Source organism: Bacillus sp. FJAT-22090, assembly GCF_007676755.1.
In the GTDB taxonomy this organism is placed as follows: domain Bacteria; phylum Bacillota; class Bacilli; order Bacillales_A; family Planococcaceae; genus Psychrobacillus.
In genome coordinates this window covers 283723-341393 of sequence record NZ_VEBK01000002.1, presented here as the reverse complement: position 1 = coordinate 341393, position 57671 = coordinate 283723, and the positions used below count along the sequence as shown (strand labels likewise).

The following is a 57671-nucleotide window of genomic DNA, read 5'->3' as shown; positions in this document are numbered from 1 at the left end:
AAAACTATTAATGAGGAGAGATATAAATGGGAAAAGTATTTGAAGCACAACTTATCGGAACGGATTTAAAAATTGGAGTAGTAGTAGGGAGGTTTAATGAGTTTATAAATGGTAAATTATTAGACGGTGCATTGGATGGTTTAAAACGTCACGGGGTAGCGGAAGAAAATGTGGACATTGCATGGGTGCCTGGAGCATTTGAAGTGCCGTTTATTGCGAAAAAAATGGCAGAAACCAAAAAATATGATGCGATTATTGGTTTAGGAACTGTCATTCGTGGCTCAACAACTCACTACGACTATGTATGTAACGAAACCGCCAAAGGGATTGCTAGCGTTGGTCTAACAACGGGAGTTCCGGTCATGTTCGGTATTGTCACAACAGAGTCAATTGAACAAGCAATAGAGCGTGCAGGTACGAAATCAGGAAACAAAGGTTATGATGCGGCAGTATCTGCAATTGAAATGGCTAATTTGAATCGCTTGTTTTAAAGTGAAACAAGAATGATTAGGCAGACTGAAACTAGTCTGTCTTTTTATTTGTTATTATAATCGTATATATTTACATAAAGATCTTATAAAGCTAGAAAATGGGGACTACTTTGAGAAAGAAAAAACTTTTGTCTTTTGTAACAATTAGAGTTTTAAGAAGTCTTATCAATTAGAAATTTTATAGGAGGAGAAAATTAGATGGACAATACGCAGAAATTTAATGATAAAGCTAGTATTTATGCAAAAGCGAGACCAGGATATGCAAGTGAATTAGTCAGTCTTCTATCGGAAATTGGTTTAGGAAAAGATGCAGTTGTTGCAGATATTGGTTCAGGCACAGGAATCTTTTCGAAAATTCTACTTGAAAATGAATGCACTGTGTACGGAGTAGAACCAAATAAAGATATGCGTAGGGAATCTGAAAAGAATTTGGCTCTATTCTCAAACTTTCAAGCTGTGAATGGCACAGCCGAAAATACAATGCTCTCTGAAAAGAGTGTCGACTTTATCACAGTTGCACAAGCATTCCACTGGTTTGATACGGAGAAATTTAAGTTGGAGTGCTCGCGTATTATTAAAGATAAAGGAAAGGTTATGTTGATATGGAATTCTCGTTTAATGGAAAGCCCTTTAGTAAAAGAGAATGAACAAATCTTCCAAAGGTTTTGTCCGGAATTCAATGGCTTTAGTGGTGGAATTGGATATATGGATGAAAGCATTCAGAAGTTATACAACCACTTTGATGTATTCCACTTTCCAAATAATTTACCATTCGATAAATCAAAGTTTATAGATAGAAATCTATCTGCGTCCTATTCACTAAATGAGAACGACGAGGAATATGAGCTCTATCTAACAGAGCTGAATAATTTGTTTGATCGGTATGCTATTGACGGTATGCTTAATGTTCCGAATGAAACAATCATATATGTCGGAGAAATCTAAGGATTAAACCCCTTAGATTTCCTTGTAAATAAATAAGCAGGATGTAATCTATTGTAAATGCTTCTATCGTTCACATGACCTTTGATAGAAATATCCAAAATTTCTCTTTTCATTCCTTTTCACTATGTTATGATAATTCTATCATGATTTTCAGACAGCAGGGGGATTATTTGTGAAAGGATTTTCAAAATGGGTGCTTCAATTGGTTGTAGCCTTTATTGGTATTTTGCTTATAAGTGGACTACCAATATTGATCACTGGTTTGCAACAAGGGGAGTTTTGGTGGCAAGAATATGGAGAGCATTTGTTAGTTTTCTTTCCACTTACAGATTTTTTTGAACAGTATAATGGTCAGCATATTGGGGAGTATATAAGCTATTCTTTAGAGATATTATTCCTTGCGCTAATCATTGCTATTGTTTTAGCACTTTTTTTTACAATTATTACGATGCTCTTTAAAGAACGTACAAGGCAGCGAATTAAAACGATCTTTTTCTTTCTGGAATCATTACCCGATATTTTAGTCATTTTACTTGTCCAGCTGACGGTTATTATCATCCATAAAAATACCGGCATTTTCGTGTCAAAAATTGCAGTAACCGGTGGAGAAAAGATTTATATGCTACCTGTTTTTTGTTTGATGATCTTGCCGATGGTTCAACTCTATCGTTTAAGCATGTTGACTTTTGAAGCTGAAGAACGAAAAATGTATGTAGAGCTTGCAAAATCTCTTGGTTTTAAGAAATTAATTATTTTACTAGTACATATTTTTAGAAATGCAATTATAAGCATCTTTTTTCAATCAAAAAAGACGATGTGGTTCATGCTCTCGAACTTATTCATCTTAGAACGAATGTTCAATATGCCTGGTATTATGTTTCACTTAAGCGAAAACTTATCGGGAGACTTATTTTTAATAGCTATTTGTAGTTTTTTCTTTCCTGTTTTCTTGATGTATAGCATTGGGGAGTGGTACTTCTTACGACGCTTGAATCGAGGAGGTGCATTCTAGTGAAAGCCGTTTGGAAACAGCCTTATTTTGTTTTTGGATTTATCGTAATTGCCTTCTTCTTAGTAGGAAGTTTTGTGTTTGAATGGATTTTTGGACCAGATCCGAAACAGACATTTTTTGTCTACGAAAATGGAAGATTAGTAGAAGCTGCTCCACTTTCACCAAGTTGGATGCATCCACTTGGAACAGACCAGTATGGCTATGATATGCTCGCGAAAATCATGCTAGGTGCAAAATACACGATTATCGCTGCGATGGGCGTGGCTGCTGTTCGTATGCTTGTTGCAGTCCCCCTTGGATTTGCAATAGGGGTATACTGGAAAAAGAAGCGTTCACTGATCAATAGTTTTATTGATCCACTTCATTACGTACCTATGACTATCTTTTCCTTTCTTATGTTGTACCCCATTTTATGGCAGCCGATGGAAGGTTTCACTACAACTGTATGGGAACGTATTGTGATTCAAATAGTATTAATGGCGATTATTACAGTGCCAATTGTTGCTTCTTTAATAGGAAATGAAGCGAATTTACTGTATCACCAAGAGTACGTCCTAGCGTCCAAAACGCTTGGTGCTAGCAGACGTAGAATTATTATTCGACATCTGTTCCCAATGATGAGAGAGAAATTATTTGTTTTATATGGCCAGCAAGTGGTGGAATCATTAGTGGTATTCACTCATTTAGGATTGCTTCAATTATTTATCGGGGGAACGAAAGTCAGCTATGATCCCATGTTTGGAGATCCGCCGAAATCGATTGCCTATGAATGGGCAGGACTCTTCGGATCATCTTTTCGTTATTTACAAGGGGTTCCTTGGCTTCCACTCGCTCCCGCAATTTGCTTTGCACTTGTAATTTTAGCTGTTGCTGCAATGATTGAGGGTTACACAAGAGCGGTCAGTGGCCAAGTGAAAATTCCGAAGCGCAAAAAAGTCGCATTTGTACCAGATAAAACGATTGAGTGGAATAGACAACAGATGCAAGAAAAATTGATAATGCTTCGTGAAGCAGAAGAGAAACTGTAGGTGGAATAATTGCCTGCAGTTTTTATTGTAGATTTTGTAAAATATTCTTCAGTTATTTCATACGCAAAGCATATTATAGTAGTACCGTGTATATATTTTTGATTATTGAAACTTACTGTTCGATAAGTACGTATACATATTAACTAGAATTTTTAGAAAAGTATGTCGATTGGGAGTGGTAGTCATTCATAAGTTTAATCAAATATCATTACCCTTAGTTGTTTATTTTTCTTTCGTAAGTATGCTTTTAATTTTTACAATGATTACCGACTTCAATTTAACTGGTTATCATTATGACTTAGATGAAGAAACGATGTCTTTGACAATTGAAAGGGGAGTTCTAAAAAAAGAAATAAATGATGTGCAAGCTAAATCAGTTCAAGCGATACAGTTACTATTACCAATTAATAAAGCGCATTACTTGTGGAAACTCGACATACATCTACTCTCCATATTTCTAGCGGTCTTAACTTTCTTATTTTACAACCCTCATAAACCGATTAAAAACTTGAAATTATGTATGGCATTCTTTTGTTTGTTCTTCACCACTTTTATTATTTGGAATATTATTGTCCGCAGGGAAATAATGGAAAAAATCTCGGATGTTCTAAATAGTTTATAAATTGGCAATAATCTCTAGGTACGATCAAGTTTTCAATTTGATGCAACCTAGTGATTAATCAACATTGATTCTTCTCTAATTTTTCATTCGTACTAAAGAAGTTTAAAAAAATGCAGAGTAAATAGAATTATTTTATTAATTATTATTATAAGCAGTTTAGAAATATTTCATATTTATTTTAGAAAGTTTTAATATTTGTGTGCTATAGTTCTTTTAATATCTTAGGAAAAGATCTTCTTTATTTTAATAATGTGTTGAAAATAACTTCCATATGAAAGAATTGGGAATGATCTGGTAAAGTTTTAAAACAGAGTGAGTGAAAAAAATGTCAATTAAAATGAGATTTCTATTGTCTTATGTTGGAGTGCTCCTTTTTTCTATCACTTTATTATTGGCAGCTGGTTTTTTAATTGTTTTTGCCATTACAGGTGATGCAAAATCTATCGAACATCTTTACACAAAAACGTATGTTCAAAAGCCTTTGACAACAGTAGAAGAAAGTGTTTTTCTCGATTTAAAGCTCCTTGCTAAAAAAAATCCTACGCAGCTTCTTAATGAAAAAGAGCTCAAGATGATTGAACAAGAGGAAATCGAGATTGTTGTTAGAAAAGGCTCAAAAGTCGAGTATGCTTCTCCTGCTCTTGACAAACAAGCATTGGTTAAATCCCTTCCAGGGTTTGAAGAAACAAATATCAATTCGCGCGATACGATTAAAATAAACAACTACTTTTTTACGTATGTGAAGTTTGATTTTTATTTTTTAGATAAAAGTAAAGGAAGTATTTTCGTATTAAGAAAAGCAAGTTCATCTGCAGAGATCATTCGAGAGTTATTTCCAATTTTAACGGGACTTTTACTATTTTTATTTATTATGATTGTTGGTATATTGAACTATTTAGTTTCACGTAGCATTATTATGCCTATCTCCATTCTTAAAGAAGGCGCAGAAAGAATAAAATCTGGGGATTTGAATTTTGAAATCAAGGCAAGTTCGAATGATGAAATCGGACAATTAAATCGGGCATTTGAGGAAATGAGAATTAAATTAAAAGAATCAGTCAGTCTTCAGATTCAGTATGAAGAAAATAGAAAAGAGCTGCTGTCTAATATTTCACATGATTTAAAGACACCTATTACTTCTATTATTGGATATGTAGAGGGGATTAAAGATGGTGTAGCAAATACTCCGCAGAAAATGGAAAAGTATTTAACGACTGTGTACTCAAAAGCAAAAGATATGGATGCATTAATTGATGAACTGTTCTTGTTCTCTAAGCTTGATTTAAAAAAAGAGCCTTTCCATTTTGAAACTGTCGAACTAGACAAGTATATGCGAGACTACGTAGAAGAACTTTATTTAGATTTACTTCAGCAAGGTATTCATGTAGAGGTACACCTTTTAAATAAGCCAATCTACGTGACAGCAGATCGGGAGAAATTAAAACGGGTTTTGGCAAACTTAATGAGCAATTGCGTGAAATATATGAACAAAGACAAAAAGTATATTTCTATTACTGTTCAGGAACAATTATATGATGTAGTTGTACAAGTAACAGATAATGGACAAGGGATAGAACTTTCAGCTTTACCACATATTTTTGATCGCTTTTATCGTGCAGAACAGTCGAGAAACTCTCAAACAGGAGGAAGCGGTTTAGGACTAGCAATCGCAAAGAAAATTGTTGGAGAACATGGCGGGGAAATCTGGGTTACTAGTGAGTTAGGTAAAGGCACGAGTATTTTCTTTTCCTTAAAGAAAGGGGAAAAAACGTGAAACAAATATTACTTATTGAAGATGATATTAGCATAGCAGAATTGCAAAGGGATTACTTGGAAATAAATAACTTTCACGTTGATATTCAACATACTGGTGATGCAGGACTTCAAATGGCTCTCAAGGAGCATTTTGATTTAATTATTTTAGATATCATGCTTCCAGAAGTAAATGGGTTTGAGATATGTAAACAAATACGTTCCGTTAAAAATATTCCTATCTTGTTTGTATCAGCTAAAAAAGAAGATATTGATAAAATTCGGGGTCTCGGATTAGGAGCAGATGATTATATTACCAAGCCTTTTAGTCCAAGTGAGCTAGTAGCTAGGGTAAAAGCTCATTTAGAGCGTTATGAACGCTTAGCAGGCAATCAAACGCATAAAAATACTATTTTCGTTCATGGAATTTCAATAGATAAGTCAGCTCGTAAAGTTTATATAGACGCAAAAGAAATTCCATTTACAACAAAAGAATTTGATTTGTTAGTATTTCTAGTGATGCATCCAAACCAAGTATTGAGCAAAGAACAGCTATATGAAAAGATTTGGGGGATGGAGTCAGCAGCTGATGTTTCAACGGTCACCGTTCATATTAGGAAAATTCGTGGGAAAATTGAACGAGACCCTGCTCAGCCTAAATTCTTGGAAACCGTTTGGGGAGCCGGATACCGATTCAACGTTTAATACAATATTGTGTTTTCGAACCGTCACAAAGGTGACGGTTCTTTTTTAGATAGGAAAGTTTATAAAAATGTATGGAGAATAGTTCAATACTCTTAAAAGTGAGTAATACTACTGATTTCCGTTCCGGACGGAGCGATGAACCACCACCGCCCCTTCAGGTCGTCTGTGATGTTTCACCTGTCTCTCTAACCCTGCTAGAGTCGCCATCTGTAACGAAAAACAAGAATGAGTAGTACTTCATTAGATGATTGGCAAAGCATAGTGTTTAGATAATAAGGTTTTCCTTATTATTAGCGTTAATTTCATCTGGACGTTTTTCATGTAGTCCTGCTTTATTTAGCTGATCCTGTTTTCCATTACCCGTTTTGTAAAGGTTGATTGGAGCAAAGGGTGGTGCCTCCAGTGGAACAGCACGAGCTGAAAGCCCCGCAGGAACGAAGTGAAGAGGAGATAGAAGCCGTGCCCACGAAAAAGCGTCCACCCGGAGCGGAAATCAACGGTATATCTGTGTTGAGTTTGTAAAGAACGGAGCGTCTTTTTGCCTGGTTTTTCTTATAAACATGAAGAACTTTTAAGATAAAGTTTATATTTTTTTAAGAAATTATTTAGAGGGAGTTTATAATTGACGACTAACATAAGAGAAGTAGTAACTAAGTTCATTGAGTAGATTTGAGTCATTTCATTTACAGTTTGTTGCAAAAAAATAATATGCGATAGGCAGGTGAATTTAATGCGTGGGTGGCTATCCATTATGATTGGTGTCATTATCCTCCTTCAAGGATGTGTCTCAAATAATGACTCAGAACCAAATAGACAGGGAAAGGAGGGAGAAGTAAAAATGAATGAACAATTAATTCAAGCCGCAAAACATAAGGAAACGGAAAGAATAAAGACATTAATCGAAGAAGGCGTAGATATAAATACAAAGGACTCAGAAGGACGAACTGCTGTTATGATTGCAACTTATAATAATGATGTCGAAACCGCTAAAGTTTTAATTAAGGCAGGTGCTGACGTTAGTATTCAAGATAACATGCAAAACAATCCTTTCTTATATGCAGGAGCAGAAGGATACGTTGAAATTCTTAAGCTTACGATTGAAGCAGATGCCGATCCGGCTATTACTAACCGATATGGAGGAACTGCACTGATTCCTGCTTCAGAACATGGATTTATAGATATCATCAAGGAACTACTCACCGAGACCGATATTGATGTAAATCATGTAAATAATCTCGGTTGGACTGCATTAATGGAAGCAATTGTGTTAAATAATGGGGATGAAAGACAACAACAAACCATTCAATTGTTAATCGATCATGGAGCGGATGTGAACATTCCAGATAGAAATAATGTAACTCCTTTACAACATGCAAGAGAAAAGGGGTTTAAAGAGATTGTGAAAATATTAACAGAAGCAGGGGCAAAATAACAAGGTTCATTAAAACGATGAAATAGGAGATAACAGTATGAATAAAAAAACAAAGATATTAATACCTTTATTAGGATTGACACTTGCATTAACAGCGTGTAACTCAAATACGTCAGACAACGCAGGCAAACAAACGAAAGAAACAAAAACAGAACAAACACAAGCGAATAAATCACAAGACTCAAATAAAGAAAAGCAATCCGAGAACCAACTGACTAGAGGCCAAGAGATAGCAAACATTCTTAGTAGTACAAATTGGCAAGGAACTAAAGTATATGACAAAGATAAGAATGACTTAACAAAGGAAAATGCAAACTTCATTGGACTTGCGAAATATGATGTAAAAACAGGAAGATACGAATTTTTTGATGCACAAACGGGTGAAAGTCGTGACGATAAAGGTACTTTCTTTATCACTAATGATGGGGAGAAGAGAATATTAATTTCAGAATCGAAAAATTACCAAGCTGTTGTTGATATTACAGAGCTAAATGAAGATATTTTTACTTATAAAAGAATGGGAAAAGATGCTATTGGTAATGACGTAGAGGTATTCGTTGAACATATTCCTTATAAAGAAAAGGAGATTTCCTTTACTGATCCGGCCAAAGATTTGAACGCTACCACAGGAGACATTGTTAAAGATGTTGATGGAGATAAAATTTTAGGAAGTACCCTATGGAACGGAACAAAGGTGTTAGATGAATACGGCAGTGATGTAACAGAGTATAATTCAATGTTTATAAGTCTGGCAAAATTTGATGACAAAACAAATAAATATGAATTTTTCAATATTGAAACAGGTGAAAGCCGCGGTGATTATGGCTACTTTGATATCGTACATGAAAATAAAGTAAGAGCCCATGTCTCACTTGGAGAAAATAAGTATGGTGCTGCTCTTGAACTTACCGAACTTAATAAGAATAAATTTACGTATAAAAGAACTGGAAAGGACAAAGATGGCAAGGATATAACTGTATTCGTTGAGCATGAACCTTATAAAGGAGATTTCAATCCAAAATTTACGCAAACACAAAATGTTAAATAAGATTAGTTTCAAAAAGGGAATGGTGAAGTCCATTCTCTTTTTTGCGTCGTGTTTAGCTATATAAGTATCTCTCTTCTACAAGCGAGGATAAGTATTTTTTGTAAAGACAGCGTAATAATATAAATGACAATTGTGTTTGATGAAAAGAGTTAACTGCTTATAACAAAAACCTGCGATAAAAATTTTTTCTAATTTAATAAAAAATTATTGTAAAACGATAAAACAAATATTAAAATAAAATCAAGATAAATAATTGAGGAGGTTTTTGTGGAAAAAGTAACAACTAGTTTTAAAAATAGCTATTATCTGAAGTGAATAACAATGGCGAACCTCGCTATATTGAAACAAAAGCGAAGAAGAAAGTTAAACATTCCAGTTGAAAAAAATTAATATAACAATTATTAGGGGAGGTATAACTATGGACACTAGCAATTTGATCATTCGAAATATTAATGATCCTCATGAGTTGGAGAGAATGTATAGAAACGATCCAAAAGCTTTTAAAAAATCATTCTCAAACGCATGGGAACAACATCCTGATTCCCACATTCTTGGGGTTTGGAATGAAAGATTGCATTTCAAAGAGACGGCAAACACAGAAAAATCTTCCTTGCATCAAAAAGGTTTCTTATTCATGGGCATTTTAGCCATGCTAGCCGGGATAAGTACCAGAATCATTTTCCATTTTGTCGAACAGGAGGCAATTGCTCCAATCAACCTGGCTTTTGGTATAATTCCATTTATTGCTGCCTATTTTGTTTACAATAATACTCCGAAAAAAAGTGTGATTTATTCTATTGCAACGTTGTTCCTAGCTTCCGGTTTTTATCTTAATATGCTGCCATTAAATTATAAAGACAGTATTATTCTTGCTTATTTACACTTCCCTATATTCTTGTGGATATTGGTAGGTCTTGCGTTTACAGGAAATGAATATTCAAAAGGCAGTAAAAGATTAGCTTATATTAAATTTAATTTGGAATTTTGTATTCTCTACGCAAGCATGGCAGTTTGCGGAATAATACTAGCAGCATTAACCATGCGATTATTTAGTTTTGTTGGCTTGGATATAGAAGACTTCTATTTTAGTAATGTCGTTTTATTTGGTGCTGCCGCTCTCGCTATCGTGGCTGTATATCTGGTATCAATGAATCTTAAACTTGCTAAGAATATTACACCATATATAGCTAAAATTTTCAGTCCCCTTGTCTTGGTCACATTATTGGTTTATCTTATAACGGTTATATGGGTAGGAAAAAATCCATTCTTAGACCGCAATTTCCTGATTGCCTTTAACGGAATACTCCTTGGTGTATTGGTCGTTACCATATTCTCCATTATCGAGAGTGACTCAGACGAGAAAAAGAACATTTCGGATTATATAAATTTTGCCTTAATTGTTCTTGCGCTTATCATTGACAGTGTGGCTTTGTCAGCCATTGTGTTCAGACTTTCTTCTTATGGGATTACGCCTAATAGACTTGCTGTTTTAGGAGTAAACATACTTATCTGGGCAAATCTAATTTGGATTATGATCTCCTATATCCGTTTTCTACAAAACAAATCCGGCCCTTCAATTATCCAAGATGCTGTTACTAAGTATTTGCCGATCTATGGACTTTGGGCAGCTCTCGTAATATTTACTTTTCCTATAATTTTTAATTAGAAAGGCTAAGTTCATGTAACGAAAAGTTAATCTACTATAACGTATAACTTTTGTACCGATATTATGTTGCTTTTATGTCTCTATCCTATAAATAGAGAGGTTGTTATCACTAAAATTTTTCAAAACCAACAATATTCTAAACCAAAGGAGTAATTCAGTTATGTGCAGAAATATAAGAACATTGTTTAATTTCGACCCACCAGCTACCGAAGATGAGATTCATGCAGCATCACTTCAATACGTCAGAAAGATAACGGGTTATAACAAGCCCTCAAAGGTAAATGAGGAGGCATTTATACGTGCAGTCAATGAGATTGCAATGGTTTCTAGTGAACTAATGAACACACTAGTAACGAGTAGCGAGCCACGGAATCGTGAAGTCGAAGCTGAGCGTGCTCGTATTAGAGCGGCTGAAAGGTATGGAACAGATGAGAGGACTCAAAAATAGAAAAAAGTGAGCATTTGTTTTTTTTATTATTTCATAATTTGGAGGGGTTGTTGAACTACATAACTAGAAAATGATTAAACTTTTTTATGTAAATCAACTTGAATCTGCCTAGGAAGAAACAATTTTGATCAAAATGTAGAAAAACAACTTTAAAAAGAGAGAGAATTTATCTACTACTGATGAGTCCTCTCTCTTTTTTCTATTAATGTTTGTCATAAGTGAACGACACACTTCTCTTTTTATTCTCATAAAAATTTTTCTGTTTTCAATATCCGCACAAAGCTTTCTTAATATACAACAGTTTAAAATTGACTCTAAATAGACATGAAAACAATGTGTAATATAAATACAAAAAAACTAACTATTGAAACTTTTTAGGGAGGATATACGTATAACAATGTATTAAGATCTTGAAGAAAAAGGGATGGAAGCGATAAAGGTGTGCAGCGGGCAAGAAGGGACTTTTGTGTATCCTTTGCAATTTTAATTTTAGGAAGTTCACTCATTCAGGGATACGTTGACCTGGCTAAAAAAATTTAAAAGAAAAGGAAAAGACTTTAAACTAGAATTCAGCTGCATCAGATGTTCTACCAGAAATTTTACAATATAACCATCAAAATGGATATTACTAATCCGTTATCGTTCAATAACAAATAAAAGATTTAGTTGAATAAGGAGTTTAAATTTTTTTAGGGAGACAAAATGAAAAATAAAAACATTTTAAAAACGATAAACTGGGTTGCTTTCGCAACCATTGTATTGGCTGGTATTGTTACAGCTTTAATTACGCTATATGACTTAAATACACAAACTATTTATGGTGAAGAAGGTCAGTCTCGAGCAGGAATACGTTGGGGCTTTTTACATACAATCATTTCAGTTGTTATCCTTTTTATGTCATCTTTTTTAGCTTTGGGTTGGAAACGATTATTTCCTTTTAATGTACCTATAGCAATAATAATAGCTGGTTTTTATTATGTACTATTTTTCCTAACATTCACTATTGGCTGGGTCGGTTTTCTAGGGATATTTGGTTTCTTTATTGCATTTCTAATTGGAGTAGGCTTAATAGTTTCTTACTTAGTACTCTATTTGCTTGAACGTCGCAAGAATACAAAAAAATAGCTGGTTAAAAGTATTTGAAAAGATATTTTATTAGCTAATAGGTGGTTGAGAAAAACGAATTATTTGAAGATAACCATTTTTAAGCATGGAAGTTTAATAAATAGAGTAAAAATTAGGTTTTGATCCTATAGTAGTAGATGGACAGTATTACGATACATGGGGGGTCCCAAAAACAGGAGAATAGTCAAAGCAATAAACTATATAGAGTATATTATCAGATAGTATGGCAGTTCTGGATAAAGCATCTATAAAAACTTAGTGTTAGGTACACAACAGGATTTGATTTTATTATGAAAGGGCTGGTTTGTATGATCATCTTCGCAGAAATTTTACGTGCTGTTTCTATTGGTTTGTTACTTATCACTTCTGGTTTTTATTCTCGGCATCTAGTAAAAACCAAAAAACAACGAAAACTTTCAACTTTCGAATTTAGAATGTATATGATAATTCAGGGTGCTTATCTATTATTTACAATCAGTTTATTGATTTTTATATTTGTTTAATATTTTGTTTTACTAAGAATGATGGTTCAACATCAAAAACATAAGTTATTTTTCCTTCAGGCCAATTTGCAATAATTTCATAAATATAATAGTCACCTTCCGATGGTACGGTTATTTTATTTCCTTTAAGGTCAACATTCCTCATTAATTGAAAAGATTCAAATTGGTTAGTCGATTGCTTATAAAGATTGATGTTTTAAGCTGAACAGAATTATTATTTTATGTCGAGAGGTATATTATGAAATGGAATTTCCATACATAATATACTTTTTTGATTTATAAAATTTATATAGTTTTTGTAACGAATATCGATTTCATTCTATATATGAGTATCAGGGCTAAGAGAAAAGAGAGGAGGTAGCTAGTGGAGGATTTGAGTAAAGTCTATAAATCCTATGCAAATGAAGTAAAACGTTTTCTACTTTGTTTAACATCAAGTGAGGATTTAGCAGAGGAATTAACCCAGGAAACATTTTATCAAGCTGTCAAATCGATTCATCGGTACAATGGTGAATGCAAAATTTCGGTCTGACTATGTCAAATTGCGAAACATAGCTATTATGATTATTTAAAAAAGGCAAAACACCGTAGTCATACGAGCATAGATTATTTAACACAAACTGGTATAGATATACGCTCAAACGAGGATTTACCTGATATTGCACTGATGAAAGAAAATACATTATATGCAATTCATCAAGAAATTCGACAACTACGGGAGCCATATGCTGAAATATTTTTACTTCGAACAACACTGAATTTAAGTTTTAAGGAAATAGGGGACATCTTTGAGAGAAGTGAAAACTGGGCAAGAGTTACATATTACCGGGCAAAATGCAAACTAGCAGAAAGGATGGATTTGGATGAACTGTAATATTATAAAGGATTTATTACCATCCTATATTGATGGTATTTGTAGTGAAGAAACGGTTACAGCAGTAGAAAAACATATAGAACAGTGCCAAAAGTGTAGAACTACTATGGAAATGATGCAACAGCCGACAGTACAAATAGTCGAACCAAATATAAAAGCTGCGAAGGAACCGTTTAAACGCATTAATAAAAAGCGACGTTTTCAAGTGATTGCAGCTATCGTGCTGAGCTTTATAATTTGTATAATTGGTTCTCTCGTCGTGCAAGAAGTAGGAGTTGTTAAGCAATACTTTTTCCCAAAGTTCAGTGGAGTTGTAAAAATAGAAGATAGTATTGATGAATGGCATAATATTAGCTTTTCCGATTTCCACTTTAACGAACATGATTATTTAATATATGATCGACTTTTTTGGAAGAAGGAAATTGTAAATGATGCGAACAGTGAAAGTGATGTGTTACTAAGGGTAAAAGATGAAAAGGGGAAGTTAATTATCGATGAAATTCTAATACCTCCTGGAAAAAGTGTTAAATTAGAGGAATTGAAGGGGAATAAAAAGTATTTTATTGAAATAAAAGCTCCAAAAGGTGGTTTTATTAATATTAATGCGGTTTAATAAATTAATAAGTTAAGATAGAAATCCAGCATTACCCGAAAATAATGGAGCTGCTCAAGCAGCTCTTCATCTACTTTAGTAAATGAATTTTACGTCTTGCAAACAACTATCCTTTGGTATATAGTTTAGTTAACTTAACTAAACCAAGGAGTGTTGAAATTGGAAAATGATCTAGTTTCTAACGGAGATAAGCAAAAGAAACCATTCCTTTTTAAACTTGGAATAGGGCTTCTAGTCCTTTATCCAATATTATGGGGATTTATTGCTATCGTACCATTTACCCCGTTTCCAACCCATATAAAGGCGACTATTATTACAGTTTGTATAGTAGTGGGAGAAATTTTGTTTTTAATAGGTGCAGCTTTTGTTGGGAAAGAAGTAGTGACTAAATATAAAAGTAAGTTAAATCCAAAAAATTGGAGAAGAAAAGATGAAAAATGAAAATTTACCTGAGGAAATCAATCAAACACTGGAAGAATTATGGCTATTAATAGAAGCAAAAGAAAGAAGTTATACGAATTTCCAATTAAATAATCAGCAATATTCACTATTAACATTAATAATTCGGTATCCATCATCCACTCCTACAGAATTAGCAGAAAAAATGAATATTACAAAAAGTGCTATTAGCCAACAGTTAGTAAAGCTAGAGGTTGAGAATTATATTTATAGAAAGCAACATTCAGAAGATAAGCGTATAATTTCAGTTGAATTAGGCGAAAAAGGATTGCTATATAAAAAAGAAACGGAACGATTTATGCAGCAGGTTTCTGAAAACTATTATGCAATTTTATCACCTGAAGAATTAACAAACTTTTTATCCGCCCTTCAAAAGCTAACAAAAGTATTTGATAAACTGTAGTGATTATATGGATGTAACTATCGTTCGTTTATAATTTGAACAACTGTAAAGAGCCTTGCTACGTATAGAATGTAGTAAGGCTCTTAGCTTGAATTTACTTAATTTCAAATGGATAATTTACTTAATACTGGAACCTTTGAGAGTGACAAACGTATTAAAGAGAGGGATAATTCAGAATAAGAAGGTGGTGTTAAGAACGATACTGAATAAGTTAGTTTAGTAGATAAAGTTTTTGAACAAGAATAAGGGATTTCTATGATATTTTAATAGAGTAAAAGTTGATAATAGTAACGTAAAGTCAGATATAGTTTTTTAGAGTAAATAAAAACAGAATGGAGAATAAGAGAATGAAATCAATCAAATTAGGAGCAGGTCTCTTAACCTGTTTCATGCTGTTGGGATGGTCTTCTGAAGATGCTTTCGCTGAACAAACTTGGACATCTAAATGTTCATCCTATGGTGAAATAAAGCCAAACCAAAATCCTTCTTTTCAACAAATGAACTGCTTACTGACGAATGCGGCTTTAGAAGCAAAAATCCCTCCTGAAGTGGTTAAAGCAGTTGCTTCGAGAGAAAATGGAGCATGGAAACAGTTTGATGAAAATGGTCAGCCTGTAATTTCAACTGACAAGGGTATTGGACTTATGCAAATTACGAATCAATCAAGCTATGATCAAGAACGATTAAAATACGATATTAACTACAATATTCAGGCAGGCATTGAAATTCTTAGCGGTATGTATCATCGTACAGATTTGCCTAAAATCAAAGGAGCTGGACCAGAAGTAATCGAAAATTGGTACTTCCCAGTTATGGCTTATAATGGTACAAAGCCTGTTAATAGTCCTCTCTATCAGTCTACTGGTTTGAGGAATGAAAAGGCTTACCAAGAAAAAGTGTTTGCTTTTATTGAAAAAGATAGTTACCTAAATGGCACGAAATTAGGGCAGCTTTCTTTCAGTACGGCTGATTTCGATTATAACAGTAGCAGTAGTGAAAATATTGCTTTCCAAAGGAAGGAATATACATTAACGTCTCCTATGCATACCACTGCCTATCAGTTCAAAAAAGGAGACAAGGTATCGATAACAGAAGACATCGTAAAATTAAGATCACAACCTAGCACCTCTTCAAATGCAAAAAACTTAACTAGAAATACTACTTTGACTATTGAAGGGAATTTCGTATATGACCAGTCTTCGACAAGTTTAAATCAATTTGTATGGTACCCAGTTAAAACGGAGGATCAAAAGTTAGCAGGTTATATTTCCTCTGCATATATTACGAAGAAGCTAGGTGGAACACCTGTAAAAGTGATGTGGGGAAAAACGGAACTAAAAATTGGGCAAATCGGAAAAGTTACTATTCTATCAAATACAAACTTAGTCAAAATGGAGAGTAATGGTTCACTGACTACGGTCCGTTCTTTGAAAAAAGGGGAAGAATATCGAGTTTATAGCTATAAGAGTGATCAGGGTGGTTTATATGGTGTAGGTGGAGAGAGTTACATTCAGAAGTCTACAAATATAAAATATGAAACACCATCTAAAAGCAAGCTGGCATTACTAGCACAGTAAACATAACACATTGATAAGCAAACAAAAACCCAAGGAGGATTGATAGTATGAGAAGAAATATTTTTTTTGCATAGCAAAGGCTATTGCAAAATAAAAGAAAATAGCCTTTGTTCTTCCTAAGATAATAAAAATAATTAGGAGTGCAATAAATGAGCTATAAAAAAGCACATAATCTATTACCAGCTGAGTTGATTGAGTTAATACAAAAATATGTTGACGGTGAATATATTTATATTCCTAGAAAAAAAGATAATAAACAGGGATGGGGAACCTCTACTGCTATAAGACGAGAATTGGATATAAGAAATTCAAGTATTTATAAGGATTATCTATCGGGAATGGATATAGATACTTTGGGTAGAAAATATTATTTGTCATCTAAAAGTATTCAAAGAATTGTACTAAAAGAAAAAAGAACAAGCTTTTGAATTGAGTCAATGTGGTTTTATACTGCATTGGCTTATTCTTTTTTATGAAATAAGTATAAGGTTTTTCTCGCATACTTAGTTAGATATAATTTATTCAACTGTTGTAAATGCTAGGAGAAAATGAAGATTTTTATAAAGGAGAATTTTAAAATGTTGTTTATAACCATTGAAAAGGCAAGTATTATAGATGCTGAAAAATTAACAGAAATTATGAAGAGGACTTTTGATTTGGAAGTAAAAAAATGGCTTCCAAATCAAGACAAAGTAATCGATTTCAACTTGCAGCCACCAGGATATTCTTCTATTGAAATGACTAAGTACATGATTAGGGAATTAGAATATTTTAAAGTCTTATTGGACAAAGAAATCATAGGTGGAATTATAATAACTATTTCTGGAGAAAATTACGGAAGAATAGACCGAATTTTCGTTGAACCTAACTATCAAGGTAAAGGAATCGGTTCAACAATTATAAATTTAATAGAGGAAGAGTTTCCCAATGTAAGGACTTGGGACCTTGAGACCTCAAGCAGACAAATTAGTAATCATTATTTTTACGAAAAAATGGGTTATAGAACCTCATTTATAACTGAAGAGGAATATGGGTACCTGAAGAAAATCGAAACTGTATTAGAAAAAGAAAGCTTAGTTGAAAATAAAAATATTTCAAGTAGTCAATACGAGAATTGCGACATGACAAATACAGAGTGCTATCGCGTTAATTTAGAAGTAAGTTCGTTTAGTAACAGTAATCTAATGTATAATCATATTAGTAATTGTAATCTTAGCTATTCAAAGTTCCATAATATCAATCTCAAAAATTCACTCTTTGCCGATTTAAATTTTTCAAATACGGATATGATACATGTCACTTTAAGTGGGGTTAAATTCATGGATACAAATCTTGGGGAGGAAAATAAGCCAATCTTCTTTGAAAGATGTGATCTAGGTGGAAGTAAGTTTATTAACTGTAATCTTAGAAATATTGAAATACAAGCGAGTGATGTAACTGGAATGAAAATAGACAATGTTCCAATAGAAGAACTAATGGCGGCGTATTATGATTTAAATAAAAACTAATCGATGCTTGTGATTATAGTTGTCGACGACAAGTGTTTAATCTCTCATACTTGAGACGTATATAAATTCATCCTTGGGACTTGCGAACATTCATTGTTCATTTGCTATATTTATATATAAATATAAGTATAGAGGATGTGTCATATGAAAGGTCTAAAAAAATTAGCTGTAATTTTCAGTTTATTCATTATATTATTGCTAATAGTAGCACTTTTTTCTCCCACGTGGACTAAGCAAATAGAAGGTAATAATAGTATTAGTGTATTAGAACAAGTGGAAATTAACAAAAGTTTACACGAAATTATGATACGTGGAAAGAATAAAGACAATCCAGTTATTATTGTTGTACATGGAGGACCTGGAACCCCTGAAATTCCATATGTAAAGCAATATCAAGACTTGTTTGAAACCAATTTCACTGTCGTCCATTACGATCAAAGAGCAAGTGGTAAATCATATCATTTTTTTGAGGACTATTCTAATCTTTCAACAGATTTATTGGTAGAGGACTTATTAGCTCTGACAGATTACATATCAGAAAGGCTTAAAACAGAAAAGGTAATATTAATGGGTCATTCTGCTGGCACATATATTGGAATGCAAGCAGCATATAAAGCTCCTGAAAAATACGAAGCATACATTGGTATCGGGCAGATGAGCGATACCGGTGAAAGCGAGCTGCATAGTTTGTCCTACGTTATTGATCAAGCTCAAAAGGTTGGGAACAGTGAGGATGTTTTATATTTGCGTGGATTGTCTGAACAGATTAAAAACGGAGATATGGTTACTCCAAGAAATTATGTTATGAAGTATGGCGGTTCTGCAAGACTCATTGATGATCCAGGTGACAATATAAGCGTCTTATTAAGCAGCGAGTATAATTTATTAGATGTCTTTCGTTATAACTATGGGATGAGATTTACTCAACAGAAGTTGTTACCGGATATATTAGAAAATCCATTACCATCTATCGTAACTGAACTTAAAATTCCCTTCTATTTTGTTATGGGAAAATATGATTTCATGACTTCATCAGATGCAGCAAAAAACTATTTTGATACGATTGTAGCTAAGCAAAAAGGATTTATTTCTTTTGAGCAATCTGCTCATTATCCACAGTTTGAAGAAAAAGAAAAATTTTATAAATGGATGACCGAAACGTTTGTTAATGAATATAACTGATCAATCATTTTATTGAACTTAGTAATATACGAACAGATTGTTCTTAATGCGAAACTGGGGGTTATGAAACCAATGACGAAAGTGGCAATTAGGTTCTATATTATTGCTTTAATACTCTACTTCATCAGTTTTCTTGGAGGCTTTTCTGTAGGTTTATATATATTATTGCCCACTATTTTTGTTTTGTTACTTGGAATAGCAGTAAGCCTTGGATTATTAAAAAAACACAAGTATTATATAGTGCCCATCATCACATCAATCGTAATATGCGGTATAACATATCTTTTATGGCATTCCTTAGTCTACTATGTAGATGATTATTATATCTTCTATCCTTTTACGTTTTTTGTTTAATATATTTTATCGCTTTATTGAAACAATTTTCATCCACTGTGTTGCTGCTTTTCTATGTCTACAAGCGTAGTTGACACGCTAGTATAGTTTGAAAACACACCAGTATAAAATTGGAGGTAGAATGATGGATATAGATAAGGATAGGTTCTTTTTAGAAATGGCTTTGGAAGAGGCGGAGCAAGCGCTAAAGGAAAATACATATCCTGTAGGTGCAGTAATCGTTGATGAAAACTTCAACTTAATTTCAAGAGGACGTAATAGGGTGCATCCGTCTAACGATGCAACTGCCCACGCGGAAATTGATGCTATTAGAAATGCGGGGGAAGCCATATTTAATGCAAAAATAAAAAAAGAAAAGTTCACTATCTATTCTTCATTAGAGCCATGTCCAATGTGTACGGGTGGGATTCTATTTGCCAATATTAAAAGAGTAGTTTGGCTTCTCAATGATGAGGATGGATTTGGCGGTTATAGAAAAATCAAGGATACAAAGGTCTTCGATGAAAGGTTTGATAGAGTTGAAATGGTTGTAGAACCATATGAAGATCTAAAAAACTGGCAAAAAGAGCTGATGAACAAATGGGCCATGAACCCGAATAATGTTATAAACTTACGAGAAACAGTAAAATAGGGTTACTTAAGCAACTTATTCGATATTAACTCCATAAAAGGAAGTGTAAACGATGAATTTGGAAATGGTTATGCAAGAGCTTGAAGCTTTGGGCAAGGAACGAACAAAAAAAATATACGTATCAAATGGAGCACAAGAACCGCTTTTTGGGGTGGCCACCGGCGCTATGAAACCAATCTCAAAGAAAATAAAAATAAATCAGTCATTAGCCGAAGAGCTTTATGCTACTGGAAATTACGATGCAATGTATTTTGCGGGCATTATAGCAGATCCAAATGCTATGACTGAGTCGGATTATGATCGTTGGATGGATACAGCTTACTTTTATATGCTATCCGATTTTGTAGTGGCTGTTACTTTATCAGAGTCGGATATTGCACAAGAAGTTTCTGATAAATGGATTACAAGCGGTGAAGACTTGAGAATGTCTGCAGGCTGGAGTTGCTACTGTTGGCTTTTAGGGAACCGAAAAGACGTGGAATTTTCAGAGAGTAAAATTTCTAATATGCTTGATATAGTGAAAAATACGATACATGATTCACCAGAACGTACAAAATCCGCCATGAATAACTTTCTATACACGGTAGGAGTTTCCTACATACCGCTCCATGAAAAAGCTATCGAGACTGCTAAAGAAATAGGTATTGTCGAAGTCAAACGGGACACGAAAAAAAGTAGTTTCCTAAATGCTTATGAAAATATACAAAAAGTAGTCGATAAAGGAAGGCTTGGTTTTAAACGTAAGCATGTTCGTTGTTAAACTTGTCTCACCCAGAGAAACATGTAAAAAATGTAACACATATTTCAGCTAATTAGATGGTTAAATTATGGCAGAATAATACATCAATAGTGGATTTTACTCAATAAAATTGGGGGATAGAAAATGGATGTAAGGACACTTTTGTTACAACAATGGGAAAGCTGCTTAGATAAAGAAGAATGGTTTCCACCGCTTGAAAAAGTACTTGAGAATATTACTTTGGAACAGGCAATTTGGAAACCAGTTGAGGAGGCACATTCCATTTGGGAATTAGTTTGTCATTTACTTTTCTATGAAAAGAGAATTCTGTTACGCTTTCTTGGTGAAACAGCTAATGAACCAAAAGCAGAAAATAATGACGCTACATATCGATTACCAACGGAGACCTTTTCAAATTGGAAGGAAACAAAACAAGAATACTTTTCTGTTCATCGTGAATTAGCAAAAATATTAACAAAATCAGAACTAGAAGATTTGTATAGGCCGATTCCCGATGACAATCCATTAGTGATTGAACTGAAGAGCTTAGCAATGCACAACGCCTATCATATCGGGCAAATTGTATTCCTTTGTAAAATGCAAGGAGCCTGGGTAGGGAAACGCAGCTTTTAAAGCGTCATTAGATTACCAATTATAATGCTTCATAGGAATGAACCTGTTTTGATCAATCGATTTTCAAAACAGGTTCATTTAATTATATTTTTTAATGATAATTTTCTATTTTAGGTGACTGGAGCTTATTTCAATATTTCTAACTAATTTAATATGAAAGGGCGAAAAATGAAAAAAATACATATTTTCGGTGCTGCTGGTTCGGGGACATCTACATTGGGAGAATCATTATCAAATGAACTACGTTATTCCCATCTCGACACAGATAATTATTTCTGGTTGAATAAATTTACCGACCAAAGAGAAGTAGAGAACAGAAAGAAAATGTTGAAAGAAGACTTATCAAAGTATGAGCGATCTATTCTATCAGGAGCTCTATGTGGATGGGGAGACTGTTTTAAATCTTATTTTGATTTGGTAATATTTTTATGGATTCCACAAAATATTCGTATGGAAAGGCTGCAGCAAAGAGAGTTTCATAGATATGGCAAAGAAATATTAGCTGGAGGCAGCAAACATGAACAATACATGGAGTTCATGGATTGGGCTTCCTTATATGATCATGGGGGAATGGAAGTTAGAAGTAGAATACTGCACGAAAGTTGGATGGACGATTTAACTTGTCCAGTGTTGAGAATTGAAGGAGATCATACAGTACAAGAAAGAGTAAAAATCACTTTAGAATACCTTGAACAAATGAGCTTCAGAAAGTGAATTGGAACTATCTTGCAAGGGAGGAGTATAGATGAGAACTTTACTAGAATTAACACGTATAATTTTTATATTCACTTTTTTCGGAGCTATAGGGGGAGCGATTATAATTAATACGTATACAAGGGTAGGTGTACATGAAGATTATTTTATGTTTGGTGGAATAGCAATTTTGTTGCTACTCTTTATTATGTATCGCAATAAGTGGCAGTTTTCAGGATGGTATAAAGGGAAAGGCAGAGTAAAGCTCCCTAAACTTGTTTCCCGAACACTAATTTTAGTTTCTATTGTATTAATAGTCTCACCATTTATATTGAGTCCTTTATTAAAATAAAACGACAACAAGGCTCTTTTAAATGGTCCTTTTCAACCTTCTTAAATGAAAATAAATATTAATTATTGAAGAAGAATGACTAGAAAGGAGCAAATATGAAGAGCAGATTAGAAAAAAGGTTAAAATATTTATATACGGGGGAAAGTTTTGCATTAATCTTATTCATACCTCTAAGTTTCTTAATTAATTACACATATCCTGCACTGCATTTATATTCTCTTCTTTCTTTTTGGATTTCCTTTTTCTTATTGGAGTTTATCCTCATTCAAGGAACTTATTATTGGCATTCCAAATGGAAGTGTTTAATTACTGAAAACACATCTATCACTCCAATCAAAACTGTTAGACTGCTGGGGAAATTGAAAACAATAAACGTGGGTATAATAATTTTTTCTATTATTTTATTTGTTATCGATGTACTGTTACACTATCCCAGTCTACCAATTAGTGGATTGTTAATCAGCGGATTTATATTTATTTTCGCTATACTCGAATTTATTAATTATTTCTATATCCAATTATCCTATGATAATTTATCTGACATTAGATATTTAATGAAAACAATGAAATTTAAACCTTCTTCTTTAAGCAAAGATTTTAAGCGTGTTGGACTAAAAGAGTAATATTATCGATATCGCTAATTTGATTGATTATCCGACTGAACAAAAATAGTTTGGTGTTCAATGGGTGCTTTAGCAGTACAAGACCATCATTTTTCGATGGTCTATTTATTGAAGAACCATCTACTCGTAGTTAGACATGTAATCCCCTTCTTCAAAAATTTCTCTTGGACTTTTAGAAGTCCATTCTTCTACTGTTGCATCGGGATGTAAGTTTAAGTAAGATCTAATCATTTTATAGCCTTCACTATAGCCATAATAGTCAGGTAAACCTTTAGAGCCTCCTAATATAAACTCATTGGTACCACTACTTTCAAGATATGTTTCGATCTGTCTCCAATATTCCTTGTTAAAGCTTTCGTCAAGCACATATTCTGTACTGTTTGTATCCGGGTACATTAAGGTTTCAAACATTATGGCAGACCCCTCCATAATTATATTATCTAAAACTGTAAAAAAATAATCCTTCGAATAATGCATTTCGGTCCAAACACTATGATGATATTCATGGGAAATACCAGCTTTAGTAAAATTGTCAAGCTCACTCAATTCAAAATAATTATTAAGATCACTGAGTAAAACTGTCATTTTCCCTGTTCCTAATGTCATCATGTCCGAAGGAAATCTTTCAATATCAGGAAACACACACACGGTTGTTTTTTTATCTGAGGAAAGTATGTCTGAGGATTTAACAAGGGATTCCTCAATTAACTTGGTCATATGTTCTTTATCCAATGATTCAATTTGATTCTTGATACTATTAAAATCACTTTCTTCCGGTGCCCATTCATATACACTAAATCTATCGTATTCCGCATCTTTAAAACATGCATCATATACTGGTTCGATAACCACTTGTTTATATAACTGATATGGTGATTCATCTGGGTTATCCTTTACAGTTTCAAAATAGTTTTCATAGAGCGTGTATGCATGAATTATATTAAATTCTTGACCCGTATTGGGGTTTTTAAAAGAATAGGTTATATTTTGTTGTTCATTTTCCATAATTTTATTCTCGTGAGAGGGTTCGGTTTGCTTACAGGCTGATAAAATAAAAATTACTAGAAGCATACAAAATGAAACTAACGCTTTATTTGCGATATTCACAAATTTCTTCTCCTTTTCCTACATCGTCTTATTTCCTTCACATTCCATTTTATCTGAAATTTCAACCACTTCATACTATTGATATGTATACAACTTAGTTTTTCCAATTATTTTGGTCTTTTACCATTAAAACCTTCTTGAATAAAAACAAACGTTCGGCATATAATAAGAACAAACGTTCTTTTGCGGAGGAGAAGATAGATGATGCATGAAGGCTTAAAAGATCGAAAAATTATATGCATTGATATACGAAGCTTTTTTGCAAGCTGTGCAGCAGTGGATAATGGGTTAGATGTGGAGGAGACACCAATTGCTGTAGTTGGTGATTTAGAGCATAAGGGAGGCATAGTACTGGCCGCTTCTCCTAGGATGAAAAAAGAATTTGGTGTAAAAACGGGAACACGATTATACGAAATTCCCAATCACCCGTCTATTCGTTTAATCGAAGCGAGAATGGAGTTTTTTGTGCGGGTTTCTGCTGAAATAACACGCTATTTAAATCAATTTGTGCCAAATGAAGCCATCCATGTGTATAGCGTTGATGAATGCTTTGTCGACCTAGGTGGCACTGAAAAGTTATGGGGTCCCATTGAAAATACGATCAAGCAGATAAAAGACGGATTGTATAAACAATTTCAATTGCCGTGTGCGGTTGGGATGGGGCCTAATATGTTAATGGCAAAGCTAGCCCTAGATTTAGATGCGAAAAAAACAGGCTTTGCAAAATGGGCATATAAAGACGTAGGTCAAAAATTATGGCCGATTACGTTAAGCAATATGTGGGGAATCGGCTCTCGTCTAGAAAAAACATTGAATAATATGGGAATTTTCACTGTGGGACAGTTAGCACATACGCCGCTTACAATATTAGAAGAGAAATTTGGCATCATGGGAAATCAACTGTTTTATCATGCATGGGGAATCGATTACTCGGAACTAGGGGCACCTTTAGCAGAGGGACAAATCAGTTATGGAAAGGGGCAAATGTTGTTTCGCGATTACCGATCGAAAAAAGAGATTATGACGGTTGTCCTAGAGATGTGTGAGGACGTAGCAAGACGTGCACGTGAGGCCGAAATGGTCGGGAGAACGATCCATCTTGCCGTTGGTTACAGCAACAGTGCATTAGGTGGGGGATTTAACCGTTCACGTTCCATTGATGAACCAACAAATGCCACGATGCCTATTTATAAAGTATGCGAGGAAATATTCGACGAGTTTTACGATCACCGCCCTGTTCGAAAATTGTCCATTTCCATTACAAATTTGGAACCAGAGCATTCCATGCAGCTCAGCCTATTTGAAGAAAATAAATGGAAAGAACGTGAATTGGGGAAAACGATGGATTTACTCCGAAGTAAATATGGTTCCACTGCGATATTGCGTGCAGTATCCTATACCGAAGCAGGGACAGCTATAGCCCGTGCCGGTCTACTTGGTGGTCATAAGAAATGATAGCTTAACCAAACGTTTCATGCGTTTGGTTTTTTGGTTTGAAAGTGGAAGCCAATAGAACTAATTCGTCATTTTCATACGAGGAGAGATTTGAGTACTCCTACAAATAAGTCAGACATAATTTCTTCAATTGAAATACCCTAGTCTCTTTAATTTTAGCAGTAGGATTCTTAGAAAATTTCTTCCTCTATGGTGCAATTTAGATGAACGAAAAAACGAAATATTTGTGAAACTAAATACTTTTTTAATCGTATGTATATTAGTTACTATATTTTGATAAATCAAATGGGGGACAGGACAATATGAAACGAAGGTTAATAACCATTGTTTTAACTCTATTAGTTTTGATAGGATTGAGTTTCGGTATAGCATATTTCACACACACAACATTCATTGACTATTCATTTTTGATTGGATTAGCGGCCACAGTAAGTATTTGGTTTTTTAATTCTAAGGGTGGTTTTGGTTCTCGGCGCTTGAATGGGAACATTCAAGGCTCCACAGGTATTCGAATGGAAAATAAGAGTTTTGAGTTTGCACCTAATTACGCCTTTTTTACATCTTTAGTGTACACCATCATAACAATCGCAGCAGTATTTTATAATTACAGAAGTTATTTCTAAGAGTTCAATTGAAAGGTTCTAAATACTTCTGGGTAGTAGTATGAAGTTACGTTGGAGGTGTAATGCGTTGAAAACTTTCATAAAAAGACTTAAAGCGTTTGGACCATATTTTTTCATTATGGTCATTCTCTGCTGTTTATCGTACTTCCTCGTATACCAAGTTTCACTTTTACCAAATAGTTATGAAATTGTTTCAGCATCAAAAAATGAATTAACGATTAAATCATATAATTTATACGGAGCAGAAAGAAATATTCAAACAGTGTCATGGTCGAAACAGGATGAATGGAAATCAGAAGCGATTGAATATCAGATTAAAAGACAAAAAGAGTTCTTATCGTTGCTTTTTTCAACCATAGGTATATCAACGACTTTAATCGTTATGCATATGCGAAATAGAATGCGCATGTGGAAGGCAATTTTTCGAAGTAATCTTATCTTTGCAATATTGCTCCCCCTCATTCCATTAATCGATGCATGGAAAGCTATTCAACTTTACATTTCTTAGTCAAATAATAGGAGCGATAAATAAATGATCCATAAAATTAAAAAAATAGTAGAGCAATTATCGGAGCAGGAGGCAAAATCACTGTTACTCCAACATTTTTTACGACTGCAAATGCTAGAGGAAACGAACTATCCGGAAAGCGAAATTTTGGCAAGCATGAAAAAAGAGTATCAAGCTTTACTGAAGCATGCATCTGAGCCAAAGTACGATCCCTATCATACGGTGCATATAGTGTTCGGAGATTCACCAGCAGGGAGCTTAAGAATTGCACTGCCAAAAGATGAAAAAGTTATTAGGTTTTCAGACCAATTTTCCATAGGTCCTGTACATCAGCTGCATACTGAAAAAGGGCTGGAGCAGCGCAAGAAGTGGTTATTTTTACATATTAATCTAGATGAAGAGTTTATAGATACATATATAGATGAATTTCAACAAGCATTAACAGAAATAAGGAACATACCTGAACACATACCAATTTACATATGGACAGCAAACAATGCACATGAGCAAGCCGGCGTGCGACTTGTCTTGCATATCCTAAAAGAAAAGAAAAATGATATTCGTCTCCTTAATATCAACATCGCTTTTAAAAATCTATGGCCAAGCATCATTCCCATCCATACGGGAGAACTGGGAAATGAAAAATTAAAAACAATCTATAATACATACAAAATTGAACAGCCATTAACAGAACAACTGCGTAACAAACTTGCAGACGAATGGGAAAAACTTGCGGAAACAACCGATGTACTGCGCATTTGGGAGAACGAGCAAATAAGGAGCGTGCCTGATAGTTACTTTGATTCATTCATCATTGAAAAAGCTCGTTATTTGCATGATGGGCAAACACAACCTGAGTTTATGAAATCGGCTAGACTTATTGGAGAAGTGATCGGCAATCTAGACGAATATACTGGTGACCAATTCATCGAATATCGATTACGTCAGCTGATTTTACAAGGGGTATTTGAAATAGAAGGCGTTCCTAAAGCAATGCGGTTTTATAGCGTGAGATTACAAAAGCACAAATAACATCCAAAGAAAAGGTGAATATATGGAAAGAGAAAACGGTGAATATACAGTGGAAATTAACGGGATTTTTCATTGGATAAAGATTGAGGGGAAAGAACATAATACTATCCCATTAGTCATTATCCACGGAGGCCCTGGTGGCAATCTATATACGTTTGAAAGAACAATAGGTCCACTGCTTTCAAATGAAAGAACCGTTGTATATTATGAGCAACGTGGTTGTGGTAGAAGCAGCAAACCAATATCAGAGACAGCTTATTCCTTTAATGAATTGATTGATGACTTCCAAGAAATTGTAGAGTGGATAGGGAGTGAGAAAGTTGACCTTCTAGGTTATTCATTTGGTGGAGAGCTGGCCTTAGAAATTACATATGCTATTCCTAACGCAGTCAATAAAGTTGTTTTATCTGGACCAAGCTTAATGGCTTTAAAAACGCAATACATGATTCAAATAGCGGGTTTCATGTCGATTGCAGATGTACCTTTGGCAGATAAAATAGAAAAGATTTTAGGCGAAAATTCTACGATTGAAACTAAATATAACAAAGTATGGGGATGTGTTGATATAGACACAATGGACCGTTTACTATTTGAGGATCAAAGTGTGGCCAAAATGTATCGCCAATTGGGACAAGAGAGTAATCTAACGAATACCGGACTGATGCTAAAAATTTTGCAAGAAAATCCCGCAAAAATTCCTTTAACGAATAGGCTGAAAGATATTCATTCTACAGCGTTGCTCATAACAGGAGCACATGATAGAAATACTGGCATACCAATTTCTAAAATAATACATAGAAATTTACCGAATTGTGAGTGGACTTTGTTTAATAGAAGCGCTCATTTTCCAGAACAGGAAGAGCCCGATAAATTTGTGAGAGAAGTGCTGAATTTCTTAAAAACTGCGTAATAGGTAAGGGAGAATTTTAATGACCAATTATGGTGAGGACTTATTCAAAGGAACGGCAAGGTACTATTCACGTTATAGATCATTATACCCTGCTTCTTTAATAAGGTTTTTGATAGATAAGTTTTCTTTGGATGGTAGTGGGCAAATGCTTGACTTAGGATGTGGGACAGGACAGTTAGCATTTCGGTTTACAGATTGGTTTGAAAAGATTGTTGGGATTGATACGGAGCCTGAAATGATTAAGAAAGCAGTATTCCTTGGCAAAGAGGTGAGAGCAGAGAATATAGCATGGTTTAATGGTGACATTCATACATATAAAGAAAAATCCGGTCCCATTTTTAGATTGGTTACGATTGCAAAGGCTTTTCACTGGATGGACAGAGCACAGGTTTTAGAAACTTTATATGAAATGGTTGAGGATGATGGTGGAATAGCAATTATTGATAATTATTTTCCTTATAAAGAACTTTTGCCATGGCAGAGGAAAGTGGACGAGGTAGTAAAACATTGGTATGGAAATGAAAGAAGAGCCGGTAACTCAACGTATTCTCACCCAATCAATAGTCACCAAGAAATTGTATCTAAATCTAAATTTGATTTGGAAATTCATGAGATACCAGCTTACGAACAAGTATGGACAATGGACTCTATAATTGGGAATATATATTCCACTTCTTATGGAAGTAAACGCTTCTTAGGTAAAAACGTTTATTCATTTGAAAATCATTTAAAAGAGGAATTATTATCACTTGATAATTCAGGGATTTTTAAAGAACAAATAAACGTATCAGTTAAACTGGCCATAAAAAAGAAATAATGCTTGCATCTCCGAGAAGGGACTAATATTAGATGAAGAAATTCTCTTATTACCTTTATGGTTTCGTCTATATCGTCTGTGCTTTCGTTACAGTAGGAGCATTTGCTTTTGCCAATCTATCTACAAAGCCACCTGCAGAATATAGTGGAGGGAATGGTAATATTGGGTTACTTCCATTGCTATTCTTGTTCCCATTAATCATTATTTTTATCGCTTTGACCATTAGCTTTACACATGAATATATGTACCGAAAGTTAAAAAAGAAGACGGTGGTGACCATAGCAGGAGTCAGTCTTTTAAGTATAGCGGCAATCACCAGCACTACGATGGTAAGAGCATATCATTTAAAATCCCTCCTTACTAAAGTTAGTCCGAATTATCAGGGGGATTCAAAAGTTCCGTTACTTAACATAAATTCTAACGATGTATTCTTTAATTTTTTTACATTCATCTTATTGCTATTTTTTAGCCTTCTTGTAGGAGGATTACTCGCGTTAAAAGACAAGAAACCTTAAAGGACATAGTGAAAATAGATAATGGTTTATCAGAAATAATTGCGGAGACATATGTATCATACAAAAGTAAGCTAGTTCGAGTCGTGTATACACACGGAGAAGAGTTAAAAGTTTGAAGAAGGGAATTTTGATTATGAAACAAATATATGCGTTCGAAAATATAGAAGATTATACAAAATACCAAGACATCACTGAAAGTTTCGACAAAAAGTTAAAAGAATATCAACATATATTGGAAAAGAAATACTCTCTAACTAAGATGCCGAAAGCAATAGTGTGGACAACGGAGGAACTAGCCACCACCATTTTATCTACTATACCAATACCTGCTTATACAAATAAAGACATTATCTATATGTCTCCAGATTTACAATCTTGGAGAAAGCTATTTATCAAGCAATTAGATGATAAGGACCTTCCACCAATTCAAAGATTCTATGAAAACTATTCCGAAAATCATTTGATGACCATATTAGCACATGAATTAACTCATCATTCAGACTTATTTATAGATGAATTTGAAGATGAACGAGGGGATAGTATATGGTTTGAAGAGGGAATGTGTCAGTACTTGCCAAGAAAATATCTGTTAAACGAGAAAGAATTTGAAGAGATAACAAGTGTCGAGATGGAATTAGTAGAAGTATTTAAAGACAAATACGGCGCACGTTCTTTAGATGAATTTGGTAGTAGCTCATATGAAGGTTCCTTATCCAGTATTATGTATGATTATTGGCGAAGTTATCTTGCAGTGAAATATCTAGTAGAAGTTCGTGCTAATAACGATATTGACTCGATTTTTGATCAGTACCAAAATTGGAACAAAGAAGGAAGAAAAATTCCTTTGACTGAGTTTTTTGAGTTGAACTAGTCTTCTTTTTGAGTGCCAGGTTCTAAAACCATTCTGAATTCAATGAGAAGCTGGCACTGAAAATTAAAGGAAGTTGGATACGAGCTCACTTTCAAAGTTGAACTCGTTTTTTTAATGAGCAAAAATAAAATGAACGATTTATCATTTCAAACTGTCTAATAGATAACGAGGGAGGTGGAAATATGGATTTGGAAAAACGGGCAATAGCAGGGGAAGAACAGGCGATATTGGAGTTATTAAGGCGACATGAAGATACGCTCTATCGAACAGCATATGCTTACTTGAAAAATGAGCATGACGCGATTGAAGCAGTACAAGAACTGACGTATCGTGCTTTAAAAAAGCTTCATACGGTCAAAGAGCCCGCATACATAGCAACATGGCTTGTTCGAATTATCATTAATATTAGTTTAGATGTGAAAAAGAAGCAGGAGAAGTTTGTCTATAATCATGATGTGGAAATTCCATCGGTAGATCAGCAACCATTCGAAATCGCTGATATTATCGCCAGTCTGTCAATAGAACAACAGGAACTTATTTATTTAAAATATTTCCAAGATATGAAGAACGGGGACATTGCACAGCTGAAGCAAATTCCTGAAGGTACGGTAAAATCAAGGCTACACACGACACTAAAAAGATTACGTATACTCATTGGCAAGGAGGGGCTGTAAATGACTAATTGGAACGAGCAGGATTTACCGAAGCTAAAAAAGGATTTAGAAGCGATTGAAATTCCAAAAGAAGCGTTACATCAAGCACGTGCAAGAGCTGTGCATCAGCATCGATTGACCAAAAGGAGAAAACGCCGTTTGTACTCATTTGCTAGTATAGCTGCTGTTTTATTGTTGCTATTTGTAACCTCCGTTCGTGTGTCTCCCGTATTTGCACAAGCTGTTTCTAAAATTCCAGGCATTTCTTCTATCGTTGGCATGATTGCTTATGATAAAGAAATCATTGATATTGTCGAAAATGATTACTATGAGAAACTTGGAATTGTAGTAACAGATGGTGATTATACCTTGACTTTAAGGAGTGTTGTAGCCGATTATTCGGGCATGACTATCTTCTATAAGCTTGAAACTCCTGATTCGAAATGGAGTATAACTTCTTTAGATATATCTCAACAAGGCATTCCATTTGGTGTAGTAGGTTCTTACATTTCTTCAAAATCGGGTGAGGAAAATGTACATGAAGACAAAGTAGAAATTACGTCTGCCGACAATTTATCGTATGACAATAGGAAATTCGAATTTAATTTGAACTTGAGTGATGCGAAGGGAGAGACCAAGTTCTCTGTGCCATTCGCAATCACCAAGCCTATTGAACAACCAAAAGTTTATACATTGAACAAACCTGTTGTCGTAGATGGTCAAACAATTAACATTAAAGAGCTAAAAATCTCACCATTGCGTGCAGAAATCCGATTAGCCGCTGACGAACAAAACACGATGGAATTACTGAAATTTACATCGGTACGATTGATTGATGAGAATGGTGAAGATTGGGCACAACCAACTAATAACTCGGGTGGCTCCCGCAATTTTCCTGACGGTGATGTAAGACTGTTTCTACAAAGCAATTACTTCCGACAACCGGAAAAATTAACGCTAGTGATGGAGAGAATCGAAGCACTTCCAAAAGTATCCAACTATATCGAGGTGGATTTCGAGCAAAAGAAAGTGTTGTATGTGCCGAGTGAGCTGGATATTACCGTTCAAATACCTTCGAAAAATACTTTGGAAGTCACTTATCCATCTGGCGGATGGCTACTATTTTCTGAAATGGTGGATCAAAAAGGCAATGATGTAAGTGGTAATCTAATGGGGATGCGTTTAAGCAGAGAGAGACCTTATGTCACGGAGTTCTCTACATTTGATTTTAAAAATGCAGTGAATCCCATTCGATTCAATATTGGTAGCTATCCACAGTATTTGGACGGTAGAGTGGAAATTGATATTCCTCTTAATAAGTAGGCTTCTGCAATGATCTTAAAACAACAAACAGCATGTTCGTAGTGATAAAAAATAAATTAGAACGAAATAGACGGAATCGGCTGAACGAAGCAATCCCTTATGAGCAGGGGTGTTGGCGAATTAAAAAACAAGAAAAAGCTGTTTATACGTATTTATTGACTTCTCGAAAATGTTTGAATACTTTCGAATACATTTTCATATCATTAGAGTGGTTCGAAAGGATTTGAAAATTATGAGAAGAAAAATCTATTTTGTAGCATTGAGTGTAATAGGGGTTTTTATAATATACTTTGGAGTAGCATCATTAAGTACATCGGCTGAAAAAAACATTAGTTTATCAGAAAAAGATGCATTTAAGATGATAGAAAAGATTAAAGATAAAACAGACAAAAAATATAACATAGGCACGTATAGCATTAATTCAAACGTTGATAACAACTCAAAGGAGATAGACATTGAGATTATTGGAAGTCAAGATTATTATAATTCAGTAAAAAATGAGGTAAAAGAACTCGTGATAAATTCAATTAAATCAACTGAATTCGAAGCGTATACTGTTAATGTGAATAAAAGTGAAATTAATAAAATAATAACCGAAGAAATTAGAGAAGAACACCGTTTAATGCGAGAAATATTTGAAACTATAAATAATGAGTTGTCTGAAACCTATCCAGAACAAATTGAAAAGATAGATTTAGCTAATAAAACTTCAGAATTTTCTATCGAAATAAAGACATCTTTAAATAAAAAACAAAAATCATCAGATGTTGCTATAGAAATAGAAAATAAAATTCAAATGAATTTAGAAAAGAAATTATCTTCCAATAAACTTATAAAAGAAAAAACTGTAAAAATATACATTTATAATAAACATGGAGAAAAAATAAATTAATAAAAAAACAAAAACATCTTATTAGAGCAGATGTTTTTGTTTTTTATTTTCGGTTTTTTTAATCATAAAATTTAAAGTTAATAGTATCAGAAGTAGAAACTGATATTTTAAATCATACTTTAGCACCAGTAGGGATTCCACTAAATTTAATAGTTCCTTTACTGTTAGTTACTGATGTTCCTTTTGTTACCCCTTACATAACTTGAACTATGAAAGGAACTTGTTAAATCTATTTTAAAGTTTCCCCGTCAGTTGCAATATAATTATTGCTTAAAGCCTCTTTAGATAATGAGAAGTTAATGTTTTGCTCCCCTTTAAGATCCCACTCACCGACTCCATATGGTTCCACAGCAATTTCTGGTTCAATTGCAAACACAGAAGAAGGTATTATAAAAATAAGCATTAGTACATATAAGAATATTTTTTTCCTCGTAGTCTCCCTTTCTTTAAATAGTTTTTAGTATCAAAGATAGATTCGATATTAAAACCAGGATATCCTTCTAATTTCTAAAAATAGTTAAGAATATTTAGATATTAGAGAAAAAGTAGGGCTAGCTAGTGCAATTAGTTTAGCTAATCGGAAAAGCTGTATCTCCAAAATATCTTTCTCTGATTATATTACAATGATGAAGCTCATGACCGGCAATGATAACTATCAATGCACGGACAGTTATTTCAGAATTATTTGCTATTCCACGACGTATGTAATCTTCCGTCGTTAGGCTTTTAATTAGATGAATGGTCGATAAACGTACTGCTTGTAAATTTTGAAGAAGTTCCTCTACGGACTGTTTATTAAATGAAGCATTTTGGATGAATTCATTCTCATCAAAACCAGGAAGAGTGGTTGTTTCACTTCGAGCGATAGTTAGAAGTCTATATCCCATTACTCGCTCGGTATCTGCCATATGACCAATCACTTCTTTTAAACTCCATTTTTTGGAAGTATAACGAAAATGAGCTTGTTCCTCAGAAATATCCTGAAGTAAGTTAATTGTTTCCGCTAGTTGTTTCGTTAAAATATTCGCTAAATCTCCTTCAGCTACCAATTTCACATAGGTTGAAAAATGAGAGGCATACTCATCTTTTTCTAATAAGTTATACATATTATCGTCTCCTTTGACATGTAATAGAGCACCAGGTTCTAAAACAATTTTGAATTGTTTTAGAACCTGGTACCTTTTTGAACCTTTTTCAATTCATAACAAGTTCCTTCTCAGCTTCCATTGTTTCTACCGGTTCTAAAAAAGCAGGTGATAAGGAAGGAAACGTAAATGTAAATGTCGTTCCTTCTCCAATTTCACTTTCTACATGAATTGTACCATTCATAGCACGTACGATACTATACACTACCATAATGCCGAGACCAGTCCCCTTGCTTCCTTTAGTTGAATAATAAGGTTCCCCTAAACGGGTCACTTGTTCAAGTGTCATACCTGAACCAGTATCTTTAATGAGAATGCTTACAGTGGTAGGGGTACTCTCCGTTTCAACCGTTAATATTCCTCCTTTTGGCATTGCCTCTATCGCATTTTTCATACTATTTACAAAGCATTGATGAAACTTTTGTTTGTCTCCTTCAATCTTTTCTCCTGGTGAAAAAATAGAAACTATTTTTACCGAATTTCGCCTTGCCAATGGTTTTAGCAATTCAACTACTTGTTCTAGTTCTTCCTGAAGAAGTAGGGGTTCCATCGTTTTAATTTCGGGATTAGAGAAATTCAAATACTCTTGAATGACTTTTTCAGCCGATTTTAGCTCGCTTTTAATAATAGAAAGATATTGAGTATGGTTTTCTTTTGAGATAGAATCATTTTGCAGAAGTTGAACAAAACCAATTGCTGCAGTCAACGGGTTGCGAATTTCATGACTAATAGCTGCACCCATTCGTTCAACAGCCTCTAAACGTTTGGATTTCATCGTGCGTTGGCGCAATTGAATAGACATAAGAATTTCTTCAATAATATAAGAAATAACTCCGACTCCAATTGGTTGGGTGACTAAATAAGCAAACAACACTTCGGTACTACTGTGAGGTAAGTGCCAAATTCCCATCGTAAAAGATTGGGCAAAACTGAACAAAAATGTTACTCCTACAGCAAAAAAGATTCGTTGCTTAGGAGAGCGTTTTAAAAACCATGGAGAGATTCGCCAAAAAAGTATAGCAAGCCCTCCATAATAAAGGACGGTCATCCAAAATCCATAATTTATTCCCAAAAAACCTCTTACGAGCATAATGAACGCAGCCGACAAAGGACCTAAACCCATATACAAACTGCCGACAATAAACGGAACTTTTCGTAAATCAAAAACAAGGTTAATACCTTCTATTTGATAAGTAAAAAGGAAACAGAGTATTAAACTAACTATCAAAATGAAAATAGCTTGGTACGACCGAAACCTTTTAGACTTTTCTGCCCATAAAACTCCGAAAAATAATAATACTATTAACAAAGATAAGTTGAAAAAGAAAAATACTGATAGTTCCAAGATATTATTCCTCCAATACTAAATTACCGCGAAAAAATTCATCTTTCCTTTACCTTAGTTTTATGGAGCTTAAAATGAAATTGGGAAATGGTACCTACGCCAATCTCACTTTGAACCTCAATTGTTCCTTTCATAGCACGTAATATACTGTAAGCAACCATCATGCCAAGACCAGTTCCCTTGGATCCCTCCGTAGAATAATGTGGTTCTCCTATACGTTTAATTTGTTCTTTACTCAATCCTATTCCTGTATCTTGTATAGAAATAATGATCTTGTCCTGAGTAGCAATCGTCTTGATCCATAATGCACCGCCATAAGGCATGGATTCAATCGAATTTCTTATAATATTTATAAAGCATTGGTGGAATTTCGATTTGTCTCCTTGGATCGTTCCAAAGGTAGAAAAATCAGTAGATACCTTTACTGAATTATAATTGGCTAGAGGATGTAATAATTTTAAAATATGTGTTAGTTCTTTCTGAATATCTAGTTCTTCTATTGATTCAATAATTGGTTTAGAGAAGGTTAAGTAATCTTGAATAATACCTTCAGCAGTATTTAATTCATCTTTTATAATGGAGAGATATTTTGTTCTATTATTTTTATCAAGTGAAGCTTGGTCAAGAAGCTCAATGAATCCAATTGCTGTAGTTAATGGATTGCGAATTTCATGAGATATTGCAGCACCCATTTGTTCGACAGCCGCCAACTTTTCTTCGATTACTAACTGTTGTTGCAATTGTTGATTCTTTTCTCTTAATTCAATGAGGGAAGAAATCATGGCCACTCCAAGTGGTGGGACTATTACGTAGGCAATGAACATGTCTAGCAATTTGTCTGGAGATAGTATGTTCAATGCTAGGAATAGGATGGCAACACTTATTAGTAAAGTAATACCGGTAGAAAAAAGAATTCGTATATTAGAAGTAAGTTTTAAAAACCATGGAGAAATATACCATATACATAAACTAAATATGGTATAAAATGCAACGGCTATAAAAAATCCAACGTCTATTCCATGGAATGCCCGAAAGAAAATAACCAAAATTCCCAATATAGGGCTGGACCTCAAATATAGGCCGCCCAATAAGAAAGGAATTATCCTCAAATCTAGCGCATACCCAGTTTGTAATGGATAAGAAAATATGGAACAAATTATTAAAGAACAAACAAAATAAAATAGGCCAGCTCGTTTGTGTAAATGGATACTACCGACTCTCTTGTTTAATAGAAAAAAAATAAAAAATAAAATCATTAATAAGGAAAGATTAAATAGAAAATGCATTGTTATAATTCCCAATATATATAACTCCTAATAATTTTTATAAATTAATAGTAACGAAAGGATATGGAATACACAATACTTCTTTAATGAATATTCGGAAGATTCATGAAGAACTTTGTTTAAAAGTGCAGAAAGGGAGAAATGGATAGTCTAACTAGTATTGCGGAGTAGATGGTAACACAATGAAAGTTACTAGAAGGTATTCGAAATCATTTGTTGAATAAAGAAAGAGATGCCAATAAGAAGCATAGAGGTGAACTATGAACAACAGAGTAAAAGAAACTTATAACCAGCTTGCCAATGATTACGAACATAATGTGGATACGAAAAGTCTATTTAATACAGAATACGAACGACCTGCAATGATGAAATTACTGCCAAACGATTTAAGAGATAAGAAGGTTTTGGATGCTGGTTGTGCAGCGGGATGGTACACAGAGCAACTAGTCAATTTAGGTGCAGAAGTTACTGCCACAGACATAAGTCCAAAAATGATAGAGGCAACTAAAAGAAGAATTGGAAAAAATGCAAAGGTGTTATGTATGGATCTAGAGGAAAAACTGCCATTTGCGGATGAAACATTTGATGTAATTTTAAGCTCTTTAGTTCTTCATTACTTAAAAGATTGGAGCAAGCCTTTTAGCGAATTCCGCAGAATATTGAAACCAGACGGGAAATTGCTTTTTTCCGTCCACCATCCATTTATGGATATAAAACTATCCGAGAATGGTGACTACTTTTCCACTGAATTTATTATCGATCAATGGGAAAGAGAAGGAACTTTGATAGAGGTCCCATTTTATCGTCGTCCTCTCCAGGAAATCGTCAATGAAACTGCAGCATATTTTTTATTGGAGAAGCTAATCGAACCACAACCTACGAGAGCATTTCAAAAAGTAGAGCTAGTAAAGTATGAAAAGCTCATGAAAAGTCCTCATTTTATGATTGTAAAAGCAGTGAAAGAGAAAAAAGGGAAAACGATATAGCAACCAGGACATGGAGGATTTTTTCGAATGCAACTGCAAAATATAAATATTGATGAACGAATAAAACATTATAATGTGATAGGTTTAAGCATTGCCCTTGTTGATAACGGTCAAATTAGTATGGAACAAAGCTTTGGTCTGCTTGAAACAGGAACGAATAGAAGCATAACAGGTACGTCTTTGTTTAATGCATGCTCAATCAGTAAATTTCTTACATCGATCCTCGTTTTAAAATTAACCGAACTAGAATTGCTTGACTTAGATGAAGACGTAAACAAAAAGCTCATATCTTGGAAGCTTGCTGAAAATGAGCATACTCAACAAAAAAAGGTAACATTGCGATTATTACTTAGCCATCAATCAGGAGTAATGGATCCCGAAGGAAGTTTTAGTGAGTATACAATCGCAAAGGGTGTTCCTACGATGGTTGACTTATTAGATGGAAAAACTCCTTATTGTAAAGAACCGATTGAAGTTAAATATTTGCCGGGCAGTGACTTTCGCTATTCAGATGCGGGTTATTGTATCATTCAACAACTGATTGAAGACGTCGTCGGCAAACCTTTTAAAGTAGTAATGAACGAACTTATTTTCCATCCATTACGTATGAACAATAGCATACTAGACATGGCACACAAATTGGAAAATGCTTCGTTTTCTTGTGGTCACCATAAAAACGGAGAATTGGTTAAGGGAAGCTATACAGTGTATCCATTTCCGGCAGCCGCCGGACTTTGGTCAACCCCTTCAGATTTAGCATTAGTTGTAATTGAATTAATAAATTGCTTAAGGGGAAAAAGTAAAATAGGAATTTCAGAAAGTAAAGCAAGCCAATTGGTTGCACCTCAATTCGGAAAAGACTGGACTGGGTTAGGTGTATTTCTAGATAGTTCCAAACAAGAAGTAGAGATTTCTTCGCTCGGATGGGGTATTGGATTTCAATGCATGATGGTTGCATATCCCTATTTGGAGAAAGGGGCAGTTATTATGACAAATACAGATTTAGGTGTCCATCAACTGAAAGGGATTATTGGAGAAATTTATCACTCCCTTCAATCTTGATCATTCTAACAATCGTGTTACAAAAATAGTAATGAAACTTCCAAAAAAATTTATCGTAATATATAGATGGAATGTCGTATGCAAAAAGTTAACCCAAATTCTTATAGGACATTTTTATTTGAAAGCAAAGCGAGGAATATTCTTGGAATTCATAACGGAGAAATTAATATTTATATTTGTATTTATTTTAATCATTCACTCAATAGAAACACTTGCTTATGCTGTAAGACTGTCAGGTGCGAGGGTGAAAATGATTGCCTCTGCACTTTCCTTATTTAATTTAATGGTTATTATTTCAAGATTGGCGAATATGATGCAACAGCCTTTTACCGGAAGTCTAGTGGACACTGCGCCCCCGCAAAATGCTTTGGATTTTGTAGAAAGCCAATATAGATTTCTTATTGGTGCTTCAACACTCGGGACATTAGTTGGTGTTATTTTATTACCTACGTTTATCGCTTTATTTTCAAGAGCCATTATCCATTTATCTGAAGAGAGGGGCTCCATTCCTAATTTAATAAAAAAAGGGATTTCTTTCGAATATATTAAGCGCGGGATAAAGCATATTAGTTTTCCTAAGCTAAACTATTTGAAAGACATTCAAATCAATGACATTCCATATAAATTATTTTTAGTAAATATGGTGATTACAGCAATATATACAATTGGAGTTCTATCTGCGTTGTATGCAGCATTATTGGCACCAGATAGAGCTTCGACAGCCATTATGGCATCTGGACTTATAAATGGCATTGCAACCATCCTTCTTGTATTATTTATTGATCCTAAAATTTCTGTTCTTGCCGATGATGTAATTAATGAAAGGGGTAGCTACCTAACACTTAAAAGCGTTTCTTTAATGATGATTACATCGAGATTGTTTGGAACCATACTTGCTCAAGTACTTTTTATACCTGGAGCCCAGTATGTAGCGTGGCTTACTAAATTTATGGTTTAAACACTTTTTTAACTTACTAAAATTTAGCATTAAAAAATTGAAGGGACGAAATTTCATTGCAAAAAGAATTTCCAGAGATTGAAACAAAGAGATTATTATTAAGAGAAGTAACACCTGACGATGCGAATGATATGTTCGCATACTTATCAGACGAAAATGTAGTAAAACATATGGGATTAGACCCTTTTGAAACATTAGAAGATGCGATAGATGAAGTTAACTGGTACCAATCAATATACAAGGAAGGTACAGGAATTAGATGGGGGATCACTCTAAAAGATTCCGGAAAGGTAATCGGAAGCTGTGGTTTCCTTAATAGGATTACGAAACATCACCGAACTGAGATCGGGTATGAACTTAGCAAAAATTTTTGGGGAACAGGTATAGCCGGTGAAACGTTGGAAGCGGTTGTTAAATATGGCTTTCGTCATTTCCAGTTAGAAAGAATTGAGGCCTTTGATCGAGCCTACCAATATTTCATCACAAAAATTAGTGGAGAAAAAAGGCTTTAAAAAAGAAGGATTATTAAGGCATTATGAATATGTTAAAGGAAAATATGATGATCTCTATATGTACTCACTCTTAAAAGAAGAAGTTCATTTGGATTAAGGTAATATCTGAGGAGGTAACGGTCATGAAGTCTAAAGTCAACTATCCATTTATCTATTTCTTTATAGAGCCAACTGTCGTTTTTGTTTATAAAATTGAAACACAAAACTATATAACTGTTTCGAATTTGCTACTTGGAAGTGATAATTGGGAAGTATTCCAATTAGATCAAGAGGATGAATTAGAAATGTTTGACCATCGAAAATATAATTCTAAGCAGAATGAGGGAAGAACATTCTTTGCCAACCAAGATGACATGAACTTAATGGAAGAGCTAATTAATGAACAGATTCAAAAAAATCGTCACTTACGAACAAATGGTGCAATACATATCGTTTCTTCTGAATCAGCAGCAGGCTCCTTAAGGGGTGGTCTAGAATGGCCAAGGACTGTAATAGGTTTCCCAGACTTCCTTTCCATCGGACCGTTGGGGAACTTAGATGAAACAATAGATCGAAGCTATCGGAATGAGTGGTTAATGGAGAATATCAATTTTGAACAAGAAATAGAAATCCCGATAAAGTTTAGCAATACACTGCGTGAAATTGAAGATATTCCAAGCCAAGTTCCTATCCATGTTTGGTATGGGAACAACGCCAGTGAACAAACTTGCATGCGCTTTTTACTCTATTTACTAAGAGATAAAACGAATGAGATATTTCTTATTAACTCCACTACTCTCTATGAACAGTATATAACCTCCAAGGTTGAAAAGCAGCCTATTCTCAATACAAGCCAAATCGGCTCAATGCATATAAAACGGCTGTTTGAAACAAATAAAGCGAATAAACCATTATCTGTAGAGGAAAAAATCCAATTACAAAAAGAATGGGAAGCATTAGCACAAACGAAAGAAAATTTACGAATATGGAGTAATGGAGAAATAATAGGAGTGCCTGAAAATCATTATGATGCACAAATCTTACATATAATAAAAAATCTACATGATCAGCAAGAGAACAAAGATTTTATCAAAACCGGAAGAGTAATTGAAGAGTTACTCTTACAGATGGATGAATTTGTTGGTATATTCTATTTGGAATATCGGATTAGGCATTTAATATATACTGGTTTTCTTGAACTAAAAGGAATACCTAAATCCTCATGGCATTACAGTGTAAAAAAGCGGGAAAGGGGAGTGTAAAAATGAAGGTCAAACGAATTGTTGCCAATGTTGAGACACAGGACATTTCTAAAGCGAAGTACTTTTACGAGGAAATCCTTGGACTTGAGCAACTAATGGATATGGGATTTATAACAACCTATGGATCACATGAGACAATGGATATTCAGATTAGCTTTCTTTCAGAGGGAGGTTCTGGGACACCAGTACCCGACTTGTCAATTGAAGTCGATGATCTTGACCATGTATTAACTCGTGTAACAGAAGCGAAAATTCCAATTGAATATGGACCGGTTTCGGAGCCATGGGGTGTTCAACGCTTTTATGTAAGGGATCCATTCGGGAAGTTAGTCAATATTCTTACCCATTTAGATGAATGAAATAATATTTTCGTTGAATAACTTCCATACATGTCCAGCAGAGCAACGTCTTAAAAGGCGTTGCTCCATTTACAATTTAAAAGTACACTATATAATATACAAATGTTTGTTTAACTAACGATGCTAGATAAAAATCGTAAGCAAATATTATTTCTTGAAAAAAATTTTATTATGTTTATACTATATTAGAGATATTAAAGCTCTCTAATATCATTTTTAAGGGGATGAACGAATGAAGTATTCAAAAGCCACAAATTATGCCCTACACACAATGGTATACTTAACTTTAGCACCCAAAAATCAAACCGTTGGTGTAGATCAATTAGCAAAAGTTCAAAATTTATCTCCAACTTATCTATCAAAAATACTTACTAAATTGGTTAAGGCAGGTCTAATCGAATCGACTCCTGGAGTTAAAGGTGGCTATAGTATTAAAAAGCATACTACTGATATCACTTTTCTGGATGTTATATATGCAATTGAAGGAAGAATGAGTTTATTTAGTTGTTCACTAGAACATAGTGAGACTAAAAATGGAGAATGTATAATAGAAAATGTAATGATAGCAGCTGAGAAAAGGATGACGGATGAATTAGCAAACAAACTTATTCACGACATTGCTAATCAAATTGAACCTAGGATGTATGAAGCAAAACATGGTAGCAACACAGACTAATTTTTTGTCTCAATTAGAGATATTAAGAATCCTTTATGGATATGTTTAGTACGAAGAAATATAATACAACATGAGTTTTCCACAAATGGAGGGGGAGTTATAATGGAATTCTGGGAATCAAGTTTTATAGATAAACAAACAATGTGGGGATTTGAACCTACCAACTCTGCTATCTTAACAAAGGATTTTTTCCTTGAAAACAATGTTAGGGATATAGTAATACCGGGGATTGGGTATGGGAGAAATGCAAAGGTTTTCGTTGAAAGTGGAATAACCGTTACAGGTATTGAAATATCTAAAACTGCAATAGATTTGGCGAGAGAAAATGGGTTTGATAGTCGAATTTTTCATGGTCCAGTGTCTGAAATGCCTTTTGATAACAAACTATATAATGGTATCTTCTCGCATGCACTTATTCATTTATTGAATAAGCAGGAAAGGGAAAAGTTTATTAAAGATTGCTTCAATCAGTTGGAGCCAAATGGATATATGGTTTTCACAACTGTTTCAAAAAAAGCCCCTATGTTTGGGAAGGGTAAACAATTGGATACCGACTATTTTGAGATAATGGAAGATGTAAAAATGTTTTTTTATGATTCTGACTCCATAAAACAAGAATTTGAAGAATATGGCCTTGTAGAGTTCTTTGAAATAGACGAGCCAAATAAGAACATGAAAAATAAACCGTCCATAAACTTTATAATGGTAAAATGTAAGAAAAGTACGTAATAATCATCATAAAAAACTTTAAAATTATAGGGAATTGCTCGAGATTAAATGTGGAGGTGTAATATGAAATTATATTTTAAATTAATTACCGGATTACTTTTTGTTTTAATACTGTCAGGATGTTTTGCAGAAGACTATGATGTAGGTGTTCCAACGGCTTATTTAAACCTTAGTGGTATTGTAGATATACAATTAACAGAGTCCAATATTAGTTGGGAAACACAAAGTGAGAATGTACATGAAACAATTGAAGATGTTCTGAAATTCGGATTTTCTCAGGATGAAATAAGGGTTTCCGGAAACCAGGAAGCCTCTATAGATTTTAAAGAGAACGAAAAGAATGGTGGAGATATTTGGACAGATCCAGAAATAACTGTTGCTCTGTTAAATGATGGACATCGAATCGAACTCGAGATGAACGATCAAAGAGAATTTCGATTCCCCACCAGTAAAGGAAATTATGTTTTAGAAGTGAAATTCACAAATTCTGCGGGTACTGCGCAATACGTAGGAAATCTTGTCATTCAGTAAAATATATGATTTCCTATTTTACGTTTCGGTTCGTTAAATAGGGAGAATGTGAAAGTTCTATCCGTCCAAAATGTTGCGCATCCGGTCAATAATGTTGCGAGTAACAACTGATATGTTGCGCAAATTTTAATGGACAATCCAATCCATGTAAATTAAGCGGATTCATCAGTTACCGCTAGCCTATACTTAGAGAATTGGTTGCGCTTGTTGCCGATTTGATTGCTTTCAAGCCCAAACTGGTTGCTTTGCCTGTTGAATTGGTTGCTTTCGTATGACAATTGGTCTCGTTAAGCCTTTTCCTAACTTTTAATGGATAATAAATACAGATAAAAAGGTGTATTTTGATGGATTGGAGCTGAAGGACGAGAACTCAAGTGGGATCAAGTGAGTAAGATAAGACTTTACAACGAACGCAAAGCGGGCGGTGAAAGCTCATCACTTACCCCACTAAAAAGCGTCCGTCCTTCAGCGGAAATCCAAGCGGTTACCGGTTACGACACACTATTCCTAAAGTAGGAAGTTGCAGATTATTGTAAATCTGTTTTCCAATTTGGAAAAACTATGATAATCAACAAAGGTGATCTAACTCAACTAAATAAATGAAAGAAAGGACGAATCAGAAATTTATCTGCATTCAGTCCTTTTTTATTTTAAGTAAAGCTAACTAAACAAAAAGTAAAATGAACTATACAAAATGACAAACTGACTATACAATACAAGTAAGATGTCTGGAGGGAGCAGTTTGCTAAAAAATCGAGTGAAGGAATTGAGGGCAAGATTCAATTTAACACAGGGTGATCTTGCTGAAAGAACCGGTGTAACAAGACAGACGATCGTTTCGTTAGAAAAAGGAAGCTATACACCTTCACTACTGCTTGCTATGAACATTGCAGAAGTGTTTGGGGAACCGATCGAACAAATATTTTACAAAGAGGAGGATGCAAAATGAGAATGTATTTGACAGTTCTTTTGAGGTGTCTATTATACGTATCTCTAGCTTTAATGGTTTATGATTTTGTAAGGATTGAACAATATTTTGAAATGATGGGAAGAGGATATATAGATGGGTTTTCCATATATGTATCTACGTGGAGAGGAACTTTTTTCCTTGTAGTAGGTATAGTTTTAGTCATTGTTAATATTATTGACTTGATAATAGTAAAGAAAAAAAACCATGCTCAAATCAAAGAGTATATTCTCCCTGAATATGACGTCTCCGATGAACGTACTGTCGAAGTTACAGGTAAAGCAGTTCGATATGCTTTTGTTTTCATTCTTTTTTATACGTTTCTTCTTCTTGGATCCTATATGTTTATTCCAAATTATTTTCTTGATTATCCTTGGTATCCCGTGTTTACGACCGCTTCCATTCCAATATTAGGGTTAATCATCTATTTAGGAACATTTAAATACTTTCACGCTCGTTAATAGACAGGAGGATATAGGATGAAAAAATTATCGATAACAATTATTTTGCGCATTTTATTAATTATTTCCTTTGCATTACTAGCTTTTATGCAAGTAAAAGCCACTCAACTTTCACAATTGTTTTTAGACAAGGAAATCAGCTACGAATACTATAGAGAACATGATATAAATACTGGTTGGTTTACCGTGATTTTTAGTATACTCATCACTATCAATTCTTATTATACAAATTATATTTCAAAAAAACGTAATAATGGTCGAATTCTTATGAAAGAAATAGTCCTTCCTGAAGTAAACCTGGATAATGATGAAAGAGAATCAGAAATTACTGGTAAGTCGGCCAAAGCAGCGTTCTCCGTCATAATTGTGGCCACATTCATTATGCTCATAATATTTGCATTAGTCATTCCATATTTGGATAATCCGTTGCCATATTCAGTTTTCCTTATTGCAGCTTTACCAATCATAGGCCTTCTAACATACTTCATTACATATAAAGTGCTTTATTCGCGATGAGAAGGGGGTAGAAAAGTGGAAGAAATAACTACAGAACAACTTCCCTTAGCTATAGGACGGCTATTAACATATGCCACTTCTGAAAGTAAGGTGGACGCAGAGTATGAGCTCTATTTGCAGCAGGAAAATAGAAAATTATACGGATATAAACGAAACGGAAAGTTCATAGGCTGTATCGGAATAGAACTAACTTCTTTAAACAAAGGTGAAATTAAACATATTGCTGTATCCCCAATTGAAAGGGAACATGGGATAGGAAATGACATGATTAACTTCATATGTAAAAAACATTCTTTCTCGGTAATTTCGGCAGAAACCGATCAAGACGCGGTGAATTTTTATAAAAGAGTTGGTTTCACTGTTATCAGCTTAGGTGAAAAGTATCCGGGAGTGGAGCGCTTTTGGTGTGTTTGTTTAAGAAAGGATAAGGAGCACTAGCTTATTTTTCATGGTACTCCCACCTTTACGTTCATCAACCAAAATAATATCTCGACATTCGGTCGATAAATTCTGTTTCTAAATCACCCGTATTTTTTACAAGGATGTAAGTGGAAACGGAAGGTAATTCAAACAAGTCAAAATGTGGTTGCATGATCTTACCTTCGATTAGCTCACGTCTCACGATAGAATGTGGAAGAAAGGAAACGCCAAGACCATCTTGGATAAATCGTTTTGCTATATATGCTTGCGTTACTTTCATCGTCCGAAGACCCATCACATGCTTATTCAATTTGACTAAGAGATGGTCCCAAAAGACTGGATGGTGATGGGTCAATAAATAACTTTTTTGCAGAACCTCTTGCACATCAATTGGTGGACCACTTTCTTGATCGTATTCATCGAAGGGCATAACGAATAAAATAGGATCCTCATAAATAGGTATGGATTGTATATATTTTCGTTGTGCTTCTAGTGCAGAGACTCCGATATTTACTTCCCCTTTTTCGACAAGTTCTTCTATTATATGAGATTCCTCCACACGAATGCTTATTTCAATATCCGGATGAAGTTTCATAAAAGACCGCAACACATTTGGCAAAATTGTCTCTGCCATAAGAGGGGAAATCGCTATGTTCCAGTTTCGTCGATACCCTTGCGCAAATGCATGTACTTTGCTCACACTGCTTTCAAAGTTGTTAACTATTTGTTGTGCTTCCGGCAAAAAGAACTTCCCAACATCAGATAAAGTCACTCGATTGTTCTGTCTTTCAAAAAGGGCGGTCCCTAAATGTTCTTCTAACAAACGAATATGAACTGTAACGCTCGGCTGAGACATCAATAGTTTTTCGGCGGCTTTCCTAAAGTTAAGCGTTTCGGCAGCAATGCAAAATGTTTTAACCCATTGGTATTCCATTATCTGCTCCTTATCAATTAAAATTTTTAATTAACTTAATTATATATATTTAATTTTCATTATCAAGTACTCTCGCTATACTAAGAAAAAGGAGATGGTAATGTATGTATCAAAGAGGGTTAAAAGATATTGTCGCAGTTCATACGAGTATCGCATCGGTTGAAGGAGACATTGGGGAACTAAGATATCGTGGAGTGAAAGTAGATAAATTAGTACCTAACTTATCATTTGAAGAACTGGCAAACTTTCTATGGACCGGAAACCAGATAAACAGCTATAATTCACTAAATGAAAGCAGAGAACTACCAGATTATATAAAATCCGTTATTGACTCGCTACCAAAAGAAATAGCGTTAATGGATGCTATGCGAACCGCAATTTCCTCCTATGCTCATAAAGATTTTAAAGAGAAACAAATAGAAGAACAAGCTGTGATTCTAACAACAGCTTTACCAATCATTATTGCTAGACATTATAGAAATCAACATAATCTTCCTATTATTGAGGCGGATCCATATCTATCTCACACTGCCAACTATTTATGGATGCTAAATGGGGAAGTACCAAGTGATGCGCAAGTGGAAGCGTTAGAAACATATTTAAAGCTGACAATGGAGCATGGATTAAATGCTTCTACATTTGCTGCAAGAGTAACAATATCTACTGAATCTGATTTAACAGCAGCGGTTACTTCTGCACTCGGTACGATGAAAGGACCACTACACGGCGGTGCACCATCAGGAGTCATTGATTTACTCAATGAATTTAAAGATCCTTCCACTATTCGAAGTGTTGTTGAGAAAAAAATCACCAATGGCGATAGAATAATGGGGTTTGGACATCGTGTATATAAAACCGAAGATCCTCGGTCAGTTTTGTTGCGTGAAAAATGTTTGAGCCTTCAAGGTAAAGACAGTTGGTTAGACTTAGCAACAATTGCTGAAAAAGAAATTATCAATCTACTTGCCGAACACAAACCAGGTCGTAAGCTGTATACGAATGTTGAATACTATGCTGCTGCCATCATGCGTTCCATCAATATGCCAGCAGAATTATTCACCCCGACATTTAGCGTAGCAAGAATGGTCGGTTGGACTGCACACTCGATTGAGCAGCTTGAAGATAATACCATCTTCCGTCCGCAATCTATATATGTTGGTGAAATTAAAGATAAATCACGTATCTAAATAAAACGCACGAAGAAAAACACCTTTTTTTTCGTGTGTTTTTCCATGGACATTAAACCCTATGGAATCTATTTAATTTGTCGAACTGTTAAGTATACTAGGTGTAGAGTACAGAAAAAAGACGATGAAAAATCGAATGAGGTGTTTGGAAAATGAAAAAAATATATATTATCAGACATTGTAAAGCAGAAGGGCAGGAAAAAAGCGCCAATTTAACTGTCGAAGGCTATGAACAGGCACTCAAACTAAGAGATTACTTTGAAAATATAACAATCGATAAAATAATAAGCAGTCATTTTGAAAGGGCTGTTCAAACAATTAAGCCATTAAGTGAGTTCAAAAAAATCCCCATTTTAAAAGATTCTAGACTTTCAGAGAGAATATTGAGCAGCGAAGATTACCCGGATTGGCTCGATAAACTTAAAATGACTTTTCAAGATAAAGATTTAACATTCGTCGGAGGAGAATCTAGTAATGAGGCACTCATTAGAATAAAAAATGTTTTAGAAGAAGTTTTAACTTCTCCTGACGAAAATATCATTCTCGTCACTCATGGTGCTATTATGTCCTTATTGTTAAACAGTTTTGATGAAAGGTTTGGATTTGAACAGTGGGCGAGTCTGTCGAATCCCGACATTTACATGGCTGACATACATGAGGAAGCTTTAAAATTTAAACGTTTACTTCATTAATTTTCTGTCAACATGTCTGCTGATCGCCTTTGAACCGATACTGTTTTATTACATGAACGTTTGGTGTTCTCTCACCAGACGTTCTTTTTAATACATCCTAATTCTACAACGATTCTAACATCACTTTTGTGTTTGTGGATCTAAAAGCGATCAATTCTAAAGAATGAAACGCCTCTTCGTAAATAAATAAATTTCACTTCTCGAAATATTTTCGCTGTTCCATCTTCCGAAATGTTCGAACATTTGCTAAAATAGTTAAGTCTTAATATGTAACATGGGGGATTAAACAGTGAGAATATTTTTAGATTTAGGTTGGTTCTTTAAAGAAAGGAAAAAGCAATACTTATTGGGTATTCTGATGCTCATGTTTGTAGCTTTTTTACAGCTGATTCCACCTAAAATTATCGGGTATGTGGTTGATGAAATTAGTTACGGTACGTTAACTGGTGGATTCTTAACAAAATGGCTTGTAATTTTAGCAGGATCAGCAATTGGTATGTACATTTTACGCTATTATTGGCGGATAATGATATTTGGTTCGTCTATTTTTTTAGCAAGGCAACTAAGAGAAAGATTGTTTCGCCATTTTACGAAGATGGCTCCGTCTTTTTATCAGAAAAAGCGGGTTGGAGATTTAATGGCGCATGCAACAAACGACTTATCCGCCGTTCAGCAAACGGCGGGTTCTGGAGTGCTCACACTTGTAGACTCTGTGACAACAGGTGGATTTGTGATAGCAGCAATGGCCATTACGATCAACTGGAAGCTGACATTAATCGCGCTCATCCCACTTCCACTTATGGCCATCTCAACAAGTTACTATGGTAAATTACTCCACCAACGTTTTCGATACGCACAGGAAGCATTTTCGAATTTAAATGACAAAGCACAAGAAAGTATTTCTGGGGTTAAAGTGATTAAAACGTTCGGGCAGGAAAAAGAAGATACAGAAGACTTCGTGCAATTATCACAGGAAGTTGTAGACAAAAATATACGAGTCGCTAAAGTAGATTCGTTGTTTGATCCAACTATCTCACTAATAGTAGGAATGTGTTTCTTCTTGTCTATTGTTTTTGGAACTCGTTTTATTTTAGCGGGAGAAATGTCCATTGGAGATTTATTTGCCTTTACATCCTATTTAGGGCTACTTGTTTGGCCAATGTTAGCATTTGGTTGGTTATTTAATATTGTAGAGCGGGGTAGCGCTTCCTATGATCGGATTACGAATTTATTAGATGAAGAGATTGAGATTGACGATAAATTAGGAGCCCTAGAAGAAACGCCGGAAGGGGATATTCAATTTCATATAGATGAATTTAAATTTCCAGGGGATGATCGGGCTGCACTACGTGATGTTCATTTCACACTAAAACGAGGTGAAACATTAGGAATTGTCGGTAAAACCGGAGCTGGGAAAACTGCTATACTAAAACTCCTTATGAGAGAGTTTGAAGGATATGAGGGACATATTGTATATGGAGATCATTCGATTGACGAATACAAAAAGCGGAGCTTGCGAGCAGCGATTGGATATGTACCACAAGACCATTTCTTATTTTCCACAACGGTCGCTGGGAATATTGCATTTGCAAATGCTGGGGCATCCCTAGAACAAGTACATGAAGCTGCGAAACTGGCGTATATTCATGAAGATATTTTACAATTCACAGATGGTTATAACACAGTAGTCGGAGAACGAGGCGTGTCGTTGTCAGGTGGACAGAAACAGCGTATTTCTATCGCACGAGCGCTAATGATGGAACCAGAACTACTTATCTTAGATGATTCATTGTCCGCAGTAGACGCGCGTACAGAAGAAGCCATTTTAGAAGCATTAAAAGCAAATCGCACGGACGAAACGACGATTATCACTTCCCATCGTTTAAGCGCCATACAACATGCCCATCAAATAATAGTTATGAGTGAAGGGACAATAGTTGAAAAAGGATCCCATGAACAATTGATGGAATTAAAAGGGATATACTTTGAAATGTATCAATTACAGCAACTAGAAACATTAGTGGAACTAGGAGGTGAGTTATAATGGATGACAAACAACCTCAGTTAACTGGGAAAGACCAATGGCAGGTTTTTAAACGATTACTTACGTATCTAAAACCACATACGAAAGTAATCGCCCTTGCATTATTTTTACTCATTTTGACGGTATTAGGAGATATACTTGGACCTTATTTGATCAAAACATTTATGGATGATTATTTAACCCCAAGAAGTTTTCCGACAGGTCCGATTGTAGGTCTTGCAGTAGGCTATATCATTATCCAAATAGGAAATATTATAGTTAGTTATTTTCAATTGATGAAGTTCCAAGAACTCGCGTTAAAAATTATTCAACAAATGCGTATTGATGTTTTTACAAAAGTGCATAAGCTTGGCATGCGATATTTTGACAAAGTACCTGCAGGAAGCATCGTCTCGCGTGTAACAAATGACACAGAAGCTATAAAAGATATGTTCGTAAGTGTATTAGTAGGATTTGTACAAAGTGGATTTTTAGTAATCGGTGTATATATTGCTATGTTTATTATGAATGTAAAATTGGCGCTTATAACCATTTTATTGTTACCAATTCTATTTTTAATCATTACAACATACAGGAAACATAGTTCAGTTGTGTACCAAGATTTGCGTGAGAGACTTAGTCAGCTAAATGCCAAACTTGCGGAATCATTGCAAGGTATGACAATGATTCAAGCATTCCGTCAGGAAGATAGATTACAAGATGAGTTTAATGAAATAAACGATAAGCATTGGAATGCAGGGAAGCGTAATATAAAGCTGGACAGTTTACTGCTTCGCCCAGCAATCGACTTAGTGTACGCTTTGGCAATTATTATTGTACTGAGTTATTTCGGGATCACCTCTATGGACAATATTGCAGAAGTCGGCGTTATTTATGCATTTGTCACTTATATTGATCGATTTTTTGAACCGATCAATCAAGTAATGCAACGCTTATCGATCTTCCAGCAAGCGATTGTGGCAGCCTCAAGGGTGTTTAAATTATTGGATGAAAGAGACTTGGCACCTTCCCAAAAGAATGTAGAAAATGCTAAAATTGAACAAGGAAAAATAGAATTTCAAAACGTCACATTTTCTTATGATGGTAAAAAAGACGTATTAAAAAACATATCTTTTACTGCCGAGCCTGGTCAAACGGTTGCTTTAGTAGGACATACGGGAAGCGGAAAAAGTTCTATAATAAACCTACTCATGCGTTTTTATGAGTTTGAACAAGGTGATATTAAAATCGATGGCTATTCGGTAAAAGATTTCAAAGTAGAAGAAATTCGGGAAAAAGTTGGTCTTGTCCTACAGGATCCCTTCTTATTCTACGGAGATATCGAAAATAACATCCGTTTACACGCCAAAGAGATGAGTGATGAGGAAGTAAGAGCAGCAGCGGAATTTGTTCAAGCGAATAACTTCATCGAAAAATTGCCGAACGGATACAACCAAAAAGTAACAGAAAGAGGTTCTACATTCTCGAGTGGACAAAGACAGCTTGTTGCATTTGCAAGGACCATTGCAACAAATCCAAAAGTGTTGGTATTAGATGAAGCAACTGCTAATATCGATACAGAGACAGAGGTAGCGATTCAGAGTAGTTTAGAAAAAATGAGGGCAGGTCGTACAACTATCGCAATAGCTCATCGTTTGAGTACTATTCAAGATGCAGAACTAATACTCGTATTGCATCATGGAGAAATAGTAGAACGTGGAACTCATCAACAGCTATTAAATGAAAAAGGTCTATACCATAAAATGTATTTACTTCAGAATGGTGTCGTAGGGGATATCGCTTAAAATAGTCAAAAAGCTGTCACAAGCAATTGTAGAGTCAAAGTGCGATAAATTTGGTACGATAGGGACAGTAATTCGGAAAGGAAGACAGCCGTGGGTACCGATCTTAATCTATTATTAGCATTTGGAGCAGGCTTTTTAAGCTTTATTTCGCCTTGTACATTGCCTTTATATCCTGCATTTTTATCTTATATTACTGGAATGTCACTAGAAGAAATCAAAACAGATAAAAAATTGATGCAAAGAAGAGGGATGCTACACACCTTATTCTTCTTATTAGGATTTTCCATCATATTTGTTGCATTAGGCTTTACATCAACATTCATCGGAACATTCTTCGTTCAATATGATCAACTAATACGCCAAATTGGTGCAATATTTATTATCGTTTTTGGTTTGATAGTTGTAGGAATTTTCAAGCCAGAGTTTTTAATGAAAGAAAAAAGATTACAATTTAAAAATCGTCCATCGGGTTATTTAGGGACAATGTTAATAGGATTAGCTTTTGCGGCTGGGTGGCAGCCTTGCACGGGTCCTATACTTGCTGCAGTATTTATCATGGCTGGATCGAACCCAGGTTCAGGGGTATTATACATGTTAGCGTACGTATTTGGATTTGCTATTCCATTTTTCGTATTATCTTTCTTTGTTACAAGACTTAATTGGATCCGATCAAATAGTCAATTGATCATGAAAATTGGCGGATATATAATGATTGCATTAGGATTATTATTATTTTTTGATGGTTTAACTTATATTATTCGTATTTTTAGTCCACTTTTTGGAGATTTTCTTGGATTTTAATGTGAGGGAGGCATGAGAATGGCAACAGTATTAGTAGTGGATGATGCAATCTTCATGCGAACGACGATAAAGCGAATGCTGGAAGAACATCAATTTGAAGTAATTGGTGAAGCATCTAATGGTCTAGAGGCAATTGATATGTATAAAAAATTATTACCGGATGTAGTGACTATGGATATTACAATGCCTGGCATGACAGGTATTGATGCTGTAAAAGCAATCATGGCTGAATATCCTCATGCAAAAATAGTCATGGTTACTGCCCTCGGCCAACAAAAGCTAATAGTAGACGCACTGGAATCCGGGGCGAAAGACTTTATTACAAAGCCATTTAACCCCGATCAAATTGTACAAGTATTGCATAATGTGACGGCCGAATCGTAATAAGATGTATATGAAGTGAAGGATATGGTGTATACAATGTTTGAAAAAATTTCACCCAATGTGATGATCATTGTTTCTACAGTATTTGCAATTGGAATGGGGATTTTAGTAACGACCATTCGTGCCAAATCAGCCAAACGTCCAGCTAATGTAAAAAAAATATTATTACCTCCGTTATTTATGTCTACTGGGGCTTTAATGTTCGTATTTCCGTTTTTCCGAGTAACTGGGATGGAAATTTTAGAAGCTTTAGTTGTTGGTATTTTGTTCTCGACCGTACTTATTTGGACATCCAAATTTGAACGAAGAGATGGGGACATTTATCTGAAACAATCGAAAGCGTTCATTTTTATTTTGTTTGGATTATTAATCGTCCGTATCATTGGCAAGCTAGTACTTAGCTCAACCGTTGATGTTGGGGCACTTAGTGGAATGTTTTGGATTTTGGCATTTGGAATGATTGTTCCTTGGAGAATTGCAATGTATTTACAATTTAAGAAAATACAAAAAGAAGCATAATAGTAATAGACAAAATGAAAAAGCGAGCATCCTTTTAATTAGGATACTCGCTTTTTCATTTTGTCTTGGGGATGTCTGCGGAAAGCTCGAAAAACTGTTCATAGGGAGAAACATCAATGTTTAGCTCCGCTAGTTTTTTTCGCAAAAACTTATGGTCTCGCTTTGGTGTAGCAATGATATAACCTCGAATTAATAGCTCCCGTGTTATAGCTGTCGCTTTTTCTTCTAAAGCCAATTGACCAATCTTGCCAGCAATTTTTTGTTTTGCAACTGGACGAAACAGCTCAGGTACCGGACTGACTAATTCATTTAAAAGACCTTTTTGGTCGTCGTTCCATAAATGTATCGTATTGTTGACATAATATTCTTCCCAATCTAACACAGACTTCCCATCATCTTTTGGTAATGCTTTTAGAAACTTTCGGAACATAAAAAATCCGCCAATTCCCATTAATGTTACCAATACCACTACCCAAAATAGGATAAACCATAGAAACCAACCACTTAACAATCTATTCACCTCAATCTTCTTATTCCTAGTATAAGATGTTCCGAAAAATATTTCACTAGGAATGTATCCTTTCTATTAAAAAAATTCTATCTACTAGTTGAAAGGTGGTGATACACATGGCAACTCTAGACCATAAACAAGCGGTACTAAAATTGATTTATGAAGCAGGATTGACAGAGGACGGAAAGATAAAGTTAAAATCAAAATCCTATCGTAATATCCGTGCTGCAGCAACCGCAGATCAGCTTGAAACAGTGGCATCTGCATTATCTATTTTTTCTAACAGTCCTTTTATCGGTGCAGAAAAAATTGAAACAATGAGCCTAAACTAATGAGAAGGAGGAAAAGTTATGTCAAAAGTATTGCAGTTGCAATTTGAAGCAGCAAATGGAAAGAACTTCATGCTTACAGTTGATGACCCGAAGGAATCGTTAACTCCGCAAGAAGTGGAAACAGGCATGCAAGCCATTATTAATAGTAATGTCTTCCATGTAGACGCAATTCCACTCACTGTTGTAAAAAGCGCAAAAGTAATGGAACGCAATGTAACAACAATTATTTAACACTTTAAAGACTCTCCGTATAGTGGAGGGTCTTTTTTTAAAAGGAGATGATTTAGATGGAACAGTGGCTTACTATTATTCAGGATGTGGGCTTTCCGATATTCGTATCATTTTATTTGATGCACCGTGTGGAAAGCAAACTAGAAGAAATTAAAAATGCACTGTTATCCTTAAAATAACTCTCTTTTCACAAAACTGTTGGATTAAAAAGAGACAATGTAGTTGAACGAAGCTAGTTGTTTCGTTAAGATTAAGCTATCAATAGAAAAGAGAGGTCTCATAAATGAAAAAATTATTTGCTATTCTCTCCATATCATTGCTCGTTCTTGCGGGATGTGGAAGTAGTGGGAAATTCGAAGCCCAGACCAACTGGGATGTAGATGACTTCACCTATGAAAACCAACGTGGAGAAGCTGTTTCTTTAGAAGACTTAAAGGGAACTGTTTGGCTAGCAGACTTTATTTATACGAATTGTACTACAGAGTGTCCTTTAATGACGTTTAATATGAGCGATGTCCAAAAGGCGCTTAAAGAAAAAGGGATAGAAGATTATAAAATTATTTCATTTTCTATAGATCCAGATACTGATACGCCTGATGTCCTCAAAGAATATTTAGCAAACTATGAGGTACCAGATGAGAGTAAATGGGAGCTGCTAACAGGTTATAAACAAGAAGAAATCAAGAAATTTGCAGCAGATTCTTTCAAAACAGCAGCTATAAAAGATCCTAATACAAATGAAGTAATGCATGGGGTTTCTTTCTTTTTAGTAAATCAAGAAGGAAAAGTAGTTAAAAATTATAATGGTAAAGAAGATGTTCCAAAAGAAGAAATCGTTATGGATGTGGAAGCTTTAATCGAAGATGGAAAATAAAATTTAAATACGAATATTAAAAAGACTATCAATCCGTATTGGATTTGATAGTCTTTTTTA

General features: G+C 34.6%; 67 protein-coding genes and 1 pseudogene. 62 read left to right on the top strand and 6 right to left on the bottom strand.

The features are described 5' to 3' along the window. Positions 1–26 precede the first annotated feature (26 nt). The 27 genes from ribH to FS486_RS04360 all read left to right on the top strand — a co-directional run bounded on the left by ribH (position 27) and on the right by FS486_RS04360 (position 23418). The gene (gene ribH, locus FS486_RS04490) at positions 27–491 is read left to right on the top strand and encodes a 6,7-dimethyl-8-ribityllumazine synthase (protein WP_144510115.1); all 465 of its coding nucleotides are present in this window, start codon (positions 27–29) and stop codon (positions 489–491) included. A gap of 198 nt (positions 492–689) precedes the next feature. Continuing rightward, a complete protein-coding gene (locus FS486_RS04485; RefSeq protein ID WP_144510114.1) occupies positions 690–1436 on the top strand; it encodes a class I SAM-dependent methyltransferase in 747 nt (248 codons plus the stop codon). A gap of 172 nt (positions 1437–1608) precedes the next feature. Then, positions 1609–2448, top strand: a complete 840-nt coding sequence (locus tag FS486_RS04480; RefSeq protein ID WP_144510113.1) for an ABC transporter permease subunit — start codon at positions 1609–1611, stop codon at positions 2446–2448. Further along, positions 2448–3476, top strand: coding sequence for an ABC transporter permease (locus FS486_RS04475; protein ID WP_144510112.1), 1029 nt, complete (start codon positions 2448–2450; stop codon positions 3474–3476). Before FS486_RS04480 ends, FS486_RS04475 begins: the two co-directional genes overlap by 1 nt. A 169-nt stretch (positions 3477–3645) precedes the next feature. Beyond that, entirely contained in the window at positions 3646–4098 is a 453-nt protein-coding gene (locus FS486_RS04470) for a hypothetical protein (RefSeq protein WP_144510111.1), read from the top strand. Between the two features lie 325 nt (positions 4099–4423). Further along, positions 4424–5872: a sensor histidine kinase gene (locus tag FS486_RS04465; RefSeq protein WP_144510110.1), complete on the top strand. Its 1449-nt coding sequence runs from the start codon at positions 4424–4426 to the stop codon at positions 5870–5872. After that, positions 5869–6555, top strand: coding sequence for a response regulator transcription factor (locus FS486_RS04460; RefSeq protein WP_144510109.1), 687 nt, complete (start codon positions 5869–5871; stop codon positions 6553–6555). The genes FS486_RS04465 and FS486_RS04460 overlap by 4 nt, the downstream gene beginning before the upstream one ends. A 730-nt stretch (positions 6556–7285) precedes the next feature. Further along, positions 7286–7987, top strand: a complete 702-nt coding sequence (locus FS486_RS04455) for an ankyrin repeat domain-containing protein (protein ID WP_186321356.1) — start codon at positions 7286–7288, stop codon at positions 7985–7987. Positions 7988–8024: 37 nt separating this feature from the next. Then, the gene (locus tag FS486_RS04450; RefSeq protein WP_144510107.1) at positions 8025–9035 is read left to right on the top strand and encodes a DUF4822 domain-containing protein; all 1011 of its coding nucleotides are present in this window, start codon (positions 8025–8027) and stop codon (positions 9033–9035) included. Positions 9036–9453: 418 nt separating this feature from the next. Next, positions 9454–10701 (top strand): DUF4153 domain-containing protein, encoded by a 1248-nt coding sequence (locus tag FS486_RS04445; protein WP_144510106.1) that lies wholly within the window; start codon positions 9454–9456, stop codon positions 10699–10701. Positions 10702–10861: 160 nt separating this feature from the next. Next, complete coding sequence (locus FS486_RS04440) at positions 10862–11149, top strand: DUF2277 domain-containing protein (protein ID WP_144510105.1); 288 nt, start codon at positions 10862–10864, stop codon at positions 11147–11149. Between the two features lie 702 nt (positions 11150–11851). Further along, positions 11852–12274, top strand: coding sequence for an RND transporter (locus FS486_RS04435; RefSeq protein WP_144510104.1), 423 nt, complete (start codon positions 11852–11854; stop codon positions 12272–12274). Between the two features lie 867 nt (positions 12275–13141). Further along, entirely contained in the window at positions 13142–13309 is a 168-nt protein-coding gene (locus tag FS486_RS20275) for a sigma factor (protein ID WP_222122576.1), read from the top strand. 135 nt (positions 13310–13444) lie between these two features. Beyond that, entirely contained in the window at positions 13445–13651 is a 207-nt protein-coding gene (locus FS486_RS20270; protein ID WP_222122575.1) for a sigma factor-like helix-turn-helix DNA-binding protein, read from the top strand. Beyond that, the gene (locus tag FS486_RS04420; RefSeq protein WP_144510102.1) at positions 13641–14264 is read left to right on the top strand and encodes a zf-HC2 domain-containing protein; all 624 of its coding nucleotides are present in this window, start codon (positions 13641–13643) and stop codon (positions 14262–14264) included. The genes FS486_RS20270 and FS486_RS04420 overlap by 11 nt, the downstream gene beginning before the upstream one ends. A 159-nt stretch (positions 14265–14423) precedes the next feature. After that, complete coding sequence (locus tag FS486_RS04415) at positions 14424–14705, top strand: transporter suffix domain-containing protein (RefSeq protein ID WP_144510101.1); 282 nt, start codon at positions 14424–14426, stop codon at positions 14703–14705. Next, positions 14695–15126 (top strand): MarR family winged helix-turn-helix transcriptional regulator, encoded by a 432-nt coding sequence (locus FS486_RS04410; protein ID WP_144510100.1) that lies wholly within the window; start codon positions 14695–14697, stop codon positions 15124–15126. Before FS486_RS04415 ends, FS486_RS04410 begins: the two co-directional genes overlap by 11 nt. Before the next feature lie 347 nt (positions 15127–15473). After that, positions 15474–16703 carry a transglycosylase SLT domain-containing protein gene (locus FS486_RS04405; protein WP_144510099.1) on the top strand — a complete coding sequence of 410 codons (1230 nt, stop codon included), beginning with the start codon at positions 15474–15476 and terminating at the stop codon, positions 16701–16703. Between the two features lie 149 nt (positions 16704–16852). After that, positions 16853–17131 carry a CD3324 family protein gene (locus FS486_RS04400; protein ID WP_144510098.1) on the top strand — a complete coding sequence of 93 codons (279 nt, stop codon included), beginning with the start codon at positions 16853–16855 and terminating at the stop codon, positions 17129–17131. Between the two features lie 150 nt (positions 17132–17281). Beyond that, positions 17282–18211, top strand: coding sequence for a GNAT family N-acetyltransferase (locus FS486_RS04395; RefSeq protein ID WP_144510097.1), 930 nt, complete (start codon positions 17282–17284; stop codon positions 18209–18211). A 144-nt stretch (positions 18212–18355) separates the two neighbouring features. Continuing rightward, complete coding sequence (locus FS486_RS04390; RefSeq protein ID WP_144510096.1) at positions 18356–19393, top strand: alpha/beta hydrolase; 1038 nt, start codon at positions 18356–18358, stop codon at positions 19391–19393. A 478-nt stretch (positions 19394–19871) separates the two neighbouring features. Beyond that, a complete protein-coding gene (locus FS486_RS04385) occupies positions 19872–20378 on the top strand; it encodes a nucleoside deaminase (RefSeq protein ID WP_144510219.1) in 507 nt (168 codons plus the stop codon). A gap of 52 nt (positions 20379–20430) precedes the next feature. After that, positions 20431–21138, top strand: coding sequence for a DNA alkylation repair protein (locus FS486_RS04380; RefSeq protein WP_144510095.1), 708 nt, complete (start codon positions 20431–20433; stop codon positions 21136–21138). 123 nt (positions 21139–21261) lie between these two features. Next, positions 21262–21750, top strand: coding sequence for a DinB family protein (locus FS486_RS04375; protein ID WP_144510094.1), 489 nt, complete (start codon positions 21262–21264; stop codon positions 21748–21750). A gap of 168 nt (positions 21751–21918) precedes the next feature. Next, positions 21919–22464 (top strand): ATP-binding protein, encoded by a 546-nt coding sequence (locus FS486_RS04370; protein ID WP_144510093.1) that lies wholly within the window; start codon positions 21919–21921, stop codon positions 22462–22464. A gap of 31 nt (positions 22465–22495) precedes the next feature. Continuing rightward, a complete protein-coding gene (locus FS486_RS04365) occupies positions 22496–22795 on the top strand; it encodes a hypothetical protein (protein WP_144510092.1) in 300 nt (99 codons plus the stop codon). 95 nt (positions 22796–22890) lie between these two features. Next, positions 22891–23418 carry a general stress protein gene (locus tag FS486_RS04360; RefSeq protein WP_144510091.1) on the top strand — a complete coding sequence of 176 codons (528 nt, stop codon included), beginning with the start codon at positions 22891–22893 and terminating at the stop codon, positions 23416–23418. A 120-nt stretch (positions 23419–23538) separates the two neighbouring features. Here the strand turns inward: FS486_RS04360 and FS486_RS04355 are convergent, their stop codons facing one another. Next, the gene (locus FS486_RS04355) at positions 23539–24525 is read right to left on the bottom strand and encodes a DUF2268 domain-containing putative Zn-dependent protease (RefSeq protein ID WP_144510090.1); all 987 of its coding nucleotides are present in this window, start codon (positions 24523–24525) and stop codon (positions 23539–23541) included. Between the two features lie 204 nt (positions 24526–24729). On the opposite strand from FS486_RS04355, the gene FS486_RS04350 reads away from it, so the two are divergent. From FS486_RS04350 to FS486_RS04300, 11 genes are all read left to right on the top strand, one after another. After that, entirely contained in the window at positions 24730–25980 is a 1251-nt protein-coding gene (locus FS486_RS04350; RefSeq protein ID WP_144510218.1) for a Y-family DNA polymerase, read from the top strand. A 302-nt stretch (positions 25981–26282) separates the two neighbouring features. Further along, a complete protein-coding gene (locus tag FS486_RS04345) occupies positions 26283–26603 on the top strand; it encodes a hypothetical protein (protein ID WP_144510089.1) in 321 nt (106 codons plus the stop codon). A 67-nt stretch (positions 26604–26670) separates the two neighbouring features. Then, a complete protein-coding gene (locus FS486_RS04340) occupies positions 26671–27111 on the top strand; it encodes a hypothetical protein (RefSeq protein ID WP_144510088.1) in 441 nt (146 codons plus the stop codon). Between the two features lie 24 nt (positions 27112–27135). Next, positions 27136–28143, top strand: a complete 1008-nt coding sequence (locus FS486_RS04335) for a DUF1835 domain-containing protein (RefSeq protein ID WP_144510087.1) — start codon at positions 27136–27138, stop codon at positions 28141–28143. Between the two features lie 22 nt (positions 28144–28165). Then, positions 28166–29053 carry an alpha/beta fold hydrolase gene (locus FS486_RS04330; protein ID WP_144510086.1) on the top strand — a complete coding sequence of 296 codons (888 nt, stop codon included), beginning with the start codon at positions 28166–28168 and terminating at the stop codon, positions 29051–29053. 19 nt (positions 29054–29072) lie between these two features. Then, the gene (locus FS486_RS04325) at positions 29073–29870 is read left to right on the top strand and encodes a class I SAM-dependent methyltransferase (RefSeq protein WP_144510085.1); all 798 of its coding nucleotides are present in this window, start codon (positions 29073–29075) and stop codon (positions 29868–29870) included. A gap of 32 nt (positions 29871–29902) precedes the next feature. Next, entirely contained in the window at positions 29903–30385 is a 483-nt protein-coding gene (locus FS486_RS04320) for a hypothetical protein (protein WP_144510084.1), read from the top strand. A gap of 133 nt (positions 30386–30518) precedes the next feature. Beyond that, the gene (locus tag FS486_RS04315; protein ID WP_144510083.1) at positions 30519–31256 is read left to right on the top strand and encodes a hypothetical protein; all 738 of its coding nucleotides are present in this window, start codon (positions 30519–30521) and stop codon (positions 31254–31256) included. A 182-nt stretch (positions 31257–31438) separates the two neighbouring features. Next, positions 31439–31930 carry a sigma-70 family RNA polymerase sigma factor gene (locus FS486_RS04310; protein WP_144510081.1) on the top strand — a complete coding sequence of 164 codons (492 nt, stop codon included), beginning with the start codon at positions 31439–31441 and terminating at the stop codon, positions 31928–31930. Then, on the top strand, positions 31931–33232 hold the full coding sequence (locus FS486_RS04305; protein ID WP_144510079.1) for a DUF4179 domain-containing protein: 1302 nt from the start codon (positions 31931–31933) through the stop codon (positions 33230–33232). Positions 33233–33464: 232 nt separating this feature from the next. Further along, positions 33465–34124, top strand: coding sequence for a hypothetical protein (locus FS486_RS04300; RefSeq protein WP_260858013.1), 660 nt, complete (start codon positions 33465–33467; stop codon positions 34122–34124). A gap of 569 nt (positions 34125–34693) precedes the next feature. Here FS486_RS04300 and FS486_RS04295 read toward each other — a convergent pair. The 3 genes from FS486_RS04295 to FS486_RS04285 form a co-directional block, all read right to left on the bottom strand. Then, positions 34694–35230 carry a DinB family protein gene (locus FS486_RS04295; protein ID WP_144510076.1) on the bottom strand — a complete coding sequence of 179 codons (537 nt, stop codon included), beginning with the start codon at positions 35228–35230 and terminating at the stop codon, positions 34694–34696. Positions 35231–35318: 88 nt separating this feature from the next. Then, positions 35319–36614: a sensor histidine kinase gene (locus tag FS486_RS04290; RefSeq protein WP_144510074.1), complete on the bottom strand. Its 1296-nt coding sequence runs from the start codon at positions 36612–36614 to the stop codon at positions 35319–35321. A gap of 38 nt (positions 36615–36652) precedes the next feature. After that, a complete protein-coding gene (locus tag FS486_RS04285) occupies positions 36653–37687 on the bottom strand; it encodes a sensor histidine kinase (RefSeq protein WP_260858012.1) in 1035 nt (344 codons plus the stop codon). 473 nt (positions 37688–38160) lie between these two features. Here FS486_RS04285 and FS486_RS04280 point away from each other — a divergent pair, with 473 nt between their 5' ends. The 13 genes and pseudogenes from FS486_RS04280 to FS486_RS04220 all read left to right on the top strand — a co-directional run bounded on the left by FS486_RS04280 (position 38161) and on the right by FS486_RS04220 (position 47336). Then, positions 38161–38886, top strand: coding sequence for a class I SAM-dependent methyltransferase (locus FS486_RS04280; RefSeq protein ID WP_144510072.1), 726 nt, complete (start codon positions 38161–38163; stop codon positions 38884–38886). A gap of 27 nt (positions 38887–38913) precedes the next feature. Then, entirely contained in the window at positions 38914–39948 is a 1035-nt protein-coding gene (locus FS486_RS04275; RefSeq protein WP_144510070.1) for a serine hydrolase domain-containing protein, read from the top strand. Between the two features lie 142 nt (positions 39949–40090). Then, positions 40091–40906, top strand: a complete 816-nt coding sequence (locus FS486_RS04270) for a lipid II flippase Amj family protein (RefSeq protein ID WP_144510068.1) — start codon at positions 40091–40093, stop codon at positions 40904–40906. 56 nt (positions 40907–40962) lie between these two features. Next, positions 40963–41515: pseudogene (locus FS486_RS04265) on the top strand (GNAT family N-acetyltransferase). Positions 41516–41540: 25 nt separating this feature from the next. Then, positions 41541–42659, top strand: coding sequence for a DUF1835 domain-containing protein (locus tag FS486_RS04260; protein WP_144510067.1), 1119 nt, complete (start codon positions 41541–41543; stop codon positions 42657–42659). 2 nt (positions 42660–42661) lie between these two features. After that, complete coding sequence (locus FS486_RS04255; RefSeq protein ID WP_144510065.1) at positions 42662–43018, top strand: VOC family protein; 357 nt, start codon at positions 42662–42664, stop codon at positions 43016–43018. Positions 43019–43250: 232 nt separating this feature from the next. Further along, a complete protein-coding gene (locus tag FS486_RS04250) occupies positions 43251–43694 on the top strand; it encodes an RrF2 family transcriptional regulator (protein ID WP_144510063.1) in 444 nt (147 codons plus the stop codon). A 102-nt stretch (positions 43695–43796) separates the two neighbouring features. Next, complete coding sequence (locus tag FS486_RS04245; RefSeq protein ID WP_144510062.1) at positions 43797–44423, top strand: class I SAM-dependent methyltransferase; 627 nt, start codon at positions 43797–43799, stop codon at positions 44421–44423. A 63-nt stretch (positions 44424–44486) separates the two neighbouring features. Beyond that, positions 44487–44954, top strand: coding sequence for a hypothetical protein (locus FS486_RS04240; protein ID WP_144510060.1), 468 nt, complete (start codon positions 44487–44489; stop codon positions 44952–44954). Between the two features lie 724 nt (positions 44955–45678). Then, positions 45679–45903, top strand: a complete 225-nt coding sequence (locus FS486_RS04235) for a helix-turn-helix transcriptional regulator (RefSeq protein ID WP_144510059.1) — start codon at positions 45679–45681, stop codon at positions 45901–45903. Continuing rightward, complete coding sequence (locus tag FS486_RS04230) at positions 45900–46382, top strand: hypothetical protein (RefSeq protein ID WP_144510057.1); 483 nt, start codon at positions 45900–45902, stop codon at positions 46380–46382. Before FS486_RS04235 ends, FS486_RS04230 begins: the two co-directional genes overlap by 4 nt. An 18-nt stretch (positions 46383–46400) precedes the next feature. Next, the gene (locus tag FS486_RS04225) at positions 46401–46898 is read left to right on the top strand and encodes a hypothetical protein (protein WP_144510056.1); all 498 of its coding nucleotides are present in this window, start codon (positions 46401–46403) and stop codon (positions 46896–46898) included. 15 nt (positions 46899–46913) lie between these two features. Beyond that, positions 46914–47336 carry a GNAT family N-acetyltransferase gene (locus tag FS486_RS04220; RefSeq protein ID WP_144510054.1) on the top strand — a complete coding sequence of 141 codons (423 nt, stop codon included), beginning with the start codon at positions 46914–46916 and terminating at the stop codon, positions 47334–47336. 34 nt (positions 47337–47370) lie between these two features. Here FS486_RS04220 and FS486_RS04215 read toward each other — a convergent pair whose 3' ends face one another. After that, entirely contained in the window at positions 47371–48252 is an 882-nt protein-coding gene (locus FS486_RS04215; RefSeq protein ID WP_144510052.1) for a LysR family transcriptional regulator, read from the bottom strand. 104 nt (positions 48253–48356) lie between these two features. Between FS486_RS04215 and FS486_RS04210 the strand changes: the two genes are divergently transcribed. From FS486_RS04210 to FS486_RS04180, 7 genes are all read left to right on the top strand, one after another. Beyond that, positions 48357–49439, top strand: a complete 1083-nt coding sequence (locus tag FS486_RS04210) for a citrate/2-methylcitrate synthase (protein ID WP_144510050.1) — start codon at positions 48357–48359, stop codon at positions 49437–49439. A 152-nt stretch (positions 49440–49591) separates the two neighbouring features. Beyond that, entirely contained in the window at positions 49592–50131 is a 540-nt protein-coding gene (locus FS486_RS04205; RefSeq protein WP_144510049.1) for a histidine phosphatase family protein, read from the top strand. Positions 50132–50420: 289 nt separating this feature from the next. Further along, positions 50421–52175, top strand: a complete 1755-nt coding sequence (locus FS486_RS04200) for an ABC transporter transmembrane domain-containing protein (RefSeq protein ID WP_144510047.1) — start codon at positions 50421–50423, stop codon at positions 52173–52175. Beyond that, complete coding sequence (locus FS486_RS04195; RefSeq protein ID WP_144510045.1) at positions 52175–53959, top strand: ABC transporter ATP-binding protein; 1785 nt, start codon at positions 52175–52177, stop codon at positions 53957–53959. Before FS486_RS04200 ends, FS486_RS04195 begins: the two co-directional genes overlap by 1 nt. Positions 53960–54049: 90 nt before the next feature. Then, positions 54050–54760, top strand: coding sequence for a cytochrome c biogenesis CcdA family protein (locus tag FS486_RS04190; RefSeq protein ID WP_144510044.1), 711 nt, complete (start codon positions 54050–54052; stop codon positions 54758–54760). Positions 54761–54778: 18 nt separating this feature from the next. After that, positions 54779–55144, top strand: coding sequence for a response regulator (locus FS486_RS04185; RefSeq protein WP_144510042.1), 366 nt, complete (start codon positions 54779–54781; stop codon positions 55142–55144). 36 nt (positions 55145–55180) lie between these two features. Continuing rightward, positions 55181–55663 carry a CcdC family protein gene (locus tag FS486_RS04180; protein WP_144510040.1) on the top strand — a complete coding sequence of 161 codons (483 nt, stop codon included), beginning with the start codon at positions 55181–55183 and terminating at the stop codon, positions 55661–55663. Positions 55664–55718: 55 nt separating this feature from the next. On the opposite strand, the gene FS486_RS04175 is transcribed toward FS486_RS04180, so the two are convergent. Beyond that, positions 55719–56174 (bottom strand): DUF2621 domain-containing protein, encoded by a 456-nt coding sequence (locus FS486_RS04175; protein WP_144510216.1) that lies wholly within the window; start codon positions 56172–56174, stop codon positions 55719–55721. Between the two features lie 116 nt (positions 56175–56290). Here FS486_RS04175 and FS486_RS04170 point away from each other — a divergent pair, with 116 nt between their 5' ends. From FS486_RS04170 to FS486_RS04155, 4 genes are all read left to right on the top strand, one after another. Then, positions 56291–56506 carry a DUF1659 domain-containing protein gene (locus FS486_RS04170; protein ID WP_144510039.1) on the top strand — a complete coding sequence of 72 codons (216 nt, stop codon included), beginning with the start codon at positions 56291–56293 and terminating at the stop codon, positions 56504–56506. Positions 56507–56524: 18 nt separating this feature from the next. Next, the gene (locus FS486_RS04165; protein WP_144510037.1) at positions 56525–56737 is read left to right on the top strand and encodes a DUF2922 domain-containing protein; all 213 of its coding nucleotides are present in this window, start codon (positions 56525–56527) and stop codon (positions 56735–56737) included. Between the two features lie 56 nt (positions 56738–56793). After that, a complete protein-coding gene (locus FS486_RS04160) occupies positions 56794–56916 on the top strand; it encodes a YvrJ family protein (RefSeq protein WP_144510036.1) in 123 nt (40 codons plus the stop codon). A gap of 104 nt (positions 56917–57020) precedes the next feature. Further along, positions 57021–57611, top strand: a complete 591-nt coding sequence (locus FS486_RS04155; protein WP_144510034.1) for an SCO family protein — start codon at positions 57021–57023, stop codon at positions 57609–57611. The last annotated feature ends 60 nt before the right edge of the window (positions 57612–57671 follow it).

What these genes read in the sequence shown, in the direction of transcription:
- ribH (WP_144510115.1), top strand. Translation starts at nt 27, where the DNA reads ATGGGAAAAGTATTTGAAGCACAACTTATCGGAACGGATTTAAAAATT.
- FS486_RS04485 (WP_144510114.1), top strand. Translation starts at nt 690, where the DNA reads ATGGACAATACGCAGAAATTTAATGATAAAGCTAGTATTTATGCAAAA.
- FS486_RS04465 (WP_144510110.1), top strand. Translation starts at nt 4,424, where the DNA reads ATGTCAATTAAAATGAGATTTCTATTGTCTTATGTTGGAGTGCTCCTT.
- FS486_RS04455 (WP_186321356.1), top strand. Translation starts at nt 7,286, where the DNA reads ATGCGTGGGTGGCTATCCATTATGATTGGTGTCATTATCCTCCTTCAA.
- FS486_RS04450 (WP_144510107.1), top strand. Translation starts at nt 8,025, where the DNA reads ATGAATAAAAAAACAAAGATATTAATACCTTTATTAGGATTGACACTT.
- FS486_RS04445 (WP_144510106.1), top strand. Translation starts at nt 9,454, where the DNA reads ATGGACACTAGCAATTTGATCATTCGAAATATTAATGATCCTCATGAG.
- FS486_RS04440 (WP_144510105.1), top strand. Translation starts at nt 10,862, where the DNA reads ATGTGCAGAAATATAAGAACATTGTTTAATTTCGACCCACCAGCTACC.
- FS486_RS04435 (WP_144510104.1), top strand. Translation starts at nt 11,852, where the DNA reads ATGAAAAATAAAAACATTTTAAAAACGATAAACTGGGTTGCTTTCGCA.
- FS486_RS20270 (WP_222122575.1), top strand. Translation starts at nt 13,445, where the DNA reads ATGAAAGAAAATACATTATATGCAATTCATCAAGAAATTCGACAACTA.
- FS486_RS04420 (WP_144510102.1), top strand. Translation starts at nt 13,641, where the DNA reads ATGAACTGTAATATTATAAAGGATTTATTACCATCCTATATTGATGGT.
- FS486_RS04410 (WP_144510100.1), top strand. Translation starts at nt 14,695, where the DNA reads ATGAAAAATGAAAATTTACCTGAGGAAATCAATCAAACACTGGAAGAA.
- FS486_RS04405 (WP_144510099.1), top strand. Translation starts at nt 15,474, where the DNA reads ATGAAATCAATCAAATTAGGAGCAGGTCTCTTAACCTGTTTCATGCTG.
- FS486_RS04400 (WP_144510098.1), top strand. Translation starts at nt 16,853, where the DNA reads ATGAGCTATAAAAAAGCACATAATCTATTACCAGCTGAGTTGATTGAG.
- FS486_RS04395 (WP_144510097.1), top strand. Translation starts at nt 17,282, where the DNA reads ATGTTGTTTATAACCATTGAAAAGGCAAGTATTATAGATGCTGAAAAA.
- FS486_RS04390 (WP_144510096.1), top strand. Translation starts at nt 18,356, where the DNA reads ATGAAAGGTCTAAAAAAATTAGCTGTAATTTTCAGTTTATTCATTATA.
- FS486_RS04385 (WP_144510219.1), top strand. Translation starts at nt 19,872, where the DNA reads ATGGATATAGATAAGGATAGGTTCTTTTTAGAAATGGCTTTGGAAGAG.
- FS486_RS04380 (WP_144510095.1), top strand. Translation starts at nt 20,431, where the DNA reads ATGAATTTGGAAATGGTTATGCAAGAGCTTGAAGCTTTGGGCAAGGAA.
- FS486_RS04375 (WP_144510094.1), top strand. Translation starts at nt 21,262, where the DNA reads ATGGATGTAAGGACACTTTTGTTACAACAATGGGAAAGCTGCTTAGAT.
- FS486_RS04370 (WP_144510093.1), top strand. Translation starts at nt 21,919, where the DNA reads ATGAAAAAAATACATATTTTCGGTGCTGCTGGTTCGGGGACATCTACA.
- FS486_RS04365 (WP_144510092.1), top strand. Translation starts at nt 22,496, where the DNA reads ATGAGAACTTTACTAGAATTAACACGTATAATTTTTATATTCACTTTT.
- FS486_RS04360 (WP_144510091.1), top strand. Translation starts at nt 22,891, where the DNA reads ATGAAGAGCAGATTAGAAAAAAGGTTAAAATATTTATATACGGGGGAA.
- FS486_RS04350 (WP_144510218.1), top strand. Translation starts at nt 24,730, where the DNA reads ATGCATGAAGGCTTAAAAGATCGAAAAATTATATGCATTGATATACGA.
- FS486_RS04345 (WP_144510089.1), top strand. Translation starts at nt 26,283, where the DNA reads ATGAAACGAAGGTTAATAACCATTGTTTTAACTCTATTAGTTTTGATA.
- FS486_RS04335 (WP_144510087.1), top strand. Translation starts at nt 27,136, where the DNA reads ATGATCCATAAAATTAAAAAAATAGTAGAGCAATTATCGGAGCAGGAG.
- FS486_RS04330 (WP_144510086.1), top strand. Translation starts at nt 28,166, where the DNA reads ATGGAAAGAGAAAACGGTGAATATACAGTGGAAATTAACGGGATTTTT.
- FS486_RS04325 (WP_144510085.1), top strand. Translation starts at nt 29,073, where the DNA reads ATGACCAATTATGGTGAGGACTTATTCAAAGGAACGGCAAGGTACTAT.
- FS486_RS04320 (WP_144510084.1), top strand. Translation starts at nt 29,903, where the DNA reads ATGAAGAAATTCTCTTATTACCTTTATGGTTTCGTCTATATCGTCTGT.
- FS486_RS04315 (WP_144510083.1), top strand. Translation starts at nt 30,519, where the DNA reads ATGAAACAAATATATGCGTTCGAAAATATAGAAGATTATACAAAATAC.
- FS486_RS04310 (WP_144510081.1), top strand. Translation starts at nt 31,439, where the DNA reads ATGGATTTGGAAAAACGGGCAATAGCAGGGGAAGAACAGGCGATATTG.
- FS486_RS04305 (WP_144510079.1), top strand. Translation starts at nt 31,931, where the DNA reads ATGACTAATTGGAACGAGCAGGATTTACCGAAGCTAAAAAAGGATTTA.
- FS486_RS04300 (WP_260858013.1), top strand. Translation starts at nt 33,465, where the DNA reads ATGAGAAGAAAAATCTATTTTGTAGCATTGAGTGTAATAGGGGTTTTT.
- FS486_RS04295 (WP_144510076.1), bottom strand. Translation starts at nt 35,230, where the DNA reads ATGTATAACTTATTAGAAAAAGATGAGTATGCCTCTCATTTTTCAACC.
- FS486_RS04280 (WP_144510072.1), top strand. Translation starts at nt 38,161, where the DNA reads ATGAACAACAGAGTAAAAGAAACTTATAACCAGCTTGCCAATGATTAC.
- FS486_RS04275 (WP_144510070.1), top strand. Translation starts at nt 38,914, where the DNA reads ATGCAACTGCAAAATATAAATATTGATGAACGAATAAAACATTATAAT.
- FS486_RS04260 (WP_144510067.1), top strand. Translation starts at nt 41,541, where the DNA reads ATGAAGTCTAAAGTCAACTATCCATTTATCTATTTCTTTATAGAGCCA.
- FS486_RS04255 (WP_144510065.1), top strand. Translation starts at nt 42,662, where the DNA reads ATGAAGGTCAAACGAATTGTTGCCAATGTTGAGACACAGGACATTTCT.
- FS486_RS04250 (WP_144510063.1), top strand. Translation starts at nt 43,251, where the DNA reads ATGAAGTATTCAAAAGCCACAAATTATGCCCTACACACAATGGTATAC.
- FS486_RS04245 (WP_144510062.1), top strand. Translation starts at nt 43,797, where the DNA reads ATGGAATTCTGGGAATCAAGTTTTATAGATAAACAAACAATGTGGGGA.
- FS486_RS04240 (WP_144510060.1), top strand. Translation starts at nt 44,487, where the DNA reads ATGAAATTATATTTTAAATTAATTACCGGATTACTTTTTGTTTTAATA.
- FS486_RS04235 (WP_144510059.1), top strand. Translation starts at nt 45,679, where the DNA reads ATGTCTGGAGGGAGCAGTTTGCTAAAAAATCGAGTGAAGGAATTGAGG.
- FS486_RS04230 (WP_144510057.1), top strand. Translation starts at nt 45,900, where the DNA reads ATGAGAATGTATTTGACAGTTCTTTTGAGGTGTCTATTATACGTATCT.
- FS486_RS04225 (WP_144510056.1), top strand. Translation starts at nt 46,401, where the DNA reads ATGAAAAAATTATCGATAACAATTATTTTGCGCATTTTATTAATTATT.
- FS486_RS04215 (WP_144510052.1), bottom strand. Translation starts at nt 48,252, where the DNA reads ATGGAATACCAATGGGTTAAAACATTTTGCATTGCTGCCGAAACGCTT.
- FS486_RS04210 (WP_144510050.1), top strand. Translation starts at nt 48,357, where the DNA reads ATGTATCAAAGAGGGTTAAAAGATATTGTCGCAGTTCATACGAGTATC.
- FS486_RS04205 (WP_144510049.1), top strand. Translation starts at nt 49,592, where the DNA reads ATGAAAAAAATATATATTATCAGACATTGTAAAGCAGAAGGGCAGGAA.
- FS486_RS04195 (WP_144510045.1), top strand. Translation starts at nt 52,175, where the DNA reads ATGGATGACAAACAACCTCAGTTAACTGGGAAAGACCAATGGCAGGTT.
- FS486_RS04185 (WP_144510042.1), top strand. Translation starts at nt 54,779, where the DNA reads ATGGCAACAGTATTAGTAGTGGATGATGCAATCTTCATGCGAACGACG.
- FS486_RS04180 (WP_144510040.1), top strand. Translation starts at nt 55,181, where the DNA reads ATGTTTGAAAAAATTTCACCCAATGTGATGATCATTGTTTCTACAGTA.
- FS486_RS04170 (WP_144510039.1), top strand. Translation starts at nt 56,291, where the DNA reads ATGGCAACTCTAGACCATAAACAAGCGGTACTAAAATTGATTTATGAA.
- FS486_RS04165 (WP_144510037.1), top strand. Translation starts at nt 56,525, where the DNA reads ATGTCAAAAGTATTGCAGTTGCAATTTGAAGCAGCAAATGGAAAGAAC.
- FS486_RS04160 (WP_144510036.1), top strand. Translation starts at nt 56,794, where the DNA reads ATGGAACAGTGGCTTACTATTATTCAGGATGTGGGCTTTCCGATATTC.
- FS486_RS04155 (WP_144510034.1), top strand. Translation starts at nt 57,021, where the DNA reads ATGAAAAAATTATTTGCTATTCTCTCCATATCATTGCTCGTTCTTGCG.